The sequence below is a fragment of the Brenneria izbisi genome (assembly GCF_025840185.1).
Lineage (GTDB): Bacteria > Pseudomonadota > Gammaproteobacteria > Enterobacterales > Enterobacteriaceae > Brenneria > Brenneria izbisi.
On sequence record NZ_JAMPJU010000002.1, the window covers coordinates 1 to 57671 of the forward strand.

Genomic DNA, 57671 nt, shown 5'->3' on the forward strand with positions numbered 1-57671 from the left:
CCTCGGCTTGCTTCAGGATGGACATGATCTGGCTGTCAGTGAAACGTGATTTTTTCATAGAGATCTCCCCGGTTCAGGTTACGAGAAAATTCTACTTATGAACACACCGGTTTTTCGGGGGGATTACCGCCCCTGACGAAAACCTCCGCCTCTGTCAATTAAAAAATACAACATAAATGTTGTATTACATAACTTTCATGCTATTCTGTTATCGATTTCAATAAAAAGGAGGCGTTATATGTTCACATACCCTGTATTCGTGAGTTTTAATGAAGACTCAGGACAGTATGAAATACTCTATAGAGATTTCAAAAACTTAACATCTGTTGCATTCACAGAAGAGGATATTGACCTGGAAGCGGCCAGTTGGTTGACGGGGATCATCGGAGAATATATTGATGCCCGGATCCCGATTCCAGAACCCTCAGCCTTGCAGCATAACGAAATAAGCATTCATCTTCCGGTGCTGGTCAATCTGAAAGCGGCTGTGCATAACGCAATGATACAGACCGGCACTCGAAAAGCAGATTTGGCGCGCAAACTTAATCAAAAGGGGCCACAGATAGACCGTCTGTTGGATGTAAACCATGCTTCCAAAATTGAGACGTTAGAGCAGGCTTTATATTTACTTGGCTATGAAGTTTCCGTTTCAATTGCACAAGTAAGCAAACGTAAATCCTTAAAAATAAACTAGCATTCGCGCTGGCCAAGTGAATTAACAGTTGTTTTCATGCATTCGCATATTATTCATCGCCTTAAATAATCACTCATGCGATTGATTTTATGGATAAAATACCGAGTGCTAATAGTTAAAGCCTAGTGAAAAGAGATTATGCCCTTCGTCTTTCAGGTTACAGGCGAGTTGTTTTCCTGCATCTTGATATTCATGGGGTAGATATCTGTGTGGTGTTTACAGGCTGTTTATTATTTTAAATCATTAGAAATGACGTCAACAGAATGAAATAAAACCGTATTCTTAACGCGTTTACGGTTTTATTTATTTGTTAGACGTAACCTCTCCCGCCCCCTTTTCGCCATCACTCGTTAATATGTACTGGAGCATCGATCAGGCTACTGCTACTCTGTTAAACAGTAACGGTATTTTTCACAAAAACAACACTGTGTTACTGCTTGAACCGGATAGGGAAAAAGACAGTTCACGATTTAGATCATGGATTCCCCGGTCGATAACTGACTACGCTACTTTTATTCTTGGCTACCTGATAGTAATCACCATCAGGTGCACTGACCACAGGCCAGATGACTGGCGCGGCATTCTGCTTTTTATTGAATTTAGCGGGGAAACGTTGCGATATCGATATCACCAAGCTCGTTTGATGAGCAAACTCAAAGATACAGACTGGTATAAGAAACGCTATTCAAATCGAGTGCTATTCTGGCGCGAAATATCACCGCTTGCTTTCCCTATCTTCATCGAAGGATTGTGCGTTGTCCTGATGGGTGTATTCAGTACTTTACTGGTCAGTTGGTTGGGTAAAGAGGCGATGGCTGCCGTTGGTCTGGCAGACAGTTTCAATATGCTTATAATCGCCTTTTTTACAGCGGTGGCGTTAGGTACTGCCGTCGTCGTGGCCTTCAGTCTGGGGCAACGCAACAGAAAACAGGCTCGCTCGGCATCACGCCAATCCATCTCTCTGCTTGTTCTGGTGTCATTTCTGCTGGTTGGGTTGGTTGAATTCGCGGGTGAATTGATCATTGATCTGATCGCGGGACAAGCTGACGAGCAGGTCAAGAGCCTCGCATTAACCTTCCTGCGCTGGACTGTCTGGGGCTATCCTGCATTAGCCATTGCACTAGTGGGATGCGGCGCCTTACGCGGCGCGGGCAATACCAAGCTGCCGATGGTCATCAATATCGGTATGAATATCCTTAATATTGTCATCAGCAGTATGCTGATTTACGGCGTTTTCTCCTGGGACGGTCTGGGATTCATCGGCGCAGGCATCGGCATTACCATTTCTCGCTATATTGGCGCGCTGTTTGTGATCCTGACATTGATGCACGGATTCAAGGGCGCGCTGAGAATACCGTTTAAGTCCTATTTCGCGCCTTTTACCGTCTCAATTCTGTATGAAGTCCTCAGTATCGGCATCCCGGCCAGTATTGAATCCGTGATGTTCAATGTCGGGAAGTTGATCACCCAGCGTTTCGTTGCAGGCATGGGTACCGAAGTGATCGCCGGTAACTTTATTGCTTTTTCGATTGCGACGCTGATAAATCTGCCAGGCAACTCGTTGGGTTCTGCGGCAACCATTATCGTCGGTACGCGATTAGGCAAAGGGCAGATCATGCAGTCTGTCCGTCAGTTGAACTATATCTTCTGGCTTTCCAATATCGGGCTTTGCATCCTTGCCGTGCTATCCATCCCCGGCGCGCGCTATATGGCGTCGTTTTATACCGATGAACCAGAAGTCATTGAGGTCGTTCAGCATCTCATTTGGTTGAATGCGCTTTTTATGCCGATCTGGGCGGCATCCTGGGTACTGCCCGCCGGACTGAAAGGCGCAAAAGACGCCAACTATACCATGTGGATCGCTATGGCTGGCATGTGGGGATGCCGGGTCATCGCTGGGTATGTTCTTGGCGTTATGCTCGGTTTCGGGGTTATTGGCGTTTGGATGGGAATGTTTCTGGACTGGATTGTGCGCGGCTTTTTTTACTACCGGCGAATGACGAGCGGACGTTGGCTGTGGCGTTACCGTGCAGTGCAATCACGCCAGCCATAAACGCCGTGCGTGGTTCAAACTCAAGCAAAATAAACGCATAAAAAATCCGCCCCACAGAGACGGATTTTACAGACACAGCTAATAACCCAAATTGAGGATAAAAGCCATACGCGTTGGAATTAGAAGCGGTAACCCACGCCAACAGCCCAGGTGCCAATATCCACACTGCGGATACGGCTTTGCTCATAACCTACATCCAGCGCGATGTCTTCCATCGGGTTAAACTGAAGACCGGCGCCGTAGGTGAAGCCATAGTCATCGTTACTCTGATGGAAAGAACCATCAGTAGCGTTGCCAGTGTATTTACCGTGGCTGAAACCAACAACACCGTAGATGCTCGCCCAGTCATTCAGACGATAAGCAGGACCGGCGCTAAAGCCCATGTAGCGGCCTTTGTTGTAAAGACCGTCACTGGTGTTGCTATCTTCCAGATAGGTGAAAGAGCCAATGACACCCAGCGGGTTATTGTCTTGCTCGTAACGATATTTCAGGTTAAAGCCTTTGGCTTTATTTACGACGCCTTGAGCGTCACCCTGAGCATAACCGGCAGATACCGTGCTCTGACCTGCCACTGCGGAACCTGCGCTCACTGCTAATACGCAAGCCAATGCTGAAAGACACGCGATTTTTTTCATATATACGGCCTCAAATTCATCTTACGAAAGAATACTTAATGCACTAAAACCAACACATTAAATATAACAAAAAATGATGCACTTGCTGCCTTTTTAATATTTTCCAACCACACCGCAGATGTAACAAATATTTTCAAACATGCTCTATGACACTAATTATATTGATATTTTTATGTAGACAACCAGATAGCAAATTAATTCGCCGCTGATTGATAAAACAGATAATTCTTAATTATTTGTTCAAATTACACGCTAGTTCATTTGGTTGAAGATACGCTTGCTATATATGTCGTAAATAAAAGTCAATAAAAGTAAGCATAGCCAGCCCCTTCCTTTACAATTGATGAGTCTGGCTTTCGCTTTCCGTGAGAAAAACCGTTCTCATCTTACCGCTAAGAAATTAACCTTATTTTTCATAAAGGTAAACTTCATATATTCCTATGCTATACTTTATAGAATATTCAGCGCTTCGGTTCTTATGTGCGAAAATGGATAATGATTATCATTAGTAAAAAAACTGATAATAAAAACAAGAGTATATATCTGCTATACCTATCCATTCGATAGGAAATTCTTTTCAATATCTTCTTCTATTGCTGTTATAATTAACCAAGTTGAACAGTTAGATGACGAAATTCAAATAAGAGGAATAATATTATGCGTACCGCTAAACTGGTAAAACCCGCATCTTCAGAGCTTATCTACACCCGCAATGATTTGGATGATGGCGTGAAGACCTCTACTATCAAGCTGTTAAACCAACTGGTAGTAGACTTTATTGACCTGTCGCTGATTACCAAACAAGCACACTGGAACATGCGCGGCGCCAATTTCATTGCGGTTCATGAAATGCTTGATGGCTTCCGTACTGCGATTACTGACCATCAGGACACCATGGCAGAACGCGTCGTTCAGCTTGGCGGCGTAGCGCTGGGTACGGTGCAGGCCGTCAATGAACAGTCTTCACTGAAAAGCTATCCAACCGATATCCACAGTGTACAGGATCATCTGAAAGCACTGGCGGAGCGTTATGCCAGCGTCGCCAATGATGTTCGCAAAGCAATCGCCAAAGCAGAAGATGAAGATACTGCGGACATTCTGACCGTCGCATCGCGCGATCTGGACAAATTTCTGTGGTTCATCGAATCCAACATTGAATAATTGCCGCCAGGGGCTGTTCCGAGCAGCCCTCTTTTGTTCTCTTCCCCACTCACTCCCCCACTTCTCTTGATTTGCCGCGTCTCAGTGCGCCGTCCTGATTTTGGTCAAAAACAAACCAAAAACCGGTACGAAATCCGCCATTCTATCTGTTTTATTGCTCAAAAAATTTGCTTTTGTCTGCAATAATGCAAGATAACTGAAATCAACGGTTGTTTCCCCTGTATGAATTAGTTAATCATAGCAATGTTCCACCCAAGGGTTTTGGATAAAAAAAAGTCCATCTCCCGGCAGGGTGACTAAATAAAAATGATATTTTCTATAAGACATTGATAATTATTCTAATGTTTTAACTGGTTTTACTTTTGCACTCTGATTGATCGGGCCTGTAAAACAAAAGGGCTTCTCACAACTGGTACAAATAGGAAGGATTTGATGAAATCACTACTTAAAACGTCTTTGGTTGCATTGACGTTAGCCATGAGCATTTCCAGCCACGCAGCGGAGAAACAACTGATTGTCGCCACCGACACCGCCTTCGTTCCATTCGAGTTCAAACAAGGCGACAAATACGTTGGTTTCGATATCGATCTTTGGGATGCTATCGCCAAACAACTCAATCTGACCTATACCCTGAAACCGATGGATTTTGGCGGTATTATTCCTGCGTTGCAAACCCGCAATGTGGATGTAGCGCTGGCAGGCATCACCATTACCGAGGAGCGTAAAAAAGCAATCGATTTCTCCGAGGGGTATTACAACAGCGGCTTGCTGGTTATGGTCAAAGCCGACAACAATGCGATTAAAGGCGAACAGGATCTGGCTGGAAAAGTCGTTGCGGTGAAAAGCGGCACCGGTTCGGTTGATTACGCGAAAGCCAATATTAAAACCAAAGATCTGCGTCAGTTCCCGAACATTGATAACGCTTACATGGAATTAGGCACCAACCGCGCGGATGCGGTGCTGCATGATACGCCGAACATTCTTTACTTCATAAAAACCGCCGGTAACGGCCAGTTCAAAGCTGTCGGCGACTCCATCAAGGCGCAGCAATACGGTATTGCCTTCCCGAAAGGCAGCGATCTGCGCGAAAAAGTGAACGGCGCGCTGAAAACACTGCGTGAAAACGGCACTTATGCTGAGATCTACAAAAAGTGGTTTGGCGTAGAACCTAAGTAATTGCCGATTTAATCTGGAGATATTCCATGCAGTTTGACTGGAGCGTCATTTGGCCTTCCCTGCCCCTGTTGCTGGAAGGGGCGAAAATGACTTTACTGATCTCAGTACTGGGGCTGCTTGGCGGCCTGGTTATCGGTGTGCTTGCGGGCTTTGCCCGCGCTTACGGCGGTTGGTTTTCCAGCCGCCTCGCACTGGTCTTTATCGAAATCATTCGCGGTACGCCCATCGTTGTGCAGGTGATGTTTATTTACTTCGCCCTGCCGATGATTCTGACTTCAGTGCGCATCGATCCCTTTGCCGCCGCGGTGGTTACCATCATGATCAACTCTGGCGCCTATATCGCGGAAATTACCCGTGGTTCAGTGTTGTCTATCCATAATGGTTTCCGTGAAGCTGGGCTGGCGCTGGGCTTATCCCGCCGAGCCACGCTGCGCTACGTTATTGCGCCACTCGCGCTGCGCCGTATGTTGCCGCCGCTGGGCAACCAGTGGATTATCAGTATCAAGGATACTTCTCTGTTTATCGTGATTGGCGTGGCGGAACTGACCCGTTCCGGCCAGGAGATCATCGCCGGCAACTTCCGCGCTTTGGAAATATGGAGTGCGGTCGCCGTGATTTATCTGTTCATCACGCTGGCGCTCAGCTTCGTCCTGCGTCGTCTGGAAAGAAGACTTAAGATTATATGATTGAATTTAAAAACGTTTCTAAACACTTTGGTCAGACGAAAGTCTTACACGATATCGATCTGAAAATTAACCAGGGTGAAGTCGTCGTGATTATCGGGCCTTCCGGCTCCGGTAAGTCCACCTTGCTGCGCTGTATCAATAAACTGGAAGAAATTACCAGCGGCGAACTGATTGTCGATGGTTTGAAAGTTAACGATCCGCGTGTTGATGAGCGTTTAATCCGTCAGGAAGCGGGCATGGTGTTCCAACAGTTCTATCTGTTCCCGCATCTGACCGCATTGGAAAACGTGGCTTTCGGCCCTATCCGGGTGCGCGACGCCAGTAAGGATGAAGCGGAAAAGCTGGCGAAAGAACTGCTGGCTAAAGTCGGTTTGTCCGAACGGGCGCACCACTACCCTGCCGAGCTTTCGGGCGGACAACAGCAGCGCGTCGCGATCGCGCGGGCATTGGCGGTTAAACCTAAACTGATGCTGTTTGATGAGCCTACTTCCGCGCTCGATCCAGAATTGCGCCACGAAGTGCTGACGGTGATGAAAGATCTGGCTGAGGAAGGCATGACGATGGTTATCGTGACCCATGAAGTCGGCTTTGCCCATAAAGTCGCTTCGCGCCTTATCTTCATTGATAAAGGCCGCATCGCAGAGGATGGCAATCCCGAAACGTTGATCACTAACCCGCCCAGCGAACGCTTGCGCGAGTTCCTGCAACACGTTTCCTGAACCAACATTATTAAGGGTGCGTTCGCACCCTTTGATTTTTCCGCCGATCAGCTCGGATATTCCTGCTCAATGAACGCCGCAAACGCCTGACACATCAGCGCATCGCTTTTTTCATTATCCGCCAGTACCCGGCTGCCATCGACGATGCGGATCCGCGCACCGAGATCAAAATCCGCCGCAGGTTGGGGACGTAATTGTGCCTGCCTCATACAGGCTTCGGCATGCCGCCAGGCTTCATCAACCGTCAAATTACAGGCCTGCGCCAGATAAGCCGGATTAAATCCTTCTCCCGTCAGGCTTCTCAGTGTGGCGTCATGGCTGACGCTGTTTCCCGGCAACCAGTAATGTTTTGCCAGATCGGGGCCGATAGCCGCGTTATCGGTCAGATAGCCGTCACGTTGCAGGAAATAGTGCCGGGTTTGCTCCACTGCCATCAGCGCCAGCAGATAACCCTGATAGGAACAAGCCGACTCCATCGATAACAGATGCGGGATCGCCAGCGTCGGCCTCGGGCTGCCGCTGATGCCTAAAATACGTTGTTCAACATCACGCGCCAGTTGAGTCATAGCTTGCGGTGTACGCTGTTCATCGGACCATGAATAGAGTTCCCACTCAAAATAAGGTACCAACAGAATATGCCGTTCATTAAAGGCGCGCATCGGCTGACGCGTACTGATATCGGCACGAATCAGTTCATCGGGGATCACCTCGCCCTGTGCATTTTGGGCATAACGTTTCAGCCAGTCAGCATCATGCAGCAGACTGTCGCAAAACATGGACTGCGTTTCCGCATACGCCATCGACGTTGGCGGAAACTCCTGTGAGAAGCAGGGCGCATTTTGACGAATATTGGCGAAGTGTGCGGCATGGCCGCCTTCATGAAATAGCGTATTGATACCACTGGCGCCGCTGCCCACCTGATCCGGCTTCGCCAGACTGGTGAAGTTAATGCGCGCCGGAATCCATTTATCCTGCTCAACAAAAGCCGGTACCGGCGCATGCATAAAACCGTTTTCGTACTTGCCCTTGCGCACCAGTAAATCCAGTTGCATTTCCGCGCCGTTAAAACCGATATGCAGACGCTTGAAACTATTGATCCAGCGTTCCAGCGACGCGGCAAACGGGAAGTAGGGATCAAGCTGACGGGTGACGTCTCCGGCGCTGGCGTAACGAATATTCCACGGCTGCAACGCCTCCGTCCCTTTCGACGCCGCCAGTTCACGCAGACTGCGGGCATTCGCTGCGCGGGTTTGTTCTTCAAAGGGATCGAGAATGGCGAAAAGCTGTTCCGGCGACATTCGCTCGGTTTTATTGATCTTGTAGTCAAAATAGTTGCGATACCCCATCTGGCGGGCAAAGCGGTTACGCAGGCTTATCAATTCAGGAAAGCCGTTATGCAGCAACCACTGCTCCAGATCACGCAGCGCTTGTTGCGAGCTTTGCCGGTAGGTTTCCGTATCATTGGTCGCCTGATTGGTCAGCAGTTCCCCCAATGAGGCCGGGACGCGCTCGCCGTTCGCATCCAGATGCGTCATTTCGTAAGTTTTACGCTTCTCATACAGGGCGCTTTCCGCGGCGATAATGTCATCCATCAGCGCTTGCGCCTGGGGATCTTCGATCACATTGCAATCAAAAAACCGATACCACCCTTGCAGACCGTGCAACAACGCTTGCTGAGCGTCACTCACCGGGCTTGCCTCCAGCGCGGCGAGGTGATGACGCAACTCGACCAACCGCCGCGGTTGAGAAATAAACCGCTTGTAAGCGCTTTCCGCTGCGGAAAAACGGGCGGATACGTCATCATTTCCGGTGCCCATATAAAGCCGCCAGAACAGATCTTCTTTGGTTTGATGAACGGCAAGATAGTCGCGGTTCAACGCATTAAAATAATCCGCTATCTGTTGCATGATGTTCCTTTCTTTAAAGAAAAATAACCACGCCTGGAACACCAACCCGCTATCCCAAACGCTTTCTAATCGTCGCGCTGGCCTGTTCCATGGTTGGCGCCTCCCCCGTTGCCACCAGGCAACAGGCAAGCTGCAAACGAATCGCATGCGGCAAGGCGATTTCCCCGGCCAGGCATTGCGCTATCCAGCGTGCGGTGGTGGCCGCATCTCTGGCGATCGGCAGGCTGTCGGGCGCCGCCACAATATCCTGTCGCAATTGCAGCCCCCGCATTTCCTGCTGGTGAATAAAATGAATTTCCGGGCAGCGTTGCGGATTGGCGTACACTTCCCCTTCCGTACCGTGCATCAATAAGGCGCGGCCTTGAATAGCTTTGAAAAATGTCCCGACGCGGTCAATATATTCCGGGTGCGACACGCTGGCGATCCTTAGCGCCTCACTCTCCGCAAAAGGCGTTGCCACTTTCGCTAGCGTATGGCTACTGTTACGCACGCCCATGCGCCAGCGTAGCTGCAATTGACGCTCAATCTCTGGACACAATACCGAAACCGGGATAAATACCGGATACCCCGCATCAAGTTGCTGCTGCGCCTGCCCGACGCTATCCGCCCGCGCAACGCCGAGGTTACGCAGTATCTCATGACTGGTCACGCGGGTGGGATCTTCACTAACGCCATGAATCACCACCGGAAAACCCAGTTTGGTCAGCAGCAACGCCAACAGCGGCGTCAGATTCGCCTGCTTTCTCGCACCGTTGTAACTGGGGATAACCACCGGCATGGGACGGTTCGCCGGCGGCTGAAGACGCAGCACCCGCTCATTCATGGCCTGATAAAAACCGCGCATTTCCGATTCGGACTCGCCTTTGATACGCAAGGCGATCAATAACCCGCCCAATTCGAGTTCAGGAACTTCTCCATCCAGCATATGACAGTAAAGTTCATAGGCGGTTGCCTGATCAAGATCGCGGGCATGGTGCTTGCCGCGCCCGACCTCTTTGATAACCTTGGTGTAATCCATGCAGGGCCTCGTTAACAGCGACACAATTGGTAGCTTGTAACGAAAATAGCATGTTTCACCTGGTGATGAATATTGTAAATGCGGCGCTAACGAATGACTCAATCAGGCCGGAACCAGGCGGCTAATTGCAGAATATGGTCTTCATTTAACGTACCGGCGGTATAACGCAATAATAACCACGACTGTAGCCAACCATATTTAGCCTCGGCCAGTTCTTGACGTGCGTCGTACCACGCTTGTTCCGCCAGCAGAATGTCCAGATTGATACGCTCGCCGCCAGCGACGCTAAGACGCGTGGCGTTGACGGCATCTTCCGCCGCGGCAGCCGTCATCTGCCAGGCGCGGATTTTGGCCACGCCATTATGGTACAAATTATATTGCCGTTTTAATTCCGCCAGTGTCTGTCGGGTGCGGTCATCCAACTCAGCCTGACGTTGCTGATACGTCGCCATTGCCTGCCTTGTCGCGGCGGAAACCGCGCCGCCGGCATAAAGCGGAACACTCAGTTGCAAGCCGATGCTTTGCGTATCGTATTTCTGATTATAGTTGTATTCGCTTTCCGAACGGCTATGACGTGAAGAGGCAACCAGCGACAACGTCGGCAAATGCCCTGCCCGGTTACGTTCGATATCGTACCGGCTAAGCGCCAGGTTTTCCCGTTGTTCCGCCAGCCTTGCGTTCCGGCGCACCGCTAACGCCTGCCATTGCGCCAGCGAATACTCTTCCGTCGTCGCCACAGGTTCGCGGGATAATGACAACGGCATCAATGCCTCCGCCGTCATCGCGCTGCCGGTCATACTTTGCAGTTCAGTCATCGCCGAGTCCAATATATCCTGCTGTTCAATGCGTTGCGCCTCTATCAGCATAATGCGCGCCTCAGTTTCACGCATATCGGTCAAGGTTCCTTCTCCGGCTGAGAGCAGGCGTTTATTCAGCGTAAGCTGTTCACGATAGGTGCGCTGCTGTGCTTCCAGCAATTGCTGTTTTTCCTGTGCCAGCAGCGCGTTGCTCCAGGCGCTATACAGACGGATCATCAAATCCTGACTGCGATCGCGAAACCGTTGGTCCGCCATTAGCGTGCGGGCTTTTCCCTGCTGGTAACGCATCCAGGCGGCATAATCCAGCAATGGTTGCCGTAGGCTGATCGTGGAGACGTAACTATCATAGTCACGCTGAGTGGTGTTATCGATGCGGCGGTCAGTCTGTGTTGTCGTCGAATGACTACGATTGATGTTGTAATTGTATTGTACCGTCGGCAACAGATTGGCCCGCGCCAACGGGGTTTCTTGCTGCCCGGCATCACGTTCATAACCCGCGGCGCGAAACTGCGCATCGTGGCGTATCGCCAGTTCCCAGGCATCAAGCAGCCCTAAAGCTTCAACGCCCGATGTAAACAGGCCGAGCGATATCAGAATGGCTATCCTTTGCATAATTACTCTTCCGTTAGCGCTAAATGCAGACGATCCGTTAATGGCTTGAACAGATAATTGAGGAATGACCTCTCACCGGTGCGTATAAAACCTTGTACCGGCATGCCGGGTTTGATCACCATCCCTTGCAAGGTCTTTTTACCCTGTTCATTCACCTGTATACGCAGGCTGTAATAGGATGAACCCTCTTTTTCATCAATCAGTCGATCAGCAGAAAGCAACGATACCGTTCCCGATACTTTCGGCGTCGTGCTCTGATTAAACGCGACAAATTGAAGCTCAACAGGTAACCCCGGCCAGATCTTATCCACCAGTTCAACAGGAACGCGCGCATCCACCAGCAAGGGTTGGTCATCCGGGACGATCTCCAGAAGGGTTTGTCCGGGAGAGATAACCCCACCTTCGGTAAACACCTTTAGCCCGACAATCGTTCCCGACACCGGTGCACGTATCTGGATGTTGGCCAGATTAAAATCCGCCTTTTCTTTCTGTCCGAACATATCGCGCAGCGACGCCTGAACGTCCGCCAACTCGCTGTTGACTTCTTTATCGTATTCCTGCTGATGCTGGGCGATAAGCAAGGTCTGCTGTTGAATATCGCGCCGGGTACGGTTCATCTCACCATCAACCTGCGCCAGTTCGCCACTGACCTGAGCATACAGGCGCTCGGTCTCCAGCATTTTGTTACGGGGTACATAGTTTTCCGCCGCCAGCGCGCGTAAACCTTGCAGTTGCTGCGCCAATGCGTTGCGTTGCGCCCGCTTGCTGACTATCACCTGCTGCTGCGCATCGAGCGATGAGGTCATTCCGGCAATGCTGGCCCGTAACCCGTCAGCTTTAAATTTCAGCGCCTGTTGGCGGTTATGCAATAACGCCCGCTGCAAGGCCAATATCTCGACCATTTCAGGCTGTTCCCGCAAAGGCAGCAGATTAGCGGCGATAACCAGATCATTCAATCCGCGCCGCTCCGCCAGGAGCCTGGCTTCACGCGCAACCAACAGCCGATATTGGGTCGCCAGCCCTTCGCTGGTGGTCCGCGCTTCAACCTCATTCAACGTGATCAGCACCTGTCCGGCTTTCACATCATCACCTTCGCGCACCAGGATTTTTTTCACAATACCGCCCTGATGATGCTGAACCGTCTTACGATTGCCAGACACTACCACGCTGCCGTTTACCGTCACGCCTTTGTCCAGCGGCGCGAACAATGCCCAGAATAAAAAACCGCCAAACCCGATCAAAACCAGCCACCAGCCCAGACGTACCGCACGCATTTCATCTTGCCGGGCTGCGCGTTCCATAGCGTCGTCATTCAGTTCAGATGCGTCCATTGCTTTCCCTGTTTAATGTGGCGCGGCGACAGAGGCCGTCATAGGTGACTGGCTGACTGCGCGATGATGTTGCAACTCGGTGAGGATCTGTTTGGTCGGACCAAAACACTGCTGCCTGCCCTGACTGATGATCAAAGTTTTATGCGCCAACGCCGTCAGCGCCGGACGATGCGTAATCAGTACGATCGTGGCGCCGCGCTGTTGCAGATGCGTGATAGCCTGTGCCAGCGCTTGTTCGCCTTCATTATCAAGACTGGCATTCGGTTCATCCAGAACCAGTAGGCAAGGGTTGCCATAGACTGCGCGAGCCAATGCTATACGCTGCCGCTGTCCGCCTGACAGACCATTGCCGTCAGCGCCCAGAGGAGTATCGTATCCTTGTGGTTGGGCAAGGATCATCTCATGAACCCCCGCCAACCGCGCGGCGGCGATAACCTTGTCGGCATCAACTTCACCAAAACGGGCAATATTTTCCGCTATCGCGCCCTGAAACAGTTGAACATCCTGCGGAAGATAGCCGATCGCCGGACCAAATGCGGTTTTGTCCACCTGACTCAGATCGACGCCATCCAGCCTGACCTGACCTTGCGATGGTAACTGCACCGCCACCAGCAAACGCGCCAACGTTGACTTACCCGACCCGGATGCGCCTAAGACCGCCAGCGTTTCTCCCGCCATCAACGAAAAGCGAATCCCTTGCAATCTGGCGGGGCCTTGCGGCGATCGAAGAGAAAGGTTAACCGCGCTGAGTTGACCGATCGGCGGCGGTAAAGCCATAGTCGCGGTTTTAGGCGGATATACCGTCATCATCCGGTTTAGCCGCAACCATGCCTGCCGCGCGTCACACAAGGGTTTCCAGATAGCGATCAATTGGTCTATCGGACTGAGTACCCGTCCGACCAGGATCGAACCGGCAATCATCATACCCGGCGTGATCACCCCCTGAATAGACAGCAGCGCCCCCACGCCCAGCATCAACGACTGTAAAAAGATACGGCAGTATTTCGAAGCGGCGCCCACCATTGAGGCCCGCTCGCTGGCAAGATTCTGTAGCGTGATGAACCGATAGTGCTGACCCAACCAACGGCGACGCAGGTTAGACAACATCCCCATCGCCTCAATGACATCGGCGTGACGTAACTGGGTATCGGCCAGATGTGTCGCCTGTAGCGCTTCCCGATTGGCCTCCCTGAGCGGCGTTGATGTAACAGATTGATTCATCCAGGCCAACAGCACCAGTACGGCTGTTCCCGCCAACGCCAGTAAGCCAAGCCAGGGATGCAGAAGAAAAAGCACCAGCAGAAACAAGGGAAACCAGGGAATATCAAAGAAAGCAAACAGTGAGTTGCCGGTAATGAACTGGCGCAGTAACGTTAGATCGTTAAGCGCTTGACCGGCCCGTGCGTCGCCGACATCCAGATTGCGAGCGAACGCGGCGTTGAATACCGATTGATTCATCAGTAAATCAAGCCGGGTGCCCAGCCGTATTACTATCAGACTTCTGACCCACTCCAGCCCCGCCATAAACACACACAGACCGGCAATCAGCAGCGTCAACATCAGTAATGTGGTGGTGTTGCTGGAAGCCAGTACGCGGTCGTAGACCTGAAGCATATAAATAGAGGGAGACAGCATCAGCAAATTGATGATGGCGCTAAAAATGCCAATGCTCCAGAAACTGCGCCGGAAGGGGCGCAGTATCATCAACAACGAACGTTCCCTGTCAGTGTGTGGACTCACTGCATTTACCTCTTCAGTCAGGGCTGTTTGTGCATGACGCGCAAGCCGCCGTCAGGCAGACGGTATTCATAACGATCCCCGATTCTGCTGAAAAAGGCCACGGTTCGGCCCTGTTCCCGCGTCAACGTGATCCCATCCGGCGTTGGCCGCCAGCCAACAGGCACGCCAGCCAACAGCGCTTGCAAGCAACGGACATCCCCTGTCAGCCGCCAGGTGTTTTCTGTCAGCGGGGTGGTATGCAGAACAAGGTCGCAATGCAGATCCGTACCGCTCAAGCGCCAGGAACCGCTTAATTCTTCCGCCGAGGGTAATCTTATAATACTCGCCATACCTACTCCGGTTATTACACTGATGAGCGCCGCGATGATAACGCTTTTCATGGTGGCTCCAGATATAAAAAAGGACGGGTTTCCCCGTCCCTACTGATTAAACAATAAAATCTGCCGCCACCGTCGGTTGGCCCACAATCTGCACCATAAAATCCGGCGATGTCTGGCCTTCCAGATGCAGCCACAACGAACTGATATTATTGTCGGCATCCCAGTTCAGCAGTGCTTCGTTACCCACACCAGTGAAACTGTCTTCAACAAAGCGCAAATCGCCTTCGCCATTAAACGCGGACAGATCAATCTTATCGATGCCGCGTTCAAAATCGGTGATCAGGTCATACGAGGAAGCCATTGAATCGCTGACGCCGGCATAAACAAAGGTATCAGCGCCTATTCCGCCGGTGAGGACATCTGCGCCGCGACCACCGGACAGAACATCATCGCCAAATCCGCCTTGCAGAATATTATCGACGTCATTACCGACAATAATATCGTTACCGAAACCACCAATCGCCTGCTCAATAGTGACGCCAGCGGCAATCGAAACATTTCCCCTTAAACCGCCGACATCCGAAAAACCTTTTTCATTCAAATTAATGCGCTGATCATCAGCGTAACGGGAGAAATCAAAGGTATCATTACCGCCCGCATCCCAGACGGAGAAAATTAACGTCTGGCTGCTGTCAGTGGCGGTATAAAAATCGCGGTCAGTATTGGAATTGAATCCATAAACCGTATCGCCGGTGCGGGTGGACATGTTGGCGCCATAGAGACGCTGGATAGCGGCAATATCGTCAATCATCGGGGCCGCCGGATAATGGCCGTTAAAATCCGCGCCGGTATTTTGCTCGCTCCAATAACTCATCGTGCTGAACTGCAAGGTATCCTCAGCGTAGGTGACATCACGATAGCTGGGATTGCCTACGCTACCGTTATAAGCACCAGGATGATTCAATCCCAATGTATGACCAATTTCATGCGTCAATGTATGACGACCATACTCCATGGTGTCAGGTTGACGAATATTATTGATATTATAGTTATACCAGGAACTGCCTGCCGCGGGGTAATTGCCAGGCAAAAAGCTGTAAGCCTGAACATCGAAGTTAAGATTGCCGTTGGCATCTCTGGTGAAATTACCGAAAGTGAGCGTTGCGTTCTGATTGTCGTAAACTTCCGTAAAAGTTATATTCGCCAAATCCGACCAGGATTGCAGCGCTAACCTGGCTTGCTCCATTTGAACAGGGTTGAATTTCACAAAGCCCTGATCACCCGAAGGAATAGACCTGACGCTTTGCAGAAAGGAATAAGTGAGATCCGCTGATTGGCCCAATACGTCAGCGCCATTCCAGGTAATATTATCGCGGGAAATTTCCTTTGCGGCATCAGCGTTGGTATACGATGGTTTTCCGTTGAGCGTCAGCCCGCCGCCACGCTCAGAATAATAAAGAAAATCATTGATTTCACTATATTCTGAACTGTTTGCACCCAATACTGAAATGGGTGAATTATTATTTCGCGAATGCATGTTTTCTTCTCCTTAAGTCTGACCGGAATGATCAGAATCCTAAAATCCCTTGCCTGGCATTGAAATAATATCATTACAAGAAATAAAATTATTCAGGTAATTTTATAGCAATTAAATTAAATCCAATTAATTAGGCCGCTATTTCCAAATATTTTTATTAATCAGGAACGATGGCGTTGCAGATAAAATAAAAACCAGCGACACGTTTTAATTACGTACCATAAACTTGCTTAAAACAATTATGACAATTTAACAAATCAAAATAGAAAAATATAGATGCAGATCAAAGTTCAATATTTCACATTCAATACACCTTTTATTGCGCTTTTCAATATGGTTTCTTAAGGTATCGTTTCTTAAGGCAATTCCCGCTCTTCGATGGGAAAAACCGGTAAAGCGGCAAGCAATTGAGCGCCATAGCCTTTACTGAGCAAGCGGCGATCATAAATGACTATTTCACCAAAGCATGCATGGCTGCGGATTAAACGTCCCACCTGCTGTATCAGACTGAACGACGCGCTGGGCAAGCTTTGCACCACAAACGGGTGACGTTTCAGGCTTTTGAGCCATTCGCCTTCCGTAAGAATCACCGGGCTGTCGATGGGCGGAAAGGCAATTTTATGGATATGCACCTGAGACAACAGTTCACCTTTCAGATCCAGCCCCTCGGCAAATGACTGCAAACCAATCAATACGCTGGTCTGCCCCGCTTCGACGCGCTGTCGATGTAGTTCCACCAGCCGGTAACGCGGTTTATCGCCCTGAACCAACAGCATCAATCGCAAATCCGTCACCTGCGTCAAAAAAAGCTGCATGGCGCGCTGACTGGCGAACAGCATCAGCATGCCGCGATGCGTCTCCTTTTTCAGTTCAGCCCGGAAAAACATCGCCATTTCAGCAATATGCTGCGCTTCATTTTTTATTAGCGGTTCGTAACGCATTTTGGGGATCACCAGACGCCCTTGCTCACGGTGATTAAACGGGGAATCCAGGGTAATAAAATGGTCGCCGTCACGCTCACTCAGACCTGAGAGTTCCTGTATCCGGGCGAAACTGTTCAACGAACGCAGGGTCGCCGACGTGACCACCACATGCGGCACCTTGTCCCACAGCAATTTCTCCAATTGATCGCACACCCGGATACCGGCGCAGTGCAGATGCAACTGCACCTGTTTGTCGCGAATGTGGCGAGTAAGCCATTTGGAAATCGGCGCATTAGAATTTTTTTCCATCGCCGCCAGCCGCCACAGTTTGCTCAGCGACTCCAGATAACCAAGCATCCGGCTCATTTTCAGTTGTGAATGACGCAAGCGCGCCACATCGTGTTTGCCGGTTTTCTCACTGAGATCATTGAGCATGAATTCCGTCAGGGCGCGCAGCGTGTCGGTCAGCTTGAACAAGCGGCCACAGATCCCACGCATTTCCTCCGGCATTTGTCCCATCGGGAAACGATAGTCAGCTTCACTGCCGTCGTCCGGCAAAAATAATCCGCTTACGTGCGCAAACATCTGGACCTGCTCGCGCAATTCTTCGCAATGGCTGGTCAGTCTTTCGTTGTGCGCCAGACGCGGCGGCGACTTTGGCGCGAACTGCGACATACACAACCCGATCAACTGCACCAGTTGTTCCAGTTGTGAGGTGATAAAGGCAGGCGTGACGTCACCGGACATCTCCAGCGTATCGCGGGCAACATCAGGAATGTGATGACCTTCATCCAACACCAGCAACAGTTCTTTCGGATTGGGCAGGACCGATTCACTTTCCATCGCCGCCATCACCAACGCGTGATTGGTCACCACCACATCCGCCTGCTCAATCTCCCGTCGGGCGATGAAAAACGGACATTCCCGGAAATAATGACAGTTGTGCGCGAGACAGTTCGCTTTATCAGTACTCAGCTTGCGCCACAGGCTGTCGTCGATCGACTCCTGATAATGATCGCGCAGGCCGTCCCAGACATAATTTTGCAGCGCTTTCTCAATTCGCGCGCACTGCCCTTGTTCCTCACGACTGGAAGGCACCCGTTCATCATCCAGAAACAGCGTTAAATCGCCTTGCGCATCGACATCGGTTGCCAACATAGCCAGATTGCGCGGACACACATAACGTCCCCGGCCAAAGGCCGCGGTAAATTTCAGTTCGGGGATACATTTCTGCAATAAGGGCAGATCCTTGCTGAAAATCTGATCCTGTAGCGCCACATTCGCGGTACTGACCACCAACGTTCTTTCCTCTGCACGCCCTACGGCAATGCCGGGGATCAAATAGGACAGTGTCTTTCCCACCCCGGTAGGGGCTTCAATAACCAAATGACGCGGATAATCCCCCGCCAGCGTTTTCGCCACTTCTGCAATCATCCGGCGCTGGGGGAGACGGGGAATAAAGTCCGGGATCTGTTGTTGCAGGGCCTTATACCATTGACCAATCTGCAATTTTATTGCGGGGGACAGCGCCATGCATTCTCTGTGATTATTGAATCTGGCCGGTATTGTCCCACAGTCGGGTAAGGACGTCAGCCGATATCATGCAATGATGGTACATCGCTGAATGACGTTCACGCCTTGTTTCACCCGCCGAAGGCTTTATAATTCACAACGGTCAATAAAAGGATAACCTAATGAGTTTACGCAAACTGGGGATTATCGGGCTGTTCGCCCTGTGCGCCATCGGCGGGGTCGGCGGCGTAATGCTGGTGGGTTACATCATTATCGTTCACGGCGGTTGACGAGGGTTCGGCGACACTCATCGCCATACCCATATTCATTGCCGACCGGCGTGCTCAAACTGAAATTGCTTCCAGTAGGCGGGTATACGTGAAAAGGTCAGTCGAAACCAGGCGGTGAAGCGCTCCGGCGACGTTTCCATGTCGTGCGTGATCTGTTCCAGCGACAGATATCGATAATCCGCTACCTCTTCAGGGCTAACCTGAGGAATATCGTCTGTGACGCCAAAATAGACATGTCCGATCTCATGCTCGGTAAGCCCATTTTCCAGCGCTAATCGATAGGTCAGCGTAAACATGGGGATTAGCGGGCAACGCAGTCCCATTTCCTGATACAGCCGACGATGCGCGGCCTGCGAAGCTTTTTCTCCCGGTGCGGGATGGCTGCAACAGGTATTACTCCATAAACCGCCGCTATGATATTTATCGATCGCCCGCTGCTGGAGCAATAATTGCTGGCGGGAATTGAACACATAAACGGTGATGGCGCGATGTAATAACCCTTTCTCATGCGCTTCCTGCTTTTCCATCACGCCCGTTGGCTGATCGGCTTCATCAACTAGAATTACTTCCGTCAACGCCATACGACTCTCCCTTCACTGCATGATCGTCAAAGACACACCGTACCGCCGGTAAATACCGGCGGTAACGAGGCATTGATTACAATAGCGTGAAACTCTGGCGCTTCACGCGTTGCGAATCGAGGCCGATAAACACATCGAATTTGCCCGGTTCAACCACCTGCCGCATATTGGCATTGTAGAAGGTCAGCGCGGTCTGATCGATCGGGAAACTGACAATACGCGACTCGCCTGGCTGCAACATGATTTTCTGGAAGCCGCGCAACTCTTTCACCGGACGACTGATCGATGCCACCACATCATGCAGATACATCTGCACCACGGTTTCCCCTGCCCGATCGCCGGTATTTTTTACCGTGACGCTGGCCGTCACTACACCGTCACGTTTCATGGTCTGACTCGACAGCCGCACATCCGAAACGCTGAACGTGGTGTAGCTCAATCCATAGCCAAAGGGATAGAGCGGCCCATTGGCTTCATCGTAGTAGTGAGAGGTATACTTGCCGGGATTTTCCGGCGTGTAAGGGCGGCCAGACGGCAAATGGTTATAATAAATCGGGATCTGTCCAACAGAACGCGGGAAGGACATCGGCAGTTTACCGGAGGGGTTGTAATCGCCAAACAGTACATCCGCGATCGCATTGCCTCCTTCCGTACCGCTGAACCAGGTTTCCAGCAGCGCATCCGCCTGTTGGCTTTCCCGCGCCAATGCCAGCGGACGACCATTCATCAGCACCAGAACCAGCGGCTTGCCCGTTGCTTTCAATGCCGTAATCAGGTCACGCTGACTTTGCGGCAAATCAATATTGGAACGGCTTGAGGCTTCATGCGCCATACCCGCCGCTTCCCCAACCACCGCAACCACGACATCGGCTTGCTTCGCCGCCTGCACCGCCTCGTCGATCAATACCTGCGCGGGGCGCTTATCAATCTGTACCGCGTCTTCGTATTGATTCAGGAAATCGATGATGCCCTGATGGTTGGTGACGTTGGCGCCTTTGGCATACAGAATGGTGGCGTTGTCGCCAACCGCGTTTTTGATCCCCTGATAGACGGTGATGGTTTGTCTGGTTACGCCCGCGGCAGACCAACTGCCCATGGTATCGCGCTGGCTGTCGGCCAGCGGCCCGACCACGGCAATGACGCCTTGCTTCTTCAACGGCAACGTTTGCAGCCGATTTTTCAGCAGCACCAGACTTTTACGCGCTACCTCGCGTGCATCCAGCCGATGCAGACGGCTCTCCGCATTGGTATCCGCCGGATCGGAGCCAACTGGACCCAAATGACGGTAAGGATCGGCAAACAATCCCATGTCGTACTTCACATTAAGCACCTGACGGCAGGCATCGTCGATCTCCTGCTCGGTCACCGCACCGCTTTTCACCAGTTCCGGCAGGTAGCGCATGAAATATTCATCGCTCATGCTCATACCGATGCCGGACTTCAGCGCCAGACGCGAGGCATCACGCGGATCAGCCGCCACACCGTGTTTAATCAGTTCCTTGATTGCGCCGTGATCGGTAATGGTGATGCCTTTGAAATGCCACTGATCGCGCAGAATCTCTTTCAACAGCCAACCATTGGCGGTTGCGGGCGTACCGTTGATGGAGTTCAGCGCTACCATCACCCCGCCGCTGCCAGCATCAATAGCGGCTTTATAAGACGGCAGATAATCCTGAAACATACGCTGCGGGCTCATGTCCACGGTATTGTAATCACGGCCACCTTCAACCGCGCCATAAAGCGCGTAGTGTTTGACGCTGGTCATCAGTGAATGACGGGCGGTGACGTCATCTCCCTGAAACGCGTTGACCACCACACCCGCGATTTTGCTGGTCAGCCAGGTATCCTCGCCGAAACCTTCAGACACCCGACCCCAGCGAGGATCGCGGGTAATATCCACCATCGGCGCCCAGGTCATATTCAGCCCGTCCTCCGTGGCTTCATAAGCCGACACTCGCGCACTCCTGGCAATCGCCGCCATATCCCAACTGGAAGCCAGGCCCAGCGCGATCGGGAAGATGGTTCTCTGACCATGCATCACGTCATAGGCGAAGAACAAGGGAATTTTCAGGCGGCTGAGTTGCATCACCTGATCCTGCATCGCGCGAATATCATGGCGGGTTACCGTATTAAAGATCGCGCCCACCTGACCGTTCCTGATCATCTCACGAATCGCTTCCTTGGGATTATCCGCCCCGACGCTGATCAGCCTTAGCTGACCGATTTTTTCATTCAGCGTCATTTTCTCCATTAAATCAGAGACAAAGGCATCGCGTTGTTGATGTGACGGTGTAACCGAGACCGGTACAGGCAGTGTTTCCTGGGCGAAAGCCGGGGTATAGGCAAGTCCAATTGCAATAGTCAGAGAAGTAAGCCATTTCATTCTTTATACAAACCTAATCATTCCCGGCGTCAGGCAACGTCACTGAGGCGCAAGACAGGTTGAAGATAAGTCAGCCACTGCGCCGTAAAATCCGGCAAAGTGAACACCGCTAATGTACTTAATGCGTCGCGCGTAATCATAGTGTATTTATTTACGTTTCATTTAATAAAAACTGAAAGAATAATGCGATATGTTATGCAGAATAAAAATCCTTCTCGTTATACGCAACGGTAGATAAGCGCCGCCATGCGAGGTAAATCGTTAACATAAGGAGCAAGCATCATGTACCGATTGTATATTGCCAATAAAAACTACTCGTCCTGGTCACTGCGTCCATGGTTGCTGTTAAAAACCCTGTCGATTCCCTTTGAAGAGAGGAAAGTGGCTTTTGGCCCCGGCACGACACAAGCGGCATTCAAGGATTTTTCACCCTCCGCCAAAGTTCCTTGTCTGATCGATGGCGATATAACTGTCTGGGATTCACTGGCGATCACCGAATATGTGGCGGAAGCCTATCCTCAAGTCTGGCCTGCGGATAAAACCGCCCGCGCCTGGGCGCGCTGCGCTGCGGCGGAAATGCACTCTGGCTTTACGGCACTGCGTAATGGCTGCGCCATGAGTTGTGGCGTGAAGGTTAAAATGAAAGTCATTGCTCCCGCTTTACAACATGAAATTCAGCGTATTGATACGTTATGGCAGGAAGGTTTAACCCGTTTTGGCGGCCCGTTTCTATCAGGCAGGCAATTTTCGGCGGCGGATGCGTTCTTTGCGCCGGTGGTCTTCCGTATCAGAACTTACCAGTTGCCTGTTTCGCCACCCGTCAGCGCCTATTGTGAACACATGCTGTCGCAACCCGCGATGCAGCGCTGGCTGGAAGACGCACTGGCGGAAACCTGGCGTGAAACCTCACACGAAGAGGACGTTGCGAGCGCCGGAGAAGTCATTGAAGACTTACGGGCAACCGCCTAAAACCAGGGCAAGCCGTGATCCAGCCGCGTGCTGGCGCGTATCCCCACGCATTATTCCATCTCGACACTCGCCATACTTTGCGGCTGTCGTGACGCCAGATCTTTCTGCTTCTTATAGCTCAGAGCCGCGGCGGGAACCGCGGTAATTTTTCCGCTTTCCAGCCACTTACGCAGGCGGTTGGCATCCGCAAAATGCGTGTATTTGCCAAAAGCATCCAGCACCACTAACGCGACCGGACGCTGGTTGATTACCGTCAGCATAACCAGACAATGACCGGCCTGATTGGTAAACCCGGTTTTGGTTAACTGAATATTCCAGTCCGGCTTATAAACCAGATGGTTAGTATTTTTGAACGGCAGACTATAGGCGGGATTGGAAAAGATCGCCGTTTTCTGCTGCGTGGTACTCAGTTGGCTAAGCAACGGATACTGCTTGCTGGCAATCAACAGTTTGGTGAGATCGCGGGCGGTCGATACGTTGCCAATCGATAATCCGGTCGGTTCCACATAACGCGTATGCTTCATTCCCAGCGAGCGGGCTTTGGCATTCATGGCATGGATAAAGGCCTGATAGCCACCGGGATAATGGTGTGCAAGGCTGGCGGCGGCACGGTTTTCCGACGACATCAGCGCCAGCAACAACATGTCGCGACGACTGATTTTACTGTTCAGGCGCACCCGCGAATAAACGCCCGCCATTTCTTTGGTCTGGCTGATATCAATGGCGATCACTTCATCCAATGGCTGGTTCGCATCCAGCACCACCATCGCCGTCATCAGTTTGGTGACCGAGGCGATCGGCACCACCACATCAGGATTCGTCGAATACAGGATATGATTATCGCGTAAATCCACCACCATCGCACTGCCAGAAGCAATCTCCTGATGGGCGCTAGCCGCGGATCTGGCGGGTTCTTTCGCCATAACCGCAGGCACAACCAGGACATGGGTTGACAGCAGCAGTAGGCCCAACCAGGAGATTTTAAATTTTTCATTCATTATTCAGTAGCTTAAACAGTAATCTGTTAAATAAAAAAGAGATTGACCGTCGTATTATAATTTACCGCTATTTACCGCGCACTCGCGTAATCCCGAAAGCTTTGTGACAAAGTTTAACAACCCCAAATCAGATAAGCCAATTATAGCCACACCCAATAAGGCGTATGACGAATAATCGTCAGCAGATTTTCCATGATCGCCAAGCGTCCCATTGCACGGATGCCAGAGAGTATAGCCACGACGAAAAACACCGCACAATCAGGAAAATACCCTCATGCCTGCCGGACTTCTTTTTTCGCCAGCGCGCTGCGCGCATGGTTGATCAGCAAGTGGTCATCGCGAGTGGATCGATCCAGCGCCACATTTTTCCGGGCGTTACGATGAAACGGCGCCGGAAGTTGTCGAACCTTTTACAGAGCATATTCATGATGTGGAATGGATCATTTTTGAACACGTCAGCCACATGCCTCATGTGGAGCAACGCGCCGCCTATATGACGGCCATCAATGATTTTCTGATGCGTAAGCTGTGAAATACGAACTTCTGCGAATCGCTCCAGCCATCTCTTCAATGCAGGCCGGAGCGATAAAACAAACATTATTTCTTCGCTTGTTCCAGTGCTTGCCTGATCGCGTCAATGACTCCCTGGCTCGACATGGTCGCGCCCGTCACGGCATCGACCTTATCGATATCCTGCGTTTCAAGCAGTTCAGGCACCACGTTATCCACCACCCCCATCATCAGCGCTTCGGTATCTTCGTGCTGCACCACTTCGGCGTTGGCGATTTTCCCGTCACTAATACTGACGCTGACCTCGATTTCCCCCTCTTTCCCCTGCCCCTTGCCCGTATAGACGCCATCTTTATATTGAGCGGCGTCGCTGCTATATGCGGCCAACGAGAACGAAAGCGTCAAAGCGGCCAAAATAGCCGGAGTCAGTTTTTTCATAATTTTCATATAAATAAATGCCATTACTCCCCCTGTTGTCAGCGTTGATGATAAATAATGGAGCCACATGTTTGATCTGCCTCAGCGTAGCTCCTCCGCAACCAAAATCTATTGGCATAACGTTATTGACCTGCTTTGATTTCTTTGACCGCTTCGGTAGCCCCAATTCGGCCATAAGTAACGATATCCGCCAGAGAGTTGCCGCCCAGACGATTGGCGCCGTGAACGCCTCCAGCCGCTTCACCCGCTGCAAACAAGTTGGGAATAACGTTGCCATTCACATCCAGCACTTGTGCTTTGTTGTTGATGGCAATGCCGCCCATCGTGTGATGAATCCCCGGCGTGATTTCGATGGCATAATATTTACCACTGTCCAGCGCAAGCTTCATACTGTCGCGATCAAATTCACTGTCTTTTTTCGCTTTAACCGCCGCGCTATAGGTGTTGATCGTTTTAGTCAGTTGTTTGCCGTCCACGTTAATCGCTTTGGCCAGAGCTTCCGGCGTATCGCCTTGCGCAACCAGTTTTTGCTTGAAGTAGGATTTCGTGGCCTGATTCTGGTTCACCAGTTCATCGTTGAAAATCAGATAAGCATGCGCGCCCGGTTGTTTCAGAATACTTTGTGATACCACATCACGCGTCAGCAGTTCGTTGATGAAACGCTTGCCGCTTTCATTGATCATGATCGCGCCGTCGCCCCGCACCGCTTCCGTAATCAAAATGCCTTTACCCGGCACCGTCGACGGGTGAATCTGAATATATTCCATGTCCACCAGTTTGGCGTTCATTTTGGTCGCCATTTTTATCCCTTCGCCCAGCGAACCCGGTGCGTTAGTGGTTTTGAAACCGACCAGCTTGGGATCGTACTGTTTGATCATGTCGAAATTGGCGCCAAAGCCGCCGCTGGTGATCATGACTTTTTTGGCATCGATAGTGAATGTTTTACCGTCTTTCCCCATCGCCTTAACGCCCGTCACTTCTCCTTTGTCATTTTTCAGGATGTCGGTCGCCGAGGTATTGGTGCGCAGATCGATATCCAGCGCCTTAACCTTTTTGATCAGCGCCGTAGCGATGAAACTGCCAGCCGCCACACCCCCCGCGGGGCGGTGGGTACGATCCACGCGCGATCCGCCGGTTCTGGTCAGATCCGCCAAATCAGCGCCATTCTCTTTCAGGAAGACCACGGAATCTTTGGCATGTTCGGTGAGGGTTTTCACCACTTCCGGGTTATTGATGTTGCGCCCGCCTTTCATGGTGTCCTCATAGAACATTTCCGGGCTGTCCGTAATGCCGCTGGCTTTTTGCAGATCCGTTCCCGCCGCGTTAAGTCCTGCTTCCGCACGGGCGGTATTCCCACCGGCAAACGGCATTTTTTCCAGCAAAATGACGTTTGCCCCTTGATTATGCGCTTCAATGGCCGCCGACATCCCCGCGCCGCCCGCGCCGATAATCACAATATCCGTCATTTCACTATGAACAGCGGTGGAAAAGGCAAAAGCCAACGCACTCAATAATAGAACTTTCTTCTTCATGTTATATGAACCTATATTTTGTTATTTTCAACCAGGAATTCAATTAATTGAAATGGCTTCGTTATGACACATTTATTACTGGCAAAAGCACACCCATTACAATGAAATCCCAAACACTAACCATGATTAGTAGAATCAGGTTTTACCTGGCACTGGATTGATACAGATGAAAATAAAAGATCTGCAACCACTAACAAAACAATGTCAGAAATAATCCTACTCTGATTTATTTATAAAAATTTTAACTTGATCATATATTTATAAATTTATGGCAAGCGTTTTCAGCAGCGTAAATAACATGCGGGCAGAAAACAGAGTAGTAATCCGCGTAACGGCAGTACGAAAAAGGAGGAAAATATTAAGACAAGAATCGGAAGGATGCGTATTTCCCTATAAAACATCCTTCCGTCAATTTACGGAATTACACTAATAGAATTCATAAGTGCAATATCAATAATTCACGTTTTATTTAACAAAATAACAACATAAAAGAGACATTATATGATAAATAATTTGAGTTGCAGAAAACCAACGCACGTGCAACGCGAAGTATGACGACTTTGGTCATATCGAGGCGCTCTGATAGAACTATCGATCTGATAGAATCATCGATCTGATAGAACTTTCGATTAAAAACCCAGTAATTCCCGATAAGAACGATTTTCAATATTATCTATTGATAAACCCAACCGTAACGCACATTCGATACATTTGTCCCGCAATGCCGCCAACTCGGTCTCATCATCCGTCATCACTGATATTTCGACAAAGTAACCGAGCGACTCGATATAATCCAACGTAATATGGAAAATATTCATAAAATAGATGCTGCGTGTTTTATTGATTTGGTAAAGCGGCTGATAACCCAGTGTATTCAACATGCTGTCCGCTTTCTCGAACGACTCGATATTGACGGCTTCGCAACGCTCCAAAGCAGGGCCTTTGACAATCCATAACTTGATGCCCGACGGCTCCATACGTCGTAATAACATCCTGATATTTTGCCGCTGCAAGCGATGCTGTGCATCATCGTAATAAATATCGTGCTCTTTGTTTTCAAAAACAAATGCTTCTGGATGATGACTAAAAAGTGTATCCCGAAAAGCCACTATATCCTGAATACGGAATTTCAATTCAACTTCATATTTCCCTGTAAAATGTTCAACCATGTTGTCTCTCCTTTAATGGACTGCCCGCCAATACGCTTAAACGCCCATTACCGACATCAACACGCCTTATCTGCACATTGAATCCTGACGTTCACCCAATACACTTTTGGCAATAACCCGTTATCGCTCCCAAACATCATCCCGGACAGAAAATGGCTGTGTCGTTTTATAGGTTACTGGCCGTTAATAGTAGTCAAGGCTGCCAAAAGCGCTAGTGCTTTACGCCATTGATCATGGATAAGGCGTAATAGTCACCATTTCAAAGCCATGATGATGGACAAACTCACGCAGAATAAGCAACCGGGCGGCAAAGGAACGTTCCAGTGGAATCTCTTCCCATGAGGCGGGGCTGCCAAACATCACTCGTTCAAGACGTTTAAACGTTCTTTCTATCTCATCCTGAGAAAGCCGCCAGCCGTCATCCTCTTCCTTGGCACCTGAAATTCTGGCAATCCCGGCATCGTCAGGATCGACGGAGAACAGTAATGAATCAGCCAGAAGATGGTGGCGAATACTCATCACCTCATCTTCCACGGTCATGATGGCCAGTTCCATTTCATCCGGCGTTGGCGGGAGATGCTTAAAAAACGTTTCGCCCGTTTTAACAAACCCGATGTTCAATGCCAGCACGTCAACGGGCTGCGCCTCGTTACCGCAAATCACGACGGTTTGCTGCTCGCCAATACATAACAATGTCACCGGCGTAGCCGGCGCAATCCGCTGTCTGATCTGGGTGTAATGTTGACGGGCAATGGCTTCATTCTCCATGTTTTCCCTCTCTTCTTTGTCAGTGATGGCGGTTTAGCGCCAGAAACCTTGAGCAACCGCGATAATATTTACCTGGCAGAAGAAATAATACGCACCCGGCCACAGGAAGGCGAGTCGATCACACGGGCGATCGCCGCCGAGGTTTTCAGCGCCCGGACCTCACTAAACAATGCCGTCGCCTCGGCATACTCTTTGCGTAGATAGCCCAGCCACTGCTTGATGCGCGCCACATGGTACATCCCGGTATCGCCCTGCTTTTCCAGACGCACATAGTTGCGCAACAACGCCATGACTTCGTTCCACGGCATACGAGGTTCATTATACTTAATCACCCGGCTCAGATTCGGGACATTCAGCGCGCCCCGGCCAATCATGACGGCATCACAACCCGTTACCGTCAGACAATCCTGGGCGCTTTGCCAGTCCCAAATCTCGCCGTTGGCGATCACCGGAATGCTCAGACGCTTGCGGATTTCGCCAATCGCCTGCCAGTTGATGCGCTCAGCTTGGTAGCCATCTTCTTTCGTGCGTCCGTGCACCACCAACTCGCTCGCGCCAGCCTGCTGCACCGCATCCGCAATCTCAAAGCGACGCTCGCCGGAGTCCCAGCCCAAACGCACTTTCACCGTTACCGGCAGCGATGCGGGCACCGCTTCGCGCATGGCTTTGGCGCCCTGATAGATCAATTCAGGATCTTTTAGCAACGTCGCGCCGCCGCCGCTGCCGTTTACCAGTTTGGAAGGACAACCACAATTCAGATCAACGCCATAAGAGCCCAACTCCACGGCACGCGCCGCATTCTCAGCCAGCCATTGCGGATGTTGCCCCAGCAATTGGACACGCACCCGCGTCCCTGATGGCGTGCGGCTGCCATAACGCAGTTCAGGACACAGGCGATAAAACGATTTAATCGGCAGACGCTGATCCACCACCCGCAAGAACTCGGTGATGCACAGATCATAATCGTTAACTTCCGTCAGCAGTTCCCGCACCAACGCATCGAGAACGCCTTCCATCGGGGCAAGCAGAACACGCATAACGCCACTCAGTTGAAAAAAGCACGTCATGGTACTGTTCATCATGAGCGCAACGCAATGGGAAAACTAATCATTATGATAAGGAATGCAATGCAAATAACGGGCAGGCGATGCCTGCCTGAAAAGCGATTACCTCGCGGATTATTCAGTGATATCGAAAACTATTGAATGCGGACCGTTTTTTTTCACTGACGCAATGCCGTTTTCACGCGCCTGCGAGGAACTGTAAGTCTCACTCCGGCCAATCACCTGATGATTAGCCGCTTTAAGATTAAAATAAGGTGAACCGTCTTGCGCGGTAAGACGTTCATATCGCTGATCATCCGGTGAATTTTTTCTTACCGATTCAATGCCGTTTTCACAATTTGCTTTGCTGGTATAACCTTCACTGGCCAGGATCACCTCGCCATTTCCAGCTTTAAGACGAAAATAGAACTGATTATTTTTTCCAGTGTAAATCTCGTATTTACCACTCATCTTAATGACTCCCGCCAATCAGTAAAATAATGGATTCATAGTCTGCCTTGAAATAACAGCCTGAAATAAGTGTTGTCGCAGGATAAAAATACGTCAACCAACAGACGGTAAAATAGGTCTTGTCAACCATAAGACGGGATCGGCGTAAATAAGCAAGGGAGCCGTTGGCTCCCTTGCTTAAATCAATTTATGAACTGAATGCGATAAAAATCGCTTAGCGTGCGGCGGGCTTGCCGCGATTTTGCGGACGCGGCGAATGGCGTTGTCCGTCGCCGCCATTAGTTGAGGCTCTACGCGGCTGGCGAACGCCATCGGCGGGCTTGCGATCGGATTGACCGCGCGGCGCGCCGGAACGACCGCCGCCGCGATTGCCCTGCCGACCGTTGATAATCGGCTCAGCCTTGATCGACGGATCAGGTTCATAGCCTGGCACCGCAATACGCGGAATCTCACGGTTCAACAGACGCTCTATATCACGCAACAGTTTATGTTCGTCAACACACACCAGCGACAGCGCTTCGCCCGTCGATTCCGCCCGACCGGTACGACCGATGCGGTGAACATAATCTTCCGGCACGTTCGGCAACTCATAGTTGACCACATGCGGCAGTTGATCGATATCCAGACCACGGGCGGCGATATCGGTCGCCACCAGCACGCGGATCGTGCCGTCTTTAAAGTTCGCCAGCGCCCGGGTACGCGCGCCCTGACTTTTATTGCCGTGGATCGCCGCCGCCGTAATCCCGTCCTTTTCCAGCAGTTCGGCCAGATGGTTGGCGCCATGCTTGGTGCGGGTAAACACCAGCACTTGCTGCCAGTTGTTCTCGCCAATCAGTTGAGACAGCAGTTCGCGCTTGCGGCGCTTATCCACAAAATGTACATGTTGCGTCACCAGTTCCGACGGAGTGTTGCGGCGCACCACTTCGACCGATGCCGGATTGGTCAGCAATTTGCTCGCCAGCGTTTTAATCTCATCGGAGAAAGTGGCGGAAAACAACAGGTTCTGACGTTTCGCCGGCAGCTTGGCCAACACGCGGCGGATATCATGAATGAAGCCCATATCAAGCATGCGGTCCGCTTCATCCAGCACCAGAATCTCAATCTGAGACAGATCAACCGCGTTCTGATGCTCCAGATCGAGCAAACGTCCCGGCGTCGCCACCAGAATATCCACGCCGCCACGCAGTTTCATCATCTGCGGGTTGATGCTGACGCCGCCGAATACCACCAGCGAACGTAAACGCAGATATTTGCTGTAGGCACGCACATTTTCATCAATCTGCGCCGCCAGTTCGCGGGTTGGAGTGAGGATCAACGCCCGCACCGGACGGCGGCCTTTCGCTTGAGGCGCGTTGCTGCTCAACAATTGCAGCAACGGCAAGGTGAAACCCGCCGTTTTGCCCGTACCGGTTTGCGCGCTGGCCATTAAATCACGACCAGCCAATACAACCGGGATCGCCTGACGTTGGACAGGCGTAGGTTCACGATAGCCCTGTTCTGCAACAGCGCGCAGGATGTCGGCGCTCAGGCCGAGAGAATCAAATGACATAGTAAAGAACAACTCCAGATCCGCCCTGACCGGATAACGACCGGTGTAGTTTTCAGAGGGATGATAAGACGGGTTTGCCGGGTCACCATTAACTCAACAATAACGACATAAGCAACAACCACGATGAACGGGCACAACTACGGTGCATAACTGTCGGCGATTGTAGCAGAGATTCTGGACGTTAAGGGATATTTATCTGTCGTACAGCACTTTATTCTTTTGCCTCATTCTTCCGCCTTGCGCTTATTTTTGCCGGGACGCGACAACGGGCAGGTGGAGCAATACGCCGGCGGTTGCGAAGCCTTATAGTAGAAACAGCAGGTACGGCGAAACCGAACCTCCCGGAAACGCATGCCGTCCGCCGATGGAGCCGCCACCGGCACCCGCGTTTTAGGCCGATAAAAAGGCTTGAGCGGATTGTCGTCCGCGCCGAAAATTTCGCCGGGCGCATCGATCAGGTCAGTAAAATCCTGCTGAATTCGCTGCGCCACGGTCAGTCCGGGCAGACATACCGCCGCCGGATCGTCGCACTGCATTCGACGCTCGTAAAGTGAAAAGATGCGCACCGCGGTGTTTTCCCACAGTATGCGCAACGGCACGCCTGATACCTTTGACAGCACCTGCCACAGTGGAGCGAGGTGTCGGCCAAATAGGGTTTCCAACTGGCGCTGACGCCACGCCTCACGCTGCCCTGCCGTCGGCTGGGAAACGTTGAGATCGTAGAGCGGCATGGTTGAGGTCCATTGTTGTTGGTGTCCATATTCCAACACGCAGTTTTCCAGCGACATATTCAGCCCTTTGTTGTACACCGACATCGCGTACAGGCTGGAAGCCGTGGTCAAAAAGGCGATTCGTTTGCTTAGCAGCGACGCCGTAATCTTTCTTGAAGGCGACAACAGTTTCGGTGTAAGCCGATCCAGCAACCAGCGGCAGTAGTCAGGATCAAGCAGCGCCGTACTGTCGCAGGCCTCGCGCTTATCTCGCTGCGCGGCCGCCGTCAGTTGCAGCGTGCCGGACAGCATCGCCCATTGGTTGGCATCAAATTGGTTGGCATCAAATTGCCGTGCGTTAAATTGATGATGCGTCATCCGTCGCCCTATCGGTGTGGTTGGCTTCTCGCCCAAAAGGGATACACAGCGGCGTGCCGAAAAACGGATCGGTAATCATCCGGCAATTCAGGTTGAATACCGCTTTTACCGTGGCTTCGCTGAGAATATCGCCGGGTTTGCCTTGCGCGTACACCGTCCGGTTATGCACCGCGATCATATGGTGGGCGTAACGACAAGCCAGATTCAGATCGTGCAACACCATCACAATGGTTTTTTGCTGGCGCGCATTAAGTTCACGCAGCAAGTCCAGCACCTCTATTTGATGCGCCAAATCCAGATAGGTGGTCGGTTCGTCCAGCAATAGAATACCGGTATCCTGCGCCAGCGTCATGGCGATCCATACCCGCTGTCGCTGCCCGCCGGAGAGCGAATCCACGCGGCGATCCCGCAATGCCAGCACCCCGGTGCTGAGCAGTGCCTGCTCCACCTGATATTCATCTTCGCCCGACCATTGTTTCAGCCATGACTGATGCGGATAGCGGCCCATTTTTACCAGTTGATACACCGTTACACCTTCCGGGGCCGTCGGCGTTTGCGGCAGGATCGCCAGGTCTTGCGCCACGGCAACGGTGGATTTTTTATGAATATCCTCACCGTTGACAATAATCACGCCGCTTTGCGGTTTCAGCAGACGGGCAAACGCTTTCAGCAGCGTACTTTTGCCGCAGCCGTTGCTTCCCACCAGCACCGTGATCTGATTGGCAGGCAGGACGATATCCAGCGCATCGATAATAATCTGCTGGTCGTAGCTTAGCGTCAACGCTCTGCTTTCCAGGGCCTGACAGGGTAAGGCATTAGGTTCAGTCGGACACATAACTCAGTCTTCTTAATGACGTTGCCGTATCAGCAAGTAGATAAAAAACGGCGTACCCAGTACCGAAATAAAAATCCCGGCAGGTAAATCCAGCGGCAAAAATAGCGTTCGGGCCATCAGATCGGCAATCATCACCAGATTCGCCCCCAACAACGCCGCGACAATCGCCAGCCCAGGAAATGCGCGGCCAACCATACTTTTGGCAATATGCGGCGCAATCAACCCGACGAACGCCATACCACCAACATAAGCGATGGCCGCCCCAGCCAGCGCAACGCTCACGGTCAACAGCGCCAGTCGAATCCGTTCCACCGGCAGCCCGATCCCAACGGCCAGCCCCTCGTCCAGTTCATGAACATTAACGTGCCGGGCCAGCAATACCAGAAAAGGCATCATGACCGCCAGCCAGCAGGCCAACGCGCCTACATCCCGCCACTGTGCGCCATACACGCTGCCGGTCAGCCAGACATAGGCCGATAACGTCGTGCTTAGCGGGCTGAAGACCAGCAGCATGGTGGTCGCCGCTCCCATTATCGCGGACAACCCCACGCCCACCAGCACCAATCTGAGCGGCGAGGCGCCCTGTTTCCACGCCAACAGATAGATCGCGCCTGCCGTCAGCCCCGCGCCGCCGATGGCCGCCAGCGGCAGCCAGCGCTGGCTGAAGGTGGCGGCCAGAAATGAGAGAAAGAACACCGCCGCCGCGCAAGCGCCGCTGGTGATCCCCAGAATATCCGGCGATGCCAACGGATTACGCACCATGCTTTGTAAAATCAGCCCTGAGATCGCCAACGCGCTGCCCACCAGACACGCCAGTAAAATACGCGGCAACCGCAACTCGGTAACGATAAATCCGATGCCGCGATCCGCGTCGCCGACCAGTGCCTGCATCACCGACAACGGCGGGACAAACACCTTCCCTAATGATAACGACGCCAGCATCACCAGCAGAGACAACGGCAGGAGCACCGCGACGACCACGCCGACAGTCCGCACATCCAGCAAGCGTGAAAAAGCGCCGATACGCACCGGGTAGCCGTTATCCATGACGCATTCCTTTTCTGGCGAGATAAATAAAGAACGGCGCGCCGAGCAAAGCGGTCATGGCGCCGACCGGTATTTCCTGCGGTTGGATCAGTAGCCGCGCCACCACATCCGACAGCACCAGCAACGTGGCCCCCAGCACCGCACACCCTGGCAGCAGCCAACGATGATCGGTGGAAAGCAAACGGCGCGTCATATGTGGAACAATCAAACCGATAAAACCGATGTTGCCGGCAATCGCCACCGCGCCGCCCGCCAGACCAACGACGCATAACCCCAACAGCGCGCGGATCATCCCGGTTCGCTGACCCAGCCCCTTAGCCACATCCTCACCCGCAACCAGAATATTGATATGCCGCGCCAACAGCAGACTCAACAACATAGCCGCGGCAAACCAGGGCAACATGGGCAGCAACAGCGCCAGACTCCGCCCGGAGACGGAACCCGCCAGCCAGAACAGCATACTATCCAGTCCATCCTGATTGACCACCAATGTCGCCTGCGTAAATGCGGTGAAGAGCGCGGTAATCGCCGCGCCCGCTAGCACGATGCGTAATTGGCTGGCCCGACTGTTGCCCAGCGTACCAAGAAAATAGACCAACCCACCAGCGACCGCCGCGCCCGCATACGCCGTCCAGGTCAGCGATAAGGAGGAAGAAAGCGGCAGCCACGCGGCAAGAAATACAATAAAAAACATCGCCCCGGCATTGACGCCAAAGATGCCGGGCGAGGCCAGCGGATTGCGGGTTAATGCTTGCATCAGCGCCCCCGCGACGGCAAGACTGGCGCCGACCACCACCGCAATGCAGGTGCGCGACAGCCGGGTGGTGGTCACCAGAATGTGATCGATTTGCTGCGGATCAGGGTAAAACAACGCCTTGAATACCACCGATAAGGCAATGGTCGTCTGTCCGTACATCAAACTCGCGCCGCAAGCGATAAGCAGCAGGATCACCCCTGAGAACAGCACAAACGGTTTCGTCATGGCGTGGTTCCGACGAACTGCTGCGCGATATCATCCAGAATTTTATTGGCGCCCAAAATCCCGCCGGATAAATTCCAGGCCACGCCATCCACCAGATAGATGCGGTGCTGCTGCGGGGCTTGCATTCGCCGCCACAACGGATGCGAGATCCAGGTTTGATAATTTTTCGCTACCGCCGGTTTTTCCGAGCGCATGAAAATGAAAAAGACTTCGGCATCCACCACCGGCATACTTTCTCTGGTCGTCAGTTTTTGCATTACACCTTGTTGGTCCGCTGCCCGGCGCGGCCAGACGAAGCCCATTTCCGACAGTACAGAGCCGGAAAAGCTGGCGGGCAGATAGCTGCGCAGATGATCTTCACGGAATTCCAACACCGAAACCGTCAACGGCCAGTCTGCGCCAAAACGGGCCGCCAGCCGCTGCTGTAATGTGGTTATCCGCTGTTGCCAATGCAGCAACAACTGTTCGGCCCGCGCCTGACGGTTGAACGCCATCCCCATGACCTGTAACGTTTTTTTAAAATCGAACACCTCGTCCAGCGCCACCGTCGGCGCAATCTGCGACAACAAACCGTAGATCTTCTCATGGCGAAATTTTGACGCCACGATGAGATCCGGCTTGAGCAGCGCGATATCTTCCAGACTGGGCTGCGTCTCCAGCCCGACATGCGCCACGCCTTGCAAGGCGGGACGCAAATATTTATAGGTGGGTTTTTCCGTCCAGGAATCGACCACGCCCACCGGCGTGACGCCGAGAGCCACCGCCGTATCCGTCGCGCCCTGAAATAACGTAACCACCCGCAGCGGAGCGCCGGAAATCGCCGTCACGCCCAGCGCATGATGAAGGCGGCGCGGCGCTTCCGATGCCGACGCGCCAGGCGAAAGCAGGAACGATAACAGCATGGCGACCGACAACCTTCGCCCTACTGTTGACCTTAACGCGCAACAAAACCCATCAGACTTAGAAATCAATCGAATAGCCCAGCGTTAACGTGCGTCCGCGCCCGGAGAAATTGCGGGTGTCGTTAACCAGCGCGCTTTGGGAATAGTAAGTGATATAGTTTTCATTCAGCAGGTTGGCCACCGACACATTCAGCTTACCGTAAGGCAGCTTATAGCCAACCGCGGCGTCCACCAAGGTATAGCCGTCAAAGTCCTTATCGACGCCATCGAAGTTTTTGTTGAAGGCGTAGTTCACCTGCACAAACGAGCTCCACTTCTCATTCCAGTTGGCGGACCAACTGGTAATCAAGCGATCCGGCGCCACATTCAGACCATCCAGTTTTGCATCCAGACTACCGTTGTCATCGCTGTCGTATTTCCCCTCACTGTGAGCATAGGACGCTTTGATTTTATGCCGATCGTTAATCTGATAACCTGCGGCGACTTCAACGCCCTGAATCCGGGTTTTTTGACGCTGGGCAATGAACAGGCCATCAGCATTCGCTTCCACCCGGCTACCCAACTTGGAGTTGGACTGGTAATAGCTCATCTCAAAATCGAACTTGTTTTTATTGAACCGGAAACCCGCTTCAATATTGTCCGTGACAATCGGTTGCAGGTTGCGGAAATTATCCACGTCCTGCCCGGCGGTTCTGATGGAACGCAGCGCCCGCCCAACGTCGGGCATGCCGAAACCTTCAGAATAATTGGCGAACAGGCTTAGTGAATCCAGTGGTGAATAGACGATACCTACGTTGTACAGCGTTTCATTAAACTTCGGGCTGCCGCCGTCTACCATTGCGCTGTTATTAGGGCTGTCCGTCGTACTTGCCGCCAGCGTCTGGTAAGAATCCACGTTCAGTTTGGCAATCTCATGGCGCACGCCCGCGTGCAGCACCACCTCGTCCAGCAGTTGATATTCACCCTGAATGAACGGCGAATAGTTGGTGTACTCCACTTCCGGCACATAGGTGCGCCCGGTCAGATACATGTCCTGTTTACTTTTATCCAACAGGGTATCGAAACCGATAGTGACTTTCAGACGATCGTCAAGCAAATCATCCTTGGTCAGCGCCAGCTTGGTGCCATATTTAGAGGATACCGCTCTGGACTGATCATACAGCGAACCGATCGGCGCGATATTGACGTCCTGAAAGGTGTTGGAATTATCCGCGCCAAACAGCGCTTCATATTGCTGACTGAACAGCAGCGCCGACAGTTTCATTCCCGCCAGATCGTGGTGCTCATAGGTCAGCCCGGTCGACCACACGCTATTGCGCGGCGCCATGCCTTCCGGCGTGCCGCGCACCGAGGTGGTGGGAATACCTTGATTGCGCACGCCATCCACACTGCGGTAGTTGTTCTCGCCTTTGATATGATAACGATTCACGCTCAACTGGACGCGTTGGTAATCATCCAGCCAGTAGCCTACTTTCGCCAGCACATCATAGGCACGGGAATCCATGGTATCGCCCTGCGTATTGTCTACGCCCACAGGCCGGTTTTTTCCATCCAGATACAATCCCTGATTTTCATAGCCTACCGCGAACAGATAATCGAGATAGTCTTGCCGCCCATCGACGCGATACGTAGTTTTATAGCTGGCGGTTTCACCGCGGATCTTTTCGGTGGGGATGGTGGTCTGAACATTCACATGTTGATTGAACGCGCCATTTTCAGGGCGGCGGGTAATAATGTTGATCACGCCGCCAGTGGCGCCCAATCCGTTGGTGGCGTTGGCGCCATGAATCACTTCAATACGCTCCACCATGGAAAAATCAATGGTGTGCATTTCCCGCCCCGTCGGACGCAAGGGGTTCGATTGGGGAATGCCGTCGATCATCACCAACGCGGCGCGACCACGGAAAGTTTCACCGCTGCCGCTCATTTTCTGGCGGCTGGGGGAAAACGATGGCAGCAAATTACTCAGCAACTGGGAAGAATCGGCGGAAATCAGCAACTGCTGCTCAATTTCCTCTTTGGTGATCACCGTCACCACTTGCGGCGATGCCTTCTGCTGGATATTAGCGCGGGAGGCGGAAATCACCATCTCATCGCCGCCGTTATCACTCTGTTTAGACGCGTTATTCTGCGCATAAGCCTGAGAAATCAACACGCATGGCATCAATGCGAGTAAAGCGCGCATCTGGTTCAATGTCTTCCCCTTAATGATTCAATTCGGCCACAACAATGAAAGTCCCTGACGGGCAGCAATCCGTTTCCATGCCGACAAGCGCGACATCATTTTTATGTGATTACTAACGCCAATTATTATCATTCGAAATCAATAATTACAATGATTTCACAACCATTTCATGTCCTTAACAAAGGTAATGACAATAAATCATTGACTGATCCTGACGCCGCATACGCGCTTGCTGGCTTCTCGCGCAAAAGCGTTGTCGCGTCAAAACGCATGCCGGACAATCAGGTTATTTTTGTGAAACAAATCACATCATGAGACAAATCACGTCATGAGGTAAAAAATGGCCTAGAGTTAATCATATGATTGATTAACTCATTTCCGAGCGTCGGCATGACCAACCAATCCATCCTTTCCAGCCGGGGCGATCAGACCCGACAGCAATTGATCCAGGCGGCACTGGATGTTTTTGGCGAATATGGTCTACAGGCGGCGACAACGCGTGAAATCGCGCATCGCGCAGGACAAAACATCGCCGCCATCGCCTACCACTTCCAATCCAAAGACGGCCTTTATCTGGCGGTGGCGAACTGGATTGCGGACTATATCCATCAGATTTATCACCCGTTGGTGGTGGAAATTGACGCCTTTATGCAACGACCGGCGCATGAGCAATTCACTGAACAGGTTATGGATTATCTGCGCCAGGCGTTGCTTCATTTCAGTCGACTGATGACGCGCCCTGAAACGCTGAATCTCAGCCGCATCATGTCACGCGAGCAGCTCTCGCCCACTGAAGCTTACCCGCTGATGCATCAGCAGATTATCGAGCCGCTACACCAGTTGATGACGCAACTGGTCGCCCGTTACACCGGACTGACTGGCGACGATCGCAAAACGATCATTCATACCCATGCATTGATTGGCGAAGTGCTATCGTTCCGTGTTGCCCGGGAAACCATATTGCTCCGCGCGGGTTGGCGGGATATCGGGCCGGAGGAAGCCACACTTATTCAACAGGTTCTGATGGAACACCTTGAAATTCTTCTTAATGGCTTGCGGGAAAATTACTCGTTACAACGTAACAATATCCGACGGGACAAGGAATAATCGGTTATGAATAAGAAAAAAATGATGATTGTCGGCCTGGTCATCATCCTGAGTGCTGCCGCGATATACGGTATCGTCCACTATCGGCAGCAGCAGAATAAACCGCTGACGCTGTACGGCAACGTTGACATCCGCACGGTTAATCTGGGGTTCCGGGTGGGCGGACGGCTTATGGCGCTGGATGTTGACGAAGGCGACAGCATCAGGCCGGGACAAAAGCTGGCAACGCTGGATAATGCGCCCTACCAGAATGCGCTGCATCAGGCGCAGGCTAACGTCGCCAGCGCACAGGCGCAGCTTGGGTTGTTACAGGAGGGATACCGGCGCGAAGAGATAGCCCAGGTTCGCTCACAACTGGCGCAAAGCCAGGCCGCTTACGATTACGCCGATAGCTTCTATCAACGTCAGCAGGGGCTGTGGGCCAGGCGCTCGATTTCCGCCAACGAATTGGACGATGCCAAAACCGCCCGCAATCAGGCGCTGGCGACGCTTCAGGCCGCTAAAGATAAACTGAGCCAGTATGAAAACGGCAACCGTCCGCAGGAAATCGCCGCCGCGCAAGCAGCGCTGGCGCAGGCAAAGGCCGCGCAAGCGCAGGCCGAACTGGATAACACGGATACCGAGCTGTATTCCCCTTCCGCTGGCGTGATCCTCACCCGCGCGGTGGAAGCAGGCAGCATGCTTACCGCCGGCAATACCGTCTTTACCCTGTCGCTGACGAGTCCGGTCTGGATCCGCGCCTATGTCGGCGAACGGGATTTAGGCCGCGCCGTTCCCGGCAGCGAGATCCTGATTTATACCGATGGCCGCCCGGATACGCCTTATCACGGCAAGATCGGTTTCGTCTCTCCCAGCGCCGAATTCACGCCGAAAAACGTTGAAACTGAGGACTTGCGCACCGATCTGGTTTACCGCCTGCGGATTATCGTCAATGATGCCGACGACCAGTTGCGTCAGGGCATGCCGGTTACGCTGCGCTTTGCACAGGATCAATCACGCCATGAATGACGCCGCCGCGCTGATTGAACTTGACGCGCTGGAAAAACGCTTCCCCGGACAGGATAAACCAGCACTTGCCAGCCTAACGGCGCAGATCCGCAGTGGGGCAGTGACCGGGCTGGTGGGGCCGGATGGCGCGGGTAAAACCACGCTAATGCGGATGCTGGCGGGGTTGCTGACCCCCAGCCACGGCGCCATAAAAGTCATTGGACTGGACCCCATCAGACAAGATCGCCAGTTGCATGCAATCCTCGGCTATATGCCGCAGAAATTCGGGCTGTACGAAGACCTTACCGTGATGGAAAACCTGACGCTGTATGCTGATTTACGCGGCATCACCGGCGAGGTGCGGCGACAAACCTTTGATCGGCTGCTGACCTTTACCGATCTCACCCACTTTACCCGTCGGCTGGCAGGCAAGTTGTCCGGCGGCATGAAACAAAAACTGGGGCTGGCCTGTACGCTGCTGGGGCAACCGCAGGTGCTGCTGCTGGATGAACCGGGCGTCGGCGTCGATCCCATTTCCCGACGCGAACTGTGGCGCATGGTGCATGAACTGGCGAATGACGGCATGCTGATCCTCTGGAGCACCTCCTATCTTGATGAAGCGGAACAGTGCCGTGACGTCCTGCTCCTCAATGAAGGCGAATTGCTGTACCGCGGCGAACCACGCGAGCTTAGCGAACGGATGGTCGGACGCAGCGTGTTGGTCAGCGCGAGCGCCGGCAACCACCGAAAATTACTTCAGCAGGCGTTGCGTTTGCCGCAGGTCAGCGATGGCGTGATCCAGGGACAATACGTGCGGCTGATTCTGAAACAGAACGCGTCGCGCAACGAACTGCTCGCCGCGCTCTCGCTGTCGGAAGACAATCTGCAAGATACCGCGCCGCGTTTTGAAGACGCCTTTATCGACCTGTTGGGCGGCGGCCCGGCCAGCGAATCGTCACTGGCGAAAATCATGCCGCAGATTGCCGCCAACCCAGAAGAAACCGTGATCGAGGCCCGGCAGTTGACCAAAAAGTTCGGTGATTTCGCGGCTACCGATCAGGTCAGTTTTCAGGTGCGGCGTGGTGAGATTTTCGGCTTGCTGGGGCCGAACGGCGCTGGAAAATCCACTACTTTCAAGATGATGTGCGGATTAATGGCGCCAACGGCAGGTAAAGCGCTGGTGCTGGGTATGGATCTGAAATCCAGTTCCGGCCAGGCGCGTCAACATTTGGGCTACATGGCGCAAAAGTTCTCGTTGTACGGCAATCTGACGGTTGAACAAAACCTGCGTTTTTTCTCCGGCGTCTATGGTCTGTCGGGCGACGCCAGGCGCGATAAAATGGCGGAAATGACCGAAGCGTTCAATTTCAGCCCCATCTACCGTCAAACGCCCGACGACTTGCCGTTAGGGTTTAAACAACGACTGGCGTTGGCGTGTGCGCTGATGCATGAGCCGGATATCCTGTTTCTGGATGAGCCGACTTCCGGCGTCGATCCCCTCACCCGCCGGGAGTTCTGGATACACATCAACGGCATGGTAAACCATGGCGTAACCGTGATGGTCACCACCCACTTTATGGACGAAGCGGAATATTGCGATCGCATCGGGTTGGTTTATCACGGCAAACTTATCGCCAGCGGAACGCCGGACGAATTAAAGCAGCAGGCCGCCAGCGACGAAACGCCAGACCCGACAATGGAGCAGGCTTTCATTACCCTGGTTCAGAATTATGATCAGGAGGTGAAAAATGGCTAACCCACGCGGCGATTCTCATTTTTCCTGGCGTCGTCTGCGCGCCCTGTGCCTGAAGGAAACCCGCCAAATCATGCGTGACCCCAGCAGCGGACTGATCGCGGTGGTGATCCCGCTGCTATTGTTGTTTATCTTTGGCTACGGCATCAATCTGGATTCCAGCCGCCTGCATGTCGGGATACTGATTGAGCAGCAAAGCGAGGATGCCCGTAATCTGGCGAACGCTTTCGCCGCGTCCCCGTTCATCGAACCCACGATCAGCGATAACCGGCAACAACTGATCCAGATGATGCAGGCCGGCGCCATCCGCGGCCTGATCGTCATTCCCAATGATTTCGCCGAACGCATGGCCCGTCCCGCGTCGCAAGCACCGCTACAGGTGATCACTGACGGCAGCGAACCCAATACCGCCAATTTCGTACGCGGCTATGCCGAGGGCATCTGGCTTATCTGGCAGCAACAACGCGCCAGCGATCAGGGTGAGACGTTCGTGCAACTAATTGAGGTGCAGCCGCGTTACTGGTTTAACCCGGCGGCCATCAGCCAGCATTTTATTATCCCTGGCGCCATTACCATTATCATGACAGTGATTGGCGCGATCCTCACCTCGCTGGTGATCGCCCGCGAATGGGAACGCGGCACGATGGAAGCCCTGCTTTCCACGCAGATAACCCGCGGTGAATTGCTGCTGGCAAAACTGATCCCTTACTATTTTCTTGGCATGTTCGCCATGGTGCTGTGCATTCTGGTGTCAACGTTCCTGATGGCTGTCCCCTATCGTGGTTCGCTGCTGATCCTGTTTGGCATCAGCAGCCTGTTTCTCGCCAGTACGCTGGGGATGGGCTTACTAATCTCCACCTTGACGAGAAATCAGTTCAATGCCGCCATGGTGTCGCTTAACGCGGCTTTTCTGCCCGCCATTATGCTGTCAGGGTTTATTTTCGAGATTGACAGCATGCCCGCGGTGGTGCGTGGCGTGTCTTACCTCATTCCCGCCCGCTATTTCGTCAGCACGCTGCAAACCCTGTTTCTGGCTGGCAACATCAGCAGCGTGTTGTTGGTCAACCTGATGTTTCTCATCGCTTCAGCCATCGTGTTTATCGGCCTCACCGCCTGGAAAACCCGGCGCAGACTGGATTAGGGAGCTTGCATGTTTCATCGTCTGTGGACATTAATCATCAAGGAATTACAGTCGCTGTTGCGTGAGCCGCAAACCCGAACGATTTTGATTCTGCCGGTGATTTTTCAGGTTTTGCTGTTCCCGTTTGCCGCCACGTTGGACGTGACGAATGCCACCATCGCGATTTACAGCGAAGATAATGGTCACGCCTCCATAGAACTGACCCAGCGCTTCGCCAATGCGCAGTCTTTTTCCAAGGTGATGCTGCTGCATCGCGCGCAAGACATCGCCCCGACGCTGGATAATCAGAAAGCGCTGCTGATCATCCGTTTTCCACCGCAGTTTTCCCGCGATATCGTCAGCGGCAACCAGACTACATTGCCGGTTATTTTGGATGGACGCCGTTCTAACAGCGCCCAGATCGCCGCCAATGATGTACAGCAAATCGTGCGTGATTATCAGTTGGAATTGCTGGGCGACCAGCCGAAACAAAATAATAGCGAACTGGTTATTCGCCACTGGTACAACCCAAATCTTGATTATAAATGGTTCGTGGTGCCGTCATTGATCGCCATGATCACCACCATCGGCGTATTGATTGTGACGGCGCTGTCCGTCGCGCGTGAACGAGAGCAAGGGACGCTGGAGCAACTTCTGGTTTCTCCGCTGTCAACCTGGCAGATATTTGTCGGCAAAGCGGTTCCCGCCCTGGTTGTCGCCACGTTTCAGGCCACCATTGTGCTGCTGGCGGGCATATTCGCCTTCCAGATCCCTTTCGCCGGCTCGCTGTTGCTGTTTTACGCCGCCATGCTGATATATAGTCTGTCGCTGGTAGGATTCGGCCTGCTGATTTCATCACTGTGCTCCACACAGCAGCAGGCGTTTATCGGCGTATTTGTCTTTCTTATGCCCGCCATTCTGCTCTCCGGTTACGTCTCGCCGGTGGAAAACATGCCGGAGTGGTTACAACAAATTACCTGGATTAATCCCATTCGCCACTTCACCGATATCACCAAGCAGATTTACCTGAAAGACGCCGATTTCACAATTATCTGGCGCAGTCTGTGGCCATTACTGGTGATCACCGTCACCACCGGCAGCGCCGCCTATGCGATGTTCCGGCGCAATATTGCGTAAACGTCCATATTAAGGCCTTATTTGGGCATCGATCTCTGGCTGAGCTAAGCTCACGTTCAGCATTCACGCTATTTAGCCGGGGGATTACCATGTCTCACTCATCTCATAGACGGTTTAGCGACGGTTGCCGAAGATACGCAGCAGCATCAGGAACAGGTTGATGAAATCCAGATACAGCGTCAGGGCGCCGACGATGGAATATTTACGGAAATTATCCTTATCGTCCACGGATAACTCTTCACCGATACGTTTCAGTTTCTGCGTGTCATAGGCGGTCAATCCCACAAACACCACCACGCCGATATACGTCACCACCCACATCAGCGCTTCGCTTTTCAGCCACAGATTCACCAGCGAGGCCAGCACAATCCCAATCAACGCCATAAACAACATGCTGCCCAAACCACTCAGGTCGCGTTTGGTCGTGTAACCATACAGACTCATGGCGCCAAACATCCCGGCGGTGATGACAAAGGTACTGGCGATGGACTCACCGGAATACATGATGAAAATGCTGGAAATCGTCAGTCCGGTCAGCGCGGAGTACAGCATAAAGAGTGTGGTCGCCACGCCGCCGCTCAGACGCTGCACCATGCCGGAAATCACAAACACCAGACCCAGTTGCGCGATAATCAGGCCAAAAAAGGTAATCTGGCTGGAGAAAACAAAATTCAGCACCGCCGGCGTGTTGGCGGCATACCAGGAAACGAACGCCGTCAGCAGCAACCCGCAAGTCATCCAGCCATAGACTTGCGCCATATAAGCCTGAAGGCCGGATTGAGCGCGTTCGACAATCGAACCATTTGAGCGTGGATACCTGTCCATGATTTTACCTTTGCATTATGTTTATACATAAGGGACATCTCGTCCCGCCTGTGTTCATCCTAACACATAAATGTCGGTTCAGCCGCCGCCGGACCAGCGCGCCGCCGCCCGTTTGTCGCTATCGCGCGCGTCGATCCAGCGTTCTCCCTGTGACGTCGCTTCCCTTTTCCAGAACGGCGCACGGGTTTTCAAATAATCCATAATGTATTGCGCCGCGTCAAAGGCATCGCGGCGATGGGCGGCGCTGACGCCGACAAATACGATCTCCTCGCCAGGATAGAGCGCGCCGATGCGGTGGATGACGCTCACACGCGGCAGCGCCCAACGTCCACGCGCCTGCGCGACAATCTCCGCCAGCGCTTTTTCCGTCATGCCGGGATAGTGTTCCAGCGTCAACGCGCTGACATCGGCAGCCAGATTGTGGTTGCGCACTTTACCGGTGAAGGTGACGACCGCGCCGTCTTCTTCGCATTGCGCCAGCCACTGATATTCATCACCAACGTTAAAGCAGGCTTCGCCGACGCGAATGCGGGTTTCCATCATCGTCATCCTCCCGTCACCGGCGGAAAAAAGGCGACTTCATCGCCATCCTGTAGCGGATGGCGCATGTCCACCAGCGATTGATTGACCGCCGCCAGCAACTTGCCGGACTCCAACGCCAGCGCCCAGCGGGGACCACGCAGACACAGCGCCTGCCGTAATGCCTCAACCGTCGCGTACCCGGCGGGCAAGACGAGCTTCTCCGTCTCGGTCAATTCCCGTACCTGGGCGAAAAACAGGACATTAATCATCACGCCTCCGCCTGAAAATCCCCGGATTTGCCGCCGCTTTTCGCCAGCAGACGCACCGGGCCGATCACCATGTCTTTTTGTACGGCTTTGCACATGTCATAAATCGTCAGCGCCGCCACCGATGCCGCCGTCAGCGCTTCCATCTCCACGCCGGTTTTACCACTCAGGCGGCATAGGGACTCGATACGCACCCGGCTAAGCTCAGGTTGCGCCTCCAGTTCGACCGCCACCTTACTCAGCAGCAGCGGATGACAAAGCGGGATCAGTTCCCAGGTGCGCTTCGCCGCCTGAATACCGGCAATCCGAGCGGTGGCGAAGACATCGCCTTTATGGTGACGGCCATTCATTATCATCGCCAGCGTCTGCGGTGCCATTTCAACAAAGGCTTCCGCCCTGGCTTCACGCACCGTTTCCGCTTTAGCGGACACATCCACCATTGATGCTTCGCCAGCGGCGTTAATATGAGTTAATTGTGGTTGTGACATTTTGGGTTGTGACATCGTTAAACTAACTTTTTCAGATGAGGATAAAAGTTGCAGGGCTTTTGCCGCGCATCCAATTGATCCTGAATGATACGCTCCCAGGCAGCATGACAAGCGCGGGTTGAACCCGGCATGGCGAAAATCACTGTCTGATTAGCCAGCCCCGCCGTCGCTCTGGATTGCAATGTGGCGGTGCCGATATCTTCATACGACACCATGCGGAATAGTTCGCCAAAGCCGGCGATTTCGCGGTCGAATAATACGCCGACCGCCTCCGGCACCTGATCGCTGGGGGTGAATCCGGTGCCGCCGTTAATCAGAATGACCTGCACATCGTCACTGGCGATCCAGGCCGAAACCTGCGCTCTGATCTGATACCGATTCTCTTTGACGATAGCGCTGGCGATAATACGGTGTCCGGCGGACTGCGCGGCTTCACGCAGGTAATCGCCCGACGTGTCATCGGCTTGCGTGCGGCGATCAGACACGGTGAGCACCGCAATATTGAGAGGAATAAATTCGCTGCTGACTTTACTCATACCAGACTCCTGACGAATAGACGTTGCGGGGGCGCTTAGCCACCAATAAACGACAGATTCTGCGTGATGCCACTGTTGCCCTGATGCAGAAAGTGGGTTTGTTTCTTGGCGGTCAAGCCGCCGGAAATGCGCATTTTCAATGCTTCCCGTTGCTCATCGTCCGCCATCAGGTCACGCAGCGGGATCCCCTGGTCGCCAAACAAACAAAGATGCAGGTTGCCGATGGCCGACACCCGCAGGCGATTACAACTCAGGCAAAAATCTTTCTCATAAGGCATGATCAACCCGATTTCACCTTGATAGTCGGCATGGCGGAATACCTGCGCCGGACCGTCGCTGCGTCCGCGCGCCTGCTGCTCCCAGCCTTGCCGCAACAGGCGCTGGCGGATCACATCGCCGGAAATATGGTGTTTTTTGAACAATGCGCCACCCTCGCCGGTTTCCATCAGTTCGATGAAACGCAGTTGAATCGGGCGATGTTTGATCCAGGCAAAGAAGGTTTGCAAACTGGTGTCGTTGACATCGCGCATCAGTACGGTATTCACTTTCACGCGGGTGAAACCGCAGGCAAACGCGGCGTCGATGCCGTCCATAACCTGCCGAAATTTATCCTGTCCGGTAATGGCGTGAAACTGGCGCGCATCCAGACTATCGACGCTGACATTCAGTGCGGTCAGACCGGCTTCGCGCCATCGCGCGATATCACGCGCCAGACGGTAACCATTGGTGGTCACCGCCAGAGTTCGGATAGCCGGGTTCTCGCGGATCGCGGCAATGATCTCGACAAAATCGCGCCGCAGGGAAGGTTCTCCGCCGGTAAGACGGACTTTTTCGGTGCCCAGTTCCGCAAACGCGCGGCTGACGCGACGAATTTCATCGAGTGATAAGAAATGATGGGGGTGGTTGCCCTTCGGCTGATAGCCATCCGGCAAACAATAGCGGCAACGAAAGTTGCAGACATCGGTTATCGACAGGCGCAAATAGTAAAACTTGCGCGCAAACGCATCGGTCAGTTGACTCACCATAAACACCTTTCCAAATACGGGAGATGCAGGCGTTTCCACCACGCACCCTGGCGACCACTCGGTCACGGCCAGAGCGCCGTATCATGCGTCGGCAACGCATCACTTAGGCGCCAAGGCTAGGAGTTTGATTCCTGAGGACACATCGGCAAATAAGCCCGGCACATGCGCCACAGAGACCGTGATTTTCTTGATTAGTTTACCGCCGATTATGGCGGGCAGTCACTTAAAAAACCGGTATATAAATAAATATATAACGATTTTTCAATAATTTATGCTGAATAGCATACGGTAAAAGCGACAGCATAAATTGTCTAAAATCATATCAGAAGCAGGATTTTTCGCCTTTTAAGTAAAAATCGGCTACCTTACGGCAGCAACGAGCATTTCATTTCCGTTATCATCTCTGTTCAGGCTTTCAGCACTTAAGGATTACTATGCGCAATCGCCCGTTGGCCGACCTTGACCGGGTTGTCGCCCTTGGCGGCGGACATGGATTAGGCCGTGTCCTGTCTTCCCTCTCTTCTCTGGGATCACGGCTGACAGGTATTGTGACGACCACTGACAACGGCGGTTCGACCGGTCGGCTCCGTCGCTCGGAAGGCGGTATCGCCTGGGGCGATACCCGCAACTGTCTGAATCAGTTGATTACCACCCCCAGTATCGCCTCAGCCATGTTTGAGTACCGGTTTAACGGCAGCGGCGAACTGGCTGGTCATAATCTGGGCAATCTGATACTGAAAGCGCTCGATGATCTGAGCGTTCGTCCGCTCGAAGCGATCAATCTGGTGCGAAATCTGTTGAAAGTGGATGCCTTTCTGATCCCGATGTCCGAACAGCCGGTAGATTTGCAAGGCACGGATGAACAGGGAAACCCGGTTTATGGCGAGGTCGCCATCGATCTGTTATTGACCTTGCCGCAGGCACTGACGCTATTCCCGCCCGTACCGGCGACACAGGAAGCCCTGAGCGCGATAGCGCAAGCTGACCTGATTCTGATCGGCCCCGGCAGTTTTCTAACCAGCCTGATGCCACTGTTGCTGCTGCCCGATCTGGCGCGAGCGTTGCGCCGCACGCAGGCGCCGATGGTCTATATCGACAATTTAGGCAGAGAACAGAGTCAGGCCGCCGCCAGATTATCGCTGCGGGAAAAATTGGATCTGATGGAAGAAAAGATTGACCGCCAGGCGATCGACGCCGTTATCGTCAGCCCGAACACGGACGTTAGCCAGATAGATAATCGCTTAGTAGTACAACAAGCGCTGGCTGCGGCTGATGTGCCGCATCATCACGACCGTCAATTACTGCGTCAGGCGATAGAGAACGTGTTGCAAAAGCTGGGATGATTAATCCCGCAGCCAGGGCGTATATGTTACCCCCACCAGTATCCCTTCCGGGCTGAGAAAGCGCGTCACCTCTTGGCCCCAAGGCTCCAGACGATCCTCCACCAACAGCGGATATCCTTTATCTTTGATAGCCTGCGTCGCCTGCGCCATATCACTCACTTCAAACTCCAGCCAACTTTGCGGCACAGGCAGCTCGGTCGGCCACTGCTCCCGACCAAAACAGGATTCGCTGGCTTGTTCGAGCGGCCAGAGGGCAAAATGTTTTACGCCGTCCAGCGCATCCGTCACCAGATAATCAGGGTTACCCTCCAACGGCTTCAAGGGCAGAGCAAGTGTTTCGACATAAAACGAATAACCAGCCGGAATCGATTTTACGATGGGGCCAAAGCCTGCGATAAATAGCACATGTACACCAGGGATTTGACTATCCATAAATTACCTCTCAAAATATTTCCGCTCACGCCGGTTATCAGGAAGCGGCGATAAATTGAGCACGCAATGCCTGCACTTCGTCACGCAGTTGGGCGGCTTCTTCAAATTCCAGATTCTGCGCGTGCGTCATCATTCTGCTTTCAAGCTCGCGAATTTTTTGCTCCAGCGCTTTCGGCGTCAGCAAGGCATAGCTGGCGGACGGCTCAGCGGCTTTCTTACCGCGTCCTCTGCCTTTGCCATAAGTCGGCTGACCGATTTGCAGAATATCCCCGATTTTTTTGTTTAACCCTTGCGGCACAATGCCGTGCTCCAGGTTGTAAGCCTGTTGTTTTTCACGGCGACGTTCAGTTTCGCTGATGGCGCGCGCCATTGACGGCGTAATTTTATCGCCGTAGAGAATCGCTTTGCCGTTCAGGTTGCGCGCCGCACGGCCAATCGTCTGGATCAGAGAACGTTCCGAACGCAGGAAGCCTTCTTTGTCGGCATCCAGAATCGCCACCAACGAGACTTCCGGCATGTCCAGCCCTTCCCTCAGCAGGTTGATCCCCACCAGCACATCAAATTCCCCCAGCCGCAAATCACGGATGATCTCCACACGTTCGACAGTATCGATATCCGAATGCAGGTAACGCACGCGCTCGCCGTGCTCTTCCAGATATTCCGTTAAATCTTCCGCCATGCGCTTGGTCAGCGTCGTCACCAGCACGCGCTCCTTCACCGCGACGCGCAAACGTATTTCGGACAACAGGTCATCCACCTGGGTGGCGACCGGACGCACCTCAAGCAGCGGGTCCAACAGGCCGGTAGGCCGCACCACCTGATCGATCACTTCGCCGCCGGATTTTTCCAACTCGTAGTTGCCGGGCGTGGCGGAAACGTAAATCGTCTGCGGAGCCAGCGCCTCAAACTCCTCGAATTTCATCGGACGGTTATCCAGTGCGGAAGGCAGGCGGAAACCATACTCCACCAACGTCTCCTTACGCGCCCGGTCGCCACGGTACATCCCGCCAATCTGCGGGATCGTCACGTGGGATTCATCCACCACCAGCAATCCATCGGCCGGCAGGTAGTCAAACAGCGTCGGCGGCGCCTCGCCGGGACCGCGCCCGGACAGAAAGCGCGAGTAGTTTTCAATACCAGAGCAATAACCCAGTTCGTTCATCATTTCCAGATCGAACTGCGTGCGCTGGCTGAGACGCTGCTCTTCCACCAGCTTATCGTTCGCCAGCAGCACCTTGCGGCGTTCCGCCAGTTCAATCTTGATATCTTCCATCGCCTGTAAAATCCGCTCGCGCGGCGTCACGTAGTGCGTTTTAGGATAAATAGTATAACGCGGCACGGTCTGCATCACTTGCCCGGTCAGCGGATCAAATAGCGATAGCCGTTCGACTTCTTCATCGAACAGTTCGACGCGCAGCGCCATGTCATCCGATTCGGCAGGAAAAATGTCGATCACTTCGCCCCGCACGCGGAAAGTGCCGCGCTGAAACGCCTGATCGTTGCGGGTATACTGCAATTCCGCCAGCCGCCGTAAAATCGCGCGTTGGTCAATCAGCATCCCTTGCGTCAGATGCAGCATCATTTTCAGATAGAGATCGGGATCGCCCAGACCATAAATCGCCGACACTGAAGCCACCACCACCACGTCGCGGCGTTCCAATAACGCTTTGGTCGCCGAAAGACGCATTTGCTCAATGTGTTCATTCACCGATGCGTCTTTCTCGATAAAGGTATCAGAGCTTGGCACATATGCTTCCGGCTGGTAATAGTCGTAGTAAGAGACGAAGTATTCCACCGCGTTATCGGGGAAAAACGCTTTCATTTCGCCATACAACTGCGCGGCCAGCGTCTTGTTCGGCGCCAGGATCATGGTGGGACGGTTCAAATCCGCGATCACGTTGGCGATGGTGAACGTTTTGCCGGAGCCGGTTACGCCCAGCAGCGTCTGATGCGCCAACCCATCCTCCAGCCCCTCTTCCAAACGACGAATGGCCTCAGGTTGATCGCCTGCCGGTTTAAATTCGGATTTCAGTTTAAAGACTTTACTCATAGTTAAACACGCTACTCATGAATGGGCTGTCAAATGGCAAGCGAAGGGACGGTCTGAGCCTTTTCACCCAGCGACTTTTCACTGTATCAATTATGGGAATCAAACGCAGACTTTACTACCGGTATAATACTGGATATAAAAACAGCATCAAGAAAATTGTTGCCCTGCTGGACGATGATGAAACGAATTAATTGGCTAGCACATTCATGCGCCAACCGCCAGCCATTATCAGTATTATTTATCCCCAGTTTCACAATTTCTGTAACGTAAAAGGATTACCCTTACTGTTAATTTATGCAACCATGCCCCAACCTGCGTCAAGAGACTTGCTTTTAATTAACATTGTGATTTTTAATGGATTAATTAAAAAGCGGAGAATAGCGTCAACCTGGCGACAACCCGCGCCCGCTCTCGTCTGGCGCGATTTTTCTATCTCTAATACACACAGTTATCCACAGAAATGGTGGATAACTCCCACAACCCCGCATCCGCTCTGAGTTGCTGAAATACCGCTTTCATCCTGGATCGTGACTGATATGGATTTTTATCACCTTCTTTGTGCGATTTATCTCATCAGTATAGATTGAAAAATGCTAAAAACGTTCTCCGCTATGCGGGCGGTGAATCCAATCGCGACAGATCAAGATATCGCCCTAAATCCTGTTGCAGTGGCGCCGCCAAATGCGGAATTTCACCCAGCAACGGGGCTGACAGACGTTGCTGTAAACTACTCAAGTATTCCTGATGCCGCTTGCCTGGCGGCCTGATGTCGTTGGCGATCCAACCACGCAATCTCAATCCCGATTGCGCAATCACGCTGGCGGTCAATAACGCATGATTAATGCAACCCAGCTTGATCCCCACCACCAGAATGATCGGCAATTGCTCCTGACTGACCCAGTCGGCAAAGGTTGCCTGTTGCGACAGCGGCGTAAACCAGCCGCCAGCCCCTTCCACCAGCAACCAATCGGCCTGCGTTTCCAGCTTGCGCAAACCGGCGGACAGCGCAGTCAGTTGAATCGGGCGTCGTTCCTCGGCGCTGATAATATGCGGCGATGTCGGTTCGACAAACGCCATCGGGTTTACCGCCTGATAGTCGAGCGGCACGCTGCTGTTGGCCTGAAGCGCCAAGGCGTCGCTGTTGCGTACGCCCGCAGGGGTGATGTCGCAACCGGAAGCAACCGGCTTATAGCCCGCGGTTCGATACCCGGCCTGATTCGCGGCCTGCAACAAGGCGCAACTGGCGATGGTCTTACCGACTTCCGTGTCCGTACCGGTGACGAACCAGCGTTTAATCACGATAAATCACCCCGTAAATCAATTGGTAGCTGAGCGGATAGCCTTCTGGCCGACGCGGATAGACCGACGAGAGTCCGTTGAGACGGGAACGGCTGAGTAATCCCGGCGCGCGCCCATGATGCAACCAGGTCGCCCCGATCCCCTTCAGCGATTTCATTACGCTCAGTACATCGGGGAAATAACAGGTGATACGCTCCTGATGGAGTTGATGGCGATAAGGCTGACAGGCCGCCGCAATCGCCTCCGCCGGGAGAAAATGATTCACCCGCCGTGTGCTGTCCCATTGCGCCCAGGCCTGGGAAAGCTCATGCAGCGACCCCGCCGCCAGCGTCGAAAACGCAATGATCCCCTTTCTACGCGTGACACGATGCAACTCCGCCAGCGCACCGGGTAAATGATCACACCATTGCACCGCCAGATTGCTATAGCTGATATCCATGCAGCCCGCGCCCAGCGGCAAGTGTTCAATATCCCCCTGCACGTAACATTCCGCCGCTCGCTGCTCGCGGGCATAGGCTAACATGACCGGCGAAAGATCCAATGCGGTAACGCGCTTCCCCTGCCGTTGCCAATGATGGCTGAAATAGCCGGTGCCGCAACCCGCATCCAGAACCTGTATCCCGTCATGCGGCGGCATCAGGTCGAGCAGACGCTCCCCGCTGGCGCGCTGCAATTCGGCAAAGCGATCGTAACTGGCCGCCGCCCGGCCAAATGCCTGCGCAATCGCGTGTTTATGGTCGATGTCAGTGAACATGATGCAATACCGTCAGCAGTCGTTCGATATCCTCCGGCTGATGCGCCGCCGTTAACGTAATACGTAAACGCGCGCTGCCGGATGGCACGGTGGGCGGGCGTATCGCACTCACCCACAACCCTTGTTCACGCAACGCCGCCATTAACGCCAGCGCGCGCCCATTCTCTCCCACCACCAACGGCTGGATGGCGCTCCACGAATCCATCAATGCGTACGACGAGCCTGAAAAACCGGCGCGGAAGCGGGTGATATTACGTTGCAATGCCGCCCGTCGCGCCGGTTCGTTGCGGATACAGTGTATTGCGGCGCTCAAGGCGCATGCTTGCGGCGCGGGCATGGACGTGCTGTAAATCAGATGACGGGCGAATTGTAAGAGGTATTCCGCCAGCGGTTCATCGCACAACACGGCGGCGCCGCTGACGCCGAAAGCCTTGCCGAACGTCACAATCAGCAACTCTGGTTTAACCCCCTGCTGCCAGCAACTTCCACGGCCTTCTTCTCCCAACACGCCTATGCCGTGGGCATCATCCACCATCAGCCATGCGCCGTGCGCTTTCGCTTGCGCATGCAATTGCGCTAACGGCGCCGTATCACCGTCCATACTAAAGACGCCTTCGGTCACCACCAGCGTTTGGCCTTCCACGGGTTTCGCCAGCAAGTGTTGCAGGCTAGCCGCCTGATTGTGCTGAAAACGCCGTAGCATCGCTGGTGAATGCGCCGCCGCTTCCAACAAAGACGCATGACTTAGCTTATCCGCCAGAATACGATCGCCGGCCTGAGTCAGCGCCGCCACCACCGCCTGATTAGCCGCGTAGCCGGAAATAAACAACAGCGCGCGCGGATAACCCAACCAGTCGGCCAACTGCGTTTCCAGTGCGGCATGCGCATCGGTATAACCCGTCACATGACCGGAACCGCCGCTGCCCACGCCGTATTGCGCCGCGCCTTGCTGCCAGGCGCGGATAATCTCAGGGTGATGGCTTAACCCCAGATAGTCATTACTGGAAAAATTAAGATAGCGGCGCTCGCCCTGCATCAGCCAACGCCCGCTGCCGCCCTGATTAATCTGGCGCTGTCGATACGCATCATCCTGCCGCCGTTGCGCCAGCGCCTGTTCAATACGCGTTTGCCAACTCATCTTTCATCGCTCCACGTTAGTGGGCGCGGCCCGTTTTTAAACCGCGGCATTATAGAATTGCTCGCTGTCGCCATGAGTCAGTTGCTGCGTCAGCCGCTGCCGCTGTTGGTTGTCGCCGTACTCGACGTCGGTCTGCTGCGGATTCAGCCCCAGCTTACGGAACAACGCCAGATCCTTGTCTTCTTTTGGGTTCGGCGTGGTCAACAACTTGCAACCATAGAAAATGGAGTTGGCGCCCGCCATAAAGCACATGGCCTGCGTTTGTTCATTCATCTGCTCGCGTCCGGCGGATAGCCGCACATAAGAAGACGGCATCATGATGCGCGCGACAGCGATGGTGCGGATAAAATCAAACGGATCGACATCGTCGTTATCGGCCAGCGGCGTACCTTTTACCTTTACCAGCATATTAATCGGCACGCTTTCCGGCGGCGTCGGCAGGTTGGCGAGTTGCACCAGCAACCCCGCCCGATCGCGCACCGTCTCACCCAGCCCGACAATCCCGCCGGAACACACCTTGATCCCGGCGTCACGTACCTTATCCAGCGTATCCAGCCGTTCCTGATAGCTGCGCGTGGTGATGATATTGCCGTAGAATTCCGGCGAGGTATCCAGGTTGTGGTTATAAAAATCCAGTCCCGCGCCAGCCAGACGCTGCGCCTGATCGTCGTTCAACGTGCCAAGCGTCATGCAGGTTTCCATACCCAGCGCTTTGACGCCCTGCACCATCCGCTCCAGATAAGGCATGTCGCGCTCATGGGGATTTTTCCAGGCCGCGCCCATACAGAAACGGGTCGAACCCGCCGCTTTTGCCTGGCGCGCCGATTCCAGCACCTGCTCCACCTGCATCAGCCGTTCCGTTTCAATCCCGGTGCGATAACGGGAACTTTGCGGACAATATTTACAATCTTCAGGACAGGCGCCGGTTTTTATCGATAACAGCGTACTAACCTGCACCTGACGGGGATCGAAGTGCTGGCGGTGCACTTGCTGGGCTTCAAACATCAGTTCCAGAAACGGTTTATTGAATAGCTTTTGTGCTTGCTCAAGCGTCCAGTAAATTCGGTCAGCCATTTCAGCTTCTCCAAAATAAAAACGTTTCGTCAGTTTAAATTAACCCGATATACTGTCAACCAAATAGAACTAAATTTGGTTGACATCAGAACATCATGACCCCGGAAGACTTAGCTTTTGATCAGCGCCATATCTGGCATCCTTATACGTCAATGACGCAGCCTCTGCCCTGTTATCCGGTGGTGTCGGCCAATGGCGTCGAACTGCAATTGGATGACGGACGTAAACTGATCGATGGCATGTCCTCCTGGTGGGCGGCGATCCACGGCTATAACCATCCGGTCATTAATCAGGCGGTTGAGCGGCAACTGGCTTGCATGTCGCACGTCATGTTCGGCGGGATAACCCATCCGGCGGCCATTGCGCTGTGCCGTCAGTTGGTTGACATCACCCCGGTCGGACTGGAGTGCGTGTTTCTGGCTGACTCAGGTTCCGTTGCCGTTGAAGTGGCGATGAAGATGGCGCTGCAATACTGGCAGGCGCGCGGCGTGATGCGGCAGCGTTTTCTCACCCTGCGCCACGGCTATCATGGCGATACCTTTGGCGCAATGTCGGTTTGCGATCCGCACAACGCCATGCATAGCCTGTATCAGGGATATCTCCCTCAGCATTTGTTTGTGGCTGCGCCGCAGTGCGGTTTTGATGCCGACTGGCAGGATGCGGACATTGCGCCGTTGCAAACCCTGCTGGCCGAACAGTCGCATGCGATCGCCGCCGTGATTCTGGAGCCGATCGTTCAGGGGGCGGGCGGCATGCGTTTTTATCATCCAGCCTATCTGCGACAGGTGCGTGAACTGTGCGACCAGTACGGCGTGTTGCTGATAGCGGATGAAATTGCCACCGGGTTTGGTCGAACCGGTAAGCTGTTTGCCTGCGAACACGCGGCGATCACCCCGGATATTCTGTGTCTGGGGAAAGCGTTGACCGGCGGTTACATGACATTATCCGCCACATTGACCACCCGCCCGGTAGCCGAAACCATCAGTAACGGCGCGGCAGGTTGTTTCATGCACGGCCCGACCTTTATGGGCAACCCGCTGGCCTGTGCCGCCGCCAACGCCAGCCTGTCGTTGCTGGCGGAAAATCGCTGGCAGCAGCAGGTAACGGCGGTTGAGCAACAATTACGACAGGCACTGTCCCCGTTCGCCGCATCCGCACAGGTCGCCGATGTGCGGGTATTAGGCGCAATCGGTGTTGTGGAAACTCGCCGCCCGGTGAATATGGCGCGACTGC

Annotated in this window: 52 protein-coding genes and 1 riboswitch (1 of these 53 running past the window's edge); of the genes, 15 read left to right on the forward strand and 37 right to left on the reverse strand. The window is 53.0% G+C overall.

The annotated features are described in order from the left end of the window. Positions 1-238: 238 nt before the first annotated feature. Entirely contained in the window at positions 239-694 is a 456-nt protein-coding gene (locus NC856_RS02745) for a type II toxin-antitoxin system HicB family antitoxin (protein WP_264088907.1), read from the forward strand. 643 nt (positions 695-1337) lie between these two features. Then, positions 1338-2747 carry an EmmdR/YeeO family multidrug/toxin efflux MATE transporter gene (locus NC856_RS02750; protein WP_264088909.1) on the forward strand — a complete coding sequence of 470 codons (1410 nt, stop codon included), beginning with the start codon at positions 1338-1340 and terminating at the stop codon, positions 2745-2747. Positions 2748-2866: 119 nt separating this feature from the next. Here the strand turns inward: NC856_RS02750 and ompX are convergent, their stop codons facing one another. Then, a complete protein-coding gene (gene ompX, locus NC856_RS02755) occupies positions 2867-3382 on the reverse strand; it encodes an outer membrane protein OmpX (RefSeq protein WP_264088911.1) in 516 nt (171 codons plus the stop codon). A gap of 657 nt (positions 3383-4039) precedes the next feature. Between ompX and dps the strand changes: the two genes are divergently transcribed. From dps to glnQ, 4 genes are all read left to right on the forward strand, one after another. Then, entirely contained in the window at positions 4040-4543 is a 504-nt protein-coding gene (gene dps, locus NC856_RS02760; RefSeq protein WP_264088913.1) for a DNA starvation/stationary phase protection protein Dps, read from the forward strand. A 432-nt stretch (positions 4544-4975) separates the two neighbouring features. After that, complete coding sequence (gene glnH / locus NC856_RS02765; RefSeq protein WP_264088914.1) at positions 4976-5719, forward strand: glutamine ABC transporter substrate-binding protein GlnH; 744 nt, start codon at positions 4976-4978, stop codon at positions 5717-5719. Between the two features lie 26 nt (positions 5720-5745). Further along, the gene (glnP, locus tag NC856_RS02770; protein WP_264088915.1) at positions 5746-6405 is read left to right on the forward strand and encodes a glutamine ABC transporter permease GlnP; all 660 of its coding nucleotides are present in this window, start codon (positions 5746-5748) and stop codon (positions 6403-6405) included. After that, positions 6402-7124, forward strand: a complete 723-nt coding sequence (glnQ, locus tag NC856_RS02775) for a glutamine ABC transporter ATP-binding protein GlnQ (protein WP_264088916.1) — start codon at positions 6402-6404, stop codon at positions 7122-7124. The genes glnP and glnQ overlap by 4 nt, the downstream gene beginning before the upstream one ends. A gap of 47 nt (positions 7125-7171) precedes the next feature. Here the strand turns inward: glnQ and NC856_RS02780 are convergent, their stop codons facing one another. From NC856_RS02780 to dinG, 8 genes are all read right to left on the reverse strand, one after another. Next, on the reverse strand, positions 7172-9031 hold the full coding sequence (locus NC856_RS02780) for a M3 family metallopeptidase (protein ID WP_264088917.1): 1860 nt from the start codon (positions 9029-9031) through the stop codon (positions 7172-7174). A gap of 49 nt (positions 9032-9080) precedes the next feature. Further along, positions 9081-10049 carry a DNA-binding protein YbiB gene (gene ybiB / locus NC856_RS02785; RefSeq protein ID WP_264088918.1) on the reverse strand — a complete coding sequence of 323 codons (969 nt, stop codon included), beginning with the start codon at positions 10047-10049 and terminating at the stop codon, positions 9081-9083. Between the two features lie 98 nt (positions 10050-10147). Next, positions 10148-11479 carry a TolC family outer membrane protein gene (locus NC856_RS02790; RefSeq protein ID WP_264088919.1) on the reverse strand — a complete coding sequence of 444 codons (1332 nt, stop codon included), beginning with the start codon at positions 11477-11479 and terminating at the stop codon, positions 10148-10150. A 2-nt stretch (positions 11480-11481) separates the two neighbouring features. Continuing rightward, the gene (locus NC856_RS02795) at positions 11482-12810 is read right to left on the reverse strand and encodes an HlyD family type I secretion periplasmic adaptor subunit (protein WP_264088921.1); all 1329 of its coding nucleotides are present in this window, start codon (positions 12808-12810) and stop codon (positions 11482-11484) included. 12 nt (positions 12811-12822) lie between these two features. After that, positions 12823-14514 carry a type I secretion system permease/ATPase gene (locus tag NC856_RS02800; RefSeq protein ID WP_404802303.1) on the reverse strand — a complete coding sequence of 564 codons (1692 nt, stop codon included), beginning with the start codon at positions 14512-14514 and terminating at the stop codon, positions 12823-12825. 53 nt (positions 14515-14567) lie between these two features. Then, entirely contained in the window at positions 14568-14930 is a 363-nt protein-coding gene (locus NC856_RS02805) for a protease inhibitor Inh/omp19 family protein (RefSeq protein WP_264088925.1), read from the reverse strand. A 46-nt stretch (positions 14931-14976) separates the two neighbouring features. Then, on the reverse strand, positions 14977-16407 hold the full coding sequence (locus NC856_RS02810) for a serralysin family metalloprotease (protein ID WP_264088927.1): 1431 nt from the start codon (positions 16405-16407) through the stop codon (positions 14977-14979). Between the two features lie 356 nt (positions 16408-16763). Then, positions 16764-18863 carry an ATP-dependent DNA helicase DinG gene (gene dinG, locus NC856_RS02815; protein WP_264088929.1) on the reverse strand — a complete coding sequence of 700 codons (2100 nt, stop codon included), beginning with the start codon at positions 18861-18863 and terminating at the stop codon, positions 16764-16766. 161 nt (positions 18864-19024) lie between these two features. Between dinG and NC856_RS02820 the strand changes: the two genes are divergently transcribed. Next, entirely contained in the window at positions 19025-19132 is a 108-nt protein-coding gene (locus NC856_RS02820) for a hypothetical protein (RefSeq protein WP_264088930.1), read from the forward strand. Positions 19133-19167: 35 nt separating this feature from the next. On the opposite strand, the gene idi is transcribed toward NC856_RS02820, so the two are convergent. Next, positions 19168-19713: an isopentenyl-diphosphate Delta-isomerase gene (gene idi / locus NC856_RS02825; RefSeq protein WP_264088932.1), complete on the reverse strand. Its 546-nt coding sequence runs from the start codon at positions 19711-19713 to the stop codon at positions 19168-19170. A gap of 76 nt (positions 19714-19789) precedes the next feature. Then, entirely contained in the window at positions 19790-22096 is a 2307-nt protein-coding gene (bglX, locus tag NC856_RS02830) for a beta-glucosidase BglX (protein WP_264088935.1), read from the reverse strand. Positions 22097-22378: 282 nt separating this feature from the next. Between bglX and NC856_RS02835 the strand changes: the two genes are divergently transcribed. Next, positions 22379-23065: a glutathione S-transferase family protein gene (locus NC856_RS02835; protein ID WP_264088937.1), complete on the forward strand. Its 687-nt coding sequence runs from the start codon at positions 22379-22381 to the stop codon at positions 23063-23065. A gap of 50 nt (positions 23066-23115) precedes the next feature. Here the strand turns inward: NC856_RS02835 and pbpG are convergent, their stop codons facing one another. The 14 genes from pbpG to NC856_RS02905 all read right to left on the reverse strand — a co-directional run bounded on the left by pbpG (position 23116) and on the right by NC856_RS02905 (position 38582). Continuing rightward, the gene (gene pbpG, locus NC856_RS02840) at positions 23116-24063 is read right to left on the reverse strand and encodes a D-alanyl-D-alanine endopeptidase (protein ID WP_264088938.1); all 948 of its coding nucleotides are present in this window, start codon (positions 24061-24063) and stop codon (positions 23116-23118) included. Between the two features lie 597 nt (positions 24064-24660). Beyond that, positions 24661-25011: an FMN-binding protein gene (locus NC856_RS02845; protein ID WP_264088939.1), complete on the reverse strand. Its 351-nt coding sequence runs from the start codon at positions 25009-25011 to the stop codon at positions 24661-24663. A 122-nt stretch (positions 25012-25133) separates the two neighbouring features. Further along, complete coding sequence (locus NC856_RS02850; protein WP_264088940.1) at positions 25134-26543, reverse strand: flavocytochrome c; 1410 nt, start codon at positions 26541-26543, stop codon at positions 25134-25136. Between the two features lie 629 nt (positions 26544-27172). Continuing rightward, positions 27173-27712: a class IV adenylate cyclase gene (cyaB, locus tag NC856_RS02855; RefSeq protein WP_264088941.1), complete on the reverse strand. Its 540-nt coding sequence runs from the start codon at positions 27710-27712 to the stop codon at positions 27173-27175. A gap of 231 nt (positions 27713-27943) precedes the next feature. Then, a complete protein-coding gene (locus tag NC856_RS02860; RefSeq protein ID WP_264088942.1) occupies positions 27944-28480 on the reverse strand; it encodes a hypothetical protein in 537 nt (178 codons plus the stop codon). Between the two features lie 68 nt (positions 28481-28548). Continuing rightward, positions 28549-29517, reverse strand: coding sequence for a tRNA dihydrouridine(16) synthase DusC (gene dusC, locus NC856_RS02865; RefSeq protein WP_264089349.1), 969 nt, complete (start codon positions 29515-29517; stop codon positions 28549-28551). Between the two features lie 141 nt (positions 29518-29658). Beyond that, on the reverse strand, positions 29659-29994 hold the full coding sequence (locus NC856_RS02870) for a YegP family protein (RefSeq protein ID WP_264088943.1): 336 nt from the start codon (positions 29992-29994) through the stop codon (positions 29659-29661). A 214-nt stretch (positions 29995-30208) separates the two neighbouring features. Continuing rightward, positions 30209-31543: an ATP-dependent RNA helicase RhlE gene (gene rhlE, locus NC856_RS02875; RefSeq protein ID WP_264088944.1), complete on the reverse strand. Its 1335-nt coding sequence runs from the start codon at positions 31541-31543 to the stop codon at positions 30209-30211. A gap of 224 nt (positions 31544-31767) precedes the next feature. Continuing rightward, positions 31768-32631 (reverse strand): IucA/IucC family C-terminal-domain containing protein, encoded by an 864-nt coding sequence (locus tag NC856_RS02880; RefSeq protein ID WP_264088945.1) that lies wholly within the window; start codon positions 32629-32631, stop codon positions 31768-31770. Continuing rightward, positions 32612-33466, reverse strand: a complete 855-nt coding sequence (locus NC856_RS02885) for an ABC transporter ATP-binding protein (protein WP_264088946.1) — start codon at positions 33464-33466, stop codon at positions 32612-32614. The genes NC856_RS02880 and NC856_RS02885 overlap by 20 nt, the downstream gene beginning before the upstream one ends. A 12-nt stretch (positions 33467-33478) precedes the next feature. Further along, positions 33479-34513, reverse strand: coding sequence for a FecCD family ABC transporter permease (locus tag NC856_RS02890; protein WP_264088947.1), 1035 nt, complete (start codon positions 34511-34513; stop codon positions 33479-33481). After that, a complete protein-coding gene (locus NC856_RS02895; RefSeq protein WP_264088948.1) occupies positions 34506-35495 on the reverse strand; it encodes a FecCD family ABC transporter permease in 990 nt (329 codons plus the stop codon). Before NC856_RS02895 ends, NC856_RS02890 begins: the two co-directional genes overlap by 8 nt. Next, entirely contained in the window at positions 35492-36466 is a 975-nt protein-coding gene (locus NC856_RS02900) for an ABC transporter substrate-binding protein (RefSeq protein ID WP_404802302.1), read from the reverse strand. Before NC856_RS02900 ends, NC856_RS02895 begins: the two co-directional genes overlap by 4 nt. Further along, positions 36456-38582 (reverse strand): TonB-dependent receptor, encoded by a 2127-nt coding sequence (locus NC856_RS02905; RefSeq protein ID WP_264088950.1) that lies wholly within the window; start codon positions 38580-38582, stop codon positions 36456-36458. The genes NC856_RS02900 and NC856_RS02905 overlap by 11 nt, the downstream gene beginning before the upstream one ends. A gap of 390 nt (positions 38583-38972) precedes the next feature. Here NC856_RS02905 and cecR point away from each other — a divergent pair, with 390 nt between their 5' ends. Genes cecR through NC856_RS02930 form a run of 5 tightly spaced genes read left to right on the forward strand, consistent with a single transcriptional unit; the run spans position 38973 to position 44686 of the window. Then, complete coding sequence (gene cecR, locus NC856_RS02910; RefSeq protein WP_264088951.1) at positions 38973-39689, forward strand: transcriptional regulator CecR; 717 nt, start codon at positions 38973-38975, stop codon at positions 39687-39689. A 6-nt stretch (positions 39690-39695) separates the two neighbouring features. Then, positions 39696-40697 (forward strand): secretion protein HlyD, encoded by a 1002-nt coding sequence (gene hlyD, locus NC856_RS02915; RefSeq protein ID WP_264088952.1) that lies wholly within the window; start codon positions 39696-39698, stop codon positions 40695-40697. After that, the gene (locus tag NC856_RS02920) at positions 40690-42432 is read left to right on the forward strand and encodes an ATP-binding cassette domain-containing protein (RefSeq protein WP_264088953.1); all 1743 of its coding nucleotides are present in this window, start codon (positions 40690-40692) and stop codon (positions 42430-42432) included. The genes hlyD and NC856_RS02920 overlap by 8 nt, the downstream gene beginning before the upstream one ends. Further along, the gene (locus tag NC856_RS02925; protein WP_264088954.1) at positions 42425-43570 is read left to right on the forward strand and encodes an ABC transporter permease; all 1146 of its coding nucleotides are present in this window, start codon (positions 42425-42427) and stop codon (positions 43568-43570) included. The genes NC856_RS02920 and NC856_RS02925 overlap by 8 nt, the downstream gene beginning before the upstream one ends. Before the next feature lie 9 nt (positions 43571-43579). Further along, a complete protein-coding gene (locus NC856_RS02930; RefSeq protein ID WP_264088955.1) occupies positions 43580-44686 on the forward strand; it encodes an ABC transporter permease in 1107 nt (368 codons plus the stop codon). A 114-nt stretch (positions 44687-44800) separates the two neighbouring features. On the opposite strand, the gene NC856_RS02935 is transcribed toward NC856_RS02930, so the two are convergent. From NC856_RS02935 to moaA, 6 genes are all read right to left on the reverse strand, one after another. Beyond that, positions 44801-45511 (reverse strand): Bax inhibitor-1/YccA family protein, encoded by a 711-nt coding sequence (locus tag NC856_RS02935; protein WP_264088956.1) that lies wholly within the window; start codon positions 45509-45511, stop codon positions 44801-44803. 78 nt (positions 45512-45589) lie between these two features. Beyond that, positions 45590-46054 (reverse strand): molybdopterin synthase catalytic subunit MoaE, encoded by a 465-nt coding sequence (gene moaE / locus NC856_RS02940; protein WP_264088957.1) that lies wholly within the window; start codon positions 46052-46054, stop codon positions 45590-45592. A gap of 2 nt (positions 46055-46056) precedes the next feature. Then, entirely contained in the window at positions 46057-46302 is a 246-nt protein-coding gene (gene moaD, locus NC856_RS02945; protein WP_264088958.1) for a molybdopterin synthase sulfur carrier subunit, read from the reverse strand. Beyond that, positions 46302-46802, reverse strand: coding sequence for a cyclic pyranopterin monophosphate synthase MoaC (gene moaC / locus NC856_RS02950; RefSeq protein WP_264088959.1), 501 nt, complete (start codon positions 46800-46802; stop codon positions 46302-46304). Before moaC ends, moaD begins: the two co-directional genes overlap by 1 nt. Before the next feature lie 2 nt (positions 46803-46804). Next, entirely contained in the window at positions 46805-47323 is a 519-nt protein-coding gene (moaB, locus tag NC856_RS02955; RefSeq protein ID WP_264088960.1) for a molybdenum cofactor biosynthesis protein B, read from the reverse strand. A gap of 35 nt (positions 47324-47358) precedes the next feature. Beyond that, positions 47359-48348, reverse strand: coding sequence for a GTP 3',8-cyclase MoaA (gene moaA / locus NC856_RS02960; protein ID WP_264088961.1), 990 nt, complete (start codon positions 48346-48348; stop codon positions 47359-47361). Next, a riboswitch (molybdenum cofactor riboswitch) is annotated at positions 48336-48483 on the reverse strand. It overlaps the preceding gene by 13 nt. Positions 48484-48782: 299 nt before the next feature. Here moaA and yvcK point away from each other — a divergent pair. Further along, positions 48783-49691 (forward strand): uridine diphosphate-N-acetylglucosamine-binding protein YvcK, encoded by a 909-nt coding sequence (yvcK, locus tag NC856_RS02965; RefSeq protein ID WP_264088962.1) that lies wholly within the window; start codon positions 48783-48785, stop codon positions 49689-49691. Here yvcK and NC856_RS02970 read toward each other — a convergent pair whose 3' ends face one another. From NC856_RS02970 to bioB, 6 genes are all read right to left on the reverse strand, one after another. After that, a complete protein-coding gene (locus NC856_RS02970; RefSeq protein WP_264088963.1) occupies positions 49692-50123 on the reverse strand; it encodes a VOC family protein in 432 nt (143 codons plus the stop codon). A 37-nt stretch (positions 50124-50160) separates the two neighbouring features. Continuing rightward, entirely contained in the window at positions 50161-52173 is a 2013-nt protein-coding gene (gene uvrB / locus NC856_RS02975) for an excinuclease ABC subunit UvrB (RefSeq protein WP_264088964.1), read from the reverse strand. A 609-nt stretch (positions 52174-52782) separates the two neighbouring features. Then, positions 52783-53472 (reverse strand): dethiobiotin synthase, encoded by a 690-nt coding sequence (gene bioD / locus NC856_RS02980; RefSeq protein WP_264088965.1) that lies wholly within the window; start codon positions 53470-53472, stop codon positions 52783-52785. Continuing rightward, positions 53465-54226 (reverse strand): malonyl-ACP O-methyltransferase BioC, encoded by a 762-nt coding sequence (gene bioC / locus NC856_RS02985; RefSeq protein ID WP_264088966.1) that lies wholly within the window; start codon positions 54224-54226, stop codon positions 53465-53467. The genes bioD and bioC overlap by 8 nt, the downstream gene beginning before the upstream one ends. Then, entirely contained in the window at positions 54216-55364 is a 1149-nt protein-coding gene (gene bioF, locus NC856_RS02990) for an 8-amino-7-oxononanoate synthase (RefSeq protein ID WP_264088967.1), read from the reverse strand. The genes bioC and bioF overlap by 11 nt, the downstream gene beginning before the upstream one ends. 36 nt (positions 55365-55400) lie before the next feature. Further along, positions 55401-56438: a biotin synthase BioB gene (gene bioB / locus NC856_RS02995; RefSeq protein ID WP_264088968.1), complete on the reverse strand. Its 1038-nt coding sequence runs from the start codon at positions 56436-56438 to the stop codon at positions 55401-55403. Positions 56439-56533: 95 nt separating this feature from the next. Here bioB and bioA point away from each other — a divergent pair, with 95 nt between their 5' ends. Continuing rightward, positions 56534-57671, forward strand: partial view of an adenosylmethionine--8-amino-7-oxononanoate transaminase gene (gene bioA / locus NC856_RS03000; RefSeq protein WP_264088969.1) — the 5' portion only. It continues 149 nt past the right edge of the window; the window shows 1138 of its 1287 coding nt (coding positions 1-1138); its start codon is at positions 56534-56536; its stop codon lies beyond the right edge, outside the window.

Coding starts and splice junctions, on each gene's coding strand:
- cecR (WP_264088951.1), top strand. CDS start 38,973: ATGACCAACCAATCCATCCTTTCCAGCCGGGGCGATCAGACCCGACAG.
- bioC (WP_264088966.1), bottom strand. CDS start 54,226: ATGTTCACTGACATCGACCATAAACACGCGATTGCGCAGGCATTTGGC.
- moaB (WP_264088960.1), bottom strand. CDS start 47,323: ATGAGTAAAGTCAGCAGCGAATTTATTCCTCTCAATATTGCGGTGCTC.
- NC856_RS02970 (WP_264088963.1), bottom strand. CDS start 50,123: ATGGATAGTCAAATCCCTGGTGTACATGTGCTATTTATCGCAGGCTTT.
- NC856_RS02880 (WP_264088945.1), bottom strand. CDS start 32,631: ATGACGCATCATCAATTTAACGCACGGCAATTTGATGCCAACCAATTT.
- uvrB (WP_264088964.1), bottom strand. CDS start 52,173: ATGAGTAAAGTCTTTAAACTGAAATCCGAATTTAAACCGGCAGGCGAT.
- moaD (WP_264088958.1), bottom strand. CDS start 46,302: ATGATTAATGTCCTGTTTTTCGCCCAGGTACGGGAATTGACCGAGACG.
- moaA (WP_264088961.1), bottom strand. CDS start 48,348: ATGGTGAGTCAACTGACCGATGCGTTTGCGCGCAAGTTTTACTATTTG.
- NC856_RS02835 (WP_264088937.1), top strand. CDS start 22,379: ATGTACCGATTGTATATTGCCAATAAAAACTACTCGTCCTGGTCACTG.
- NC856_RS02745 (WP_264088907.1), top strand. CDS start 239: ATGTTCACATACCCTGTATTCGTGAGTTTTAATGAAGACTCAGGACAG.
- idi (WP_264088932.1), bottom strand. CDS start 19,713: ATGGCGTTGACGGAAGTAATTCTAGTTGATGAAGCCGATCAGCCAACG.
- NC856_RS02925 (WP_264088954.1), top strand. CDS start 42,425: ATGGCTAACCCACGCGGCGATTCTCATTTTTCCTGGCGTCGTCTGCGC.
- glnQ (WP_264088916.1), top strand. CDS start 6,402: ATGATTGAATTTAAAAACGTTTCTAAACACTTTGGTCAGACGAAAGTC.
- moaE (WP_264088957.1), bottom strand. CDS start 46,054: ATGATGGAAACCCGCATTCGCGTCGGCGAAGCCTGCTTTAACGTTGGT.
- ompX (WP_264088911.1), bottom strand. CDS start 3,382: ATGAAAAAAATCGCGTGTCTTTCAGCATTGGCTTGCGTATTAGCAGTG.
- NC856_RS02750 (WP_264088909.1), top strand. CDS start 1,338: ATGAGCAAACTCAAAGATACAGACTGGTATAAGAAACGCTATTCAAAT.
- dusC (WP_264089349.1), bottom strand. CDS start 29,517: ATGCGTGTTCTGCTTGCCCCGATGGAAGGCGTTCTCGATGCGTTGGTG.
- glnP (WP_264088915.1), top strand. CDS start 5,746: ATGCAGTTTGACTGGAGCGTCATTTGGCCTTCCCTGCCCCTGTTGCTG.
- ybiB (WP_264088918.1), bottom strand. CDS start 10,049: ATGGATTACACCAAGGTTATCAAAGAGGTCGGGCGCGGCAAGCACCAT.
- yvcK (WP_264088962.1), top strand. CDS start 48,783: ATGCGCAATCGCCCGTTGGCCGACCTTGACCGGGTTGTCGCCCTTGGC.
- NC856_RS02810 (WP_264088927.1), bottom strand. CDS start 16,407: ATGCATTCGCGAAATAATAATTCACCCATTTCAGTATTGGGTGCAAAC.
- NC856_RS02895 (WP_264088948.1), bottom strand. CDS start 35,495: ATGACGAAACCGTTTGTGCTGTTCTCAGGGGTGATCCTGCTGCTTATC.
- NC856_RS02820 (WP_264088930.1), top strand. CDS start 19,025: ATGAGTTTACGCAAACTGGGGATTATCGGGCTGTTCGCCCTGTGCGCC.
- NC856_RS02920 (WP_264088953.1), top strand. CDS start 40,690: ATGAATGACGCCGCCGCGCTGATTGAACTTGACGCGCTGGAAAAACGC.
- NC856_RS02890 (WP_264088947.1), bottom strand. CDS start 34,513: ATGGATAACGGCTACCCGGTGCGTATCGGCGCTTTTTCACGCTTGCTG.
- NC856_RS02805 (WP_264088925.1), bottom strand. CDS start 14,930: ATGAAAAGCGTTATCATCGCGGCGCTCATCAGTGTAATAACCGGAGTA.
- bglX (WP_264088935.1), bottom strand. CDS start 22,096: ATGAAATGGCTTACTTCTCTGACTATTGCAATTGGACTTGCCTATACC.
- NC856_RS02870 (WP_264088943.1), bottom strand. CDS start 29,994: ATGAGTGGTAAATACGAGATTTACACTGGAAAAAATAATCAGTTCTAT.
- pbpG (WP_264088938.1), bottom strand. CDS start 24,063: ATGAATGAAAAATTTAAAATCTCCTGGTTGGGCCTACTGCTGCTGTCA.
- moaC (WP_264088959.1), bottom strand. CDS start 46,802: ATGTCACAACCCAAAATGTCACAACCACAATTAACTCATATTAACGCC.
- NC856_RS02935 (WP_264088956.1), bottom strand. CDS start 45,511: ATGGACAGGTATCCACGCTCAAATGGTTCGATTGTCGAACGCGCTCAA.
- NC856_RS02860 (WP_264088942.1), bottom strand. CDS start 28,480: ATGGAGAATGAAGCCATTGCCCGTCAACATTACACCCAGATCAGACAG.
- hlyD (WP_264088952.1), top strand. CDS start 39,696: ATGAATAAGAAAAAAATGATGATTGTCGGCCTGGTCATCATCCTGAGT.
- dps (WP_264088913.1), top strand. CDS start 4,040: ATGCGTACCGCTAAACTGGTAAAACCCGCATCTTCAGAGCTTATCTAC.
- cyaB (WP_264088941.1), bottom strand. CDS start 27,712: ATGGTTGAACATTTTACAGGGAAATATGAAGTTGAATTGAAATTCCGT.
- glnH (WP_264088914.1), top strand. CDS start 4,976: ATGAAATCACTACTTAAAACGTCTTTGGTTGCATTGACGTTAGCCATG.
- NC856_RS02885 (WP_264088946.1), bottom strand. CDS start 33,466: ATGTGTCCGACTGAACCTAATGCCTTACCCTGTCAGGCCCTGGAAAGC.
- dinG (WP_264088929.1), bottom strand. CDS start 18,863: ATGGCGCTGTCCCCCGCAATAAAATTGCAGATTGGTCAATGGTATAAG.
- bioB (WP_264088968.1), bottom strand. CDS start 56,438: ATGGCTGACCGAATTTACTGGACGCTTGAGCAAGCACAAAAGCTATTC.
- NC856_RS02795 (WP_264088921.1), bottom strand. CDS start 12,810: ATGGACGCATCTGAACTGAATGACGACGCTATGGAACGCGCAGCCCGG.
- bioF (WP_264088967.1), bottom strand. CDS start 55,364: ATGAGTTGGCAAACGCGTATTGAACAGGCGCTGGCGCAACGGCGGCAG.
- NC856_RS02780 (WP_264088917.1), bottom strand. CDS start 9,031: ATGCAACAGATAGCGGATTATTTTAATGCGTTGAACCGCGACTATCTT.
- NC856_RS02790 (WP_264088919.1), bottom strand. CDS start 11,479: ATGCAAAGGATAGCCATTCTGATATCGCTCGGCCTGTTTACATCGGGC.
- NC856_RS02800 (WP_404802303.1), bottom strand. CDS start 14,514: ATGATACTGCGCCCCTTCCGGCGCAGTTTCTGGAGCATTGGCATTTTT.
- rhlE (WP_264088944.1), bottom strand. CDS start 31,543: ATGTCATTTGATTCTCTCGGCCTGAGCGCCGACATCCTGCGCGCTGTT.
- NC856_RS02905 (WP_264088950.1), bottom strand. CDS start 38,582: ATGCGCGCTTTACTCGCATTGATGCCATGCGTGTTGATTTCTCAGGCT.
- NC856_RS02845 (WP_264088939.1), bottom strand. CDS start 25,011: ATGAAAAAACTGACTCCGGCTATTTTGGCCGCTTTGACGCTTTCGTTC.
- NC856_RS02850 (WP_264088940.1), bottom strand. CDS start 26,543: ATGAAGAAGAAAGTTCTATTATTGAGTGCGTTGGCTTTTGCCTTTTCC.
- NC856_RS02930 (WP_264088955.1), top strand. CDS start 43,580: ATGTTTCATCGTCTGTGGACATTAATCATCAAGGAATTACAGTCGCTG.